This is a genomic window from Flavobacterium geliluteum (assembly GCF_017948595.1).
Lineage (GTDB): Bacteria > Bacteroidota > Bacteroidia > Flavobacteriales > Flavobacteriaceae > Flavobacterium > Flavobacterium flavipigmentatum.
The window spans coordinates 1-57,671 of the sequence record NZ_JAGFBV010000027.1; the positions used below are offsets into that span (position 1 = coordinate 1).

Annotated in this window: 50 protein-coding genes and 2 riboswitches (1 of these 52 running past the window's edge); of the genes, 39 read left to right on the forward strand and 11 right to left on the reverse strand. The window is 35.6% G+C overall.

The annotated features are described in order from the left end of the window. Both J3495_RS15155 and J3495_RS15160 read left to right on the forward strand, forming a co-directional pair. The coding region (locus J3495_RS15155; protein WP_210667439.1) for an IS3 family transposase at positions 1–91 on the forward strand (91 nt) is incomplete at its 5' end. A 176-nt stretch (positions 92–267) separates the two neighbouring features. Next, on the forward strand, positions 268–1,734 hold the full coding sequence (locus tag J3495_RS15160; RefSeq protein ID WP_210667386.1) for a M28 family metallopeptidase: 1,467 nt from the start codon (positions 268–270) through the stop codon (positions 1,732–1,734). Positions 1,735–1,908: 174 nt separating this feature from the next. Here J3495_RS15160 and metK read toward each other — a convergent pair whose 3' ends face one another. Then, positions 1,909–3,159 carry a methionine adenosyltransferase gene (metK, locus tag J3495_RS15165; RefSeq protein ID WP_210667387.1) on the reverse strand — a complete coding sequence of 417 codons (1,251 nt, stop codon included), beginning with the start codon at positions 3,157–3,159 and terminating at the stop codon, positions 1,909–1,911. 738 nt (positions 3,160–3,897) lie between these two features. Here metK and J3495_RS15170 point away from each other — a divergent pair. The 10 genes from J3495_RS15170 to J3495_RS15215 all read left to right on the forward strand — a co-directional run bounded on the left by J3495_RS15170 (position 3,898) and on the right by J3495_RS15215 (position 14,251). Then, on the forward strand, positions 3,898–4,068 hold the full coding sequence (locus J3495_RS15170; RefSeq protein WP_210667388.1) for a hypothetical protein: 171 nt from the start codon (positions 3,898–3,900) through the stop codon (positions 4,066–4,068). Positions 4,069–4,124: 56 nt separating this feature from the next. Beyond that, a complete protein-coding gene (locus tag J3495_RS15175) occupies positions 4,125–5,426 on the forward strand; it encodes an O-acetylhomoserine aminocarboxypropyltransferase/cysteine synthase family protein (protein ID WP_210667389.1) in 1,302 nt (433 codons plus the stop codon). Positions 5,427–5,514: 88 nt separating this feature from the next. Beyond that, entirely contained in the window at positions 5,515–6,603 is a 1,089-nt protein-coding gene (locus J3495_RS15180) for a homoserine dehydrogenase family protein (protein WP_210667390.1), read from the forward strand. A 640-nt stretch (positions 6,604–7,243) separates the two neighbouring features. Next, the gene (locus tag J3495_RS15185) at positions 7,244–7,450 is read left to right on the forward strand and encodes a hypothetical protein (RefSeq protein WP_210667391.1); all 207 of its coding nucleotides are present in this window, start codon (positions 7,244–7,246) and stop codon (positions 7,448–7,450) included. Between the two features lie 188 nt (positions 7,451–7,638). Further along, positions 7,639–7,747, forward strand: a riboswitch (SAM riboswitch). An 80-nt stretch (positions 7,748–7,827) separates the two neighbouring features. Next, entirely contained in the window at positions 7,828–8,811 is a 984-nt protein-coding gene (locus tag J3495_RS15190; protein ID WP_236025480.1) for an alpha/beta fold hydrolase, read from the forward strand. 1 nt (position 8,812) lies between these two features. After that, positions 8,813–11,227 (forward strand): bifunctional aspartate kinase/homoserine dehydrogenase I, encoded by a 2,415-nt coding sequence (gene thrA, locus J3495_RS15195; protein ID WP_210667393.1) that lies wholly within the window; start codon positions 8,813–8,815, stop codon positions 11,225–11,227. Between the two features lie 65 nt (positions 11,228–11,292). Further along, positions 11,293–11,724 (forward strand): OsmC family protein, encoded by a 432-nt coding sequence (locus tag J3495_RS15200; RefSeq protein ID WP_210667394.1) that lies wholly within the window; start codon positions 11,293–11,295, stop codon positions 11,722–11,724. 122 nt (positions 11,725–11,846) lie between these two features. Then, positions 11,847–13,019: a trans-sulfuration enzyme family protein gene (locus J3495_RS15205; protein WP_210667395.1), complete on the forward strand. Its 1,173-nt coding sequence runs from the start codon at positions 11,847–11,849 to the stop codon at positions 13,017–13,019. A gap of 161 nt (positions 13,020–13,180) precedes the next feature. Next, on the forward strand, positions 13,181–13,678 hold the full coding sequence (locus J3495_RS15210) for an RDD family protein (RefSeq protein ID WP_210667396.1): 498 nt from the start codon (positions 13,181–13,183) through the stop codon (positions 13,676–13,678). A 162-nt stretch (positions 13,679–13,840) separates the two neighbouring features. Next, positions 13,841–14,251 (forward strand): RrF2 family transcriptional regulator, encoded by a 411-nt coding sequence (locus J3495_RS15215; protein ID WP_210667397.1) that lies wholly within the window; start codon positions 13,841–13,843, stop codon positions 14,249–14,251. A gap of 60 nt (positions 14,252–14,311) precedes the next feature. Here J3495_RS15215 and J3495_RS15220 read toward each other — a convergent pair whose 3' ends face one another. Further along, a complete protein-coding gene (locus tag J3495_RS15220; protein WP_210667398.1) occupies positions 14,312–15,094 on the reverse strand; it encodes a sulfite exporter TauE/SafE family protein in 783 nt (260 codons plus the stop codon). A gap of 319 nt (positions 15,095–15,413) precedes the next feature. Between J3495_RS15220 and J3495_RS15225 the strand changes: the two genes are divergently transcribed. The 18 genes from J3495_RS15225 (at position 15,414) to J3495_RS15310 (ending at position 35,646) form a co-directional block, all read left to right on the forward strand. Beyond that, on the forward strand, positions 15,414–16,124 hold the full coding sequence (locus J3495_RS15225) for a phosphoadenylyl-sulfate reductase (protein WP_210667399.1): 711 nt from the start codon (positions 15,414–15,416) through the stop codon (positions 16,122–16,124). A gap of 136 nt (positions 16,125–16,260) precedes the next feature. Then, entirely contained in the window at positions 16,261–17,160 is a 900-nt protein-coding gene (gene cysD, locus J3495_RS15230; RefSeq protein ID WP_210667400.1) for a sulfate adenylyltransferase subunit CysD, read from the forward strand. Between the two features lie 124 nt (positions 17,161–17,284). Next, a complete protein-coding gene (locus J3495_RS15235; RefSeq protein WP_210667401.1) occupies positions 17,285–18,529 on the forward strand; it encodes a sulfate adenylyltransferase subunit 1 in 1,245 nt (414 codons plus the stop codon). 91 nt (positions 18,530–18,620) lie between these two features. Further along, positions 18,621–20,711 carry a HEPN domain-containing protein gene (locus tag J3495_RS15240; protein WP_210667402.1) on the forward strand — a complete coding sequence of 697 codons (2,091 nt, stop codon included), beginning with the start codon at positions 18,621–18,623 and terminating at the stop codon, positions 20,709–20,711. Further along, positions 20,704–21,480 (forward strand): uroporphyrinogen-III C-methyltransferase, encoded by a 777-nt coding sequence (gene cobA / locus J3495_RS15245; protein WP_210667403.1) that lies wholly within the window; start codon positions 20,704–20,706, stop codon positions 21,478–21,480. Before J3495_RS15240 ends, cobA begins: the two co-directional genes overlap by 8 nt. A gap of 42 nt (positions 21,481–21,522) precedes the next feature. Next, complete coding sequence (locus J3495_RS15250) at positions 21,523–22,104, forward strand: precorrin-2 dehydrogenase/sirohydrochlorin ferrochelatase family protein (RefSeq protein ID WP_210667404.1); 582 nt, start codon at positions 21,523–21,525, stop codon at positions 22,102–22,104. A gap of 94 nt (positions 22,105–22,198) precedes the next feature. Continuing rightward, positions 22,199–23,251, forward strand: coding sequence for an NAD(P)/FAD-dependent oxidoreductase (locus J3495_RS15255; RefSeq protein ID WP_210667405.1), 1,053 nt, complete (start codon positions 22,199–22,201; stop codon positions 23,249–23,251). A 90-nt stretch (positions 23,252–23,341) separates the two neighbouring features. Then, on the forward strand, positions 23,342–23,563 hold the full coding sequence (locus J3495_RS15260) for a hypothetical protein (RefSeq protein WP_210667406.1): 222 nt from the start codon (positions 23,342–23,344) through the stop codon (positions 23,561–23,563). 12 nt (positions 23,564–23,575) lie between these two features. Further along, complete coding sequence (locus J3495_RS15265; protein ID WP_210667440.1) at positions 23,576–23,854, forward strand: type II toxin-antitoxin system RelE/ParE family toxin; 279 nt, start codon at positions 23,576–23,578, stop codon at positions 23,852–23,854. 107 nt (positions 23,855–23,961) lie between these two features. Beyond that, a riboswitch (SAM riboswitch) is annotated at positions 23,962–24,075 on the forward strand. A gap of 284 nt (positions 24,076–24,359) precedes the next feature. Next, the gene (locus tag J3495_RS15270; RefSeq protein ID WP_210667407.1) at positions 24,360–25,364 is read left to right on the forward strand and encodes a homocysteine S-methyltransferase family protein; all 1,005 of its coding nucleotides are present in this window, start codon (positions 24,360–24,362) and stop codon (positions 25,362–25,364) included. A 44-nt stretch (positions 25,365–25,408) separates the two neighbouring features. Further along, complete coding sequence (locus J3495_RS15275; RefSeq protein WP_210667408.1) at positions 25,409–26,083, forward strand: hypothetical protein; 675 nt, start codon at positions 25,409–25,411, stop codon at positions 26,081–26,083. Positions 26,084–26,303: 220 nt separating this feature from the next. Continuing rightward, positions 26,304–28,979 (forward strand): methionine synthase, encoded by a 2,676-nt coding sequence (gene metH / locus J3495_RS15280; protein ID WP_210667409.1) that lies wholly within the window; start codon positions 26,304–26,306, stop codon positions 28,977–28,979. 81 nt (positions 28,980–29,060) lie between these two features. Next, a complete protein-coding gene (metF, locus tag J3495_RS15285; RefSeq protein WP_210667410.1) occupies positions 29,061–30,017 on the forward strand; it encodes a methylenetetrahydrofolate reductase [NAD(P)H] in 957 nt (318 codons plus the stop codon). A 138-nt stretch (positions 30,018–30,155) separates the two neighbouring features. Beyond that, positions 30,156–30,809, forward strand: coding sequence for a class I SAM-dependent methyltransferase (locus J3495_RS15290; RefSeq protein WP_210667411.1), 654 nt, complete (start codon positions 30,156–30,158; stop codon positions 30,807–30,809). Positions 30,810–30,908: 99 nt separating this feature from the next. Beyond that, on the forward strand, positions 30,909–32,132 hold the full coding sequence (locus J3495_RS15295; protein WP_210667412.1) for a dicarboxylate/amino acid:cation symporter: 1,224 nt from the start codon (positions 30,909–30,911) through the stop codon (positions 32,130–32,132). Positions 32,133–32,214: 82 nt separating this feature from the next. Beyond that, positions 32,215–33,624 carry a pyridoxal phosphate-dependent decarboxylase family protein gene (locus tag J3495_RS15300; RefSeq protein ID WP_210667413.1) on the forward strand — a complete coding sequence of 470 codons (1,410 nt, stop codon included), beginning with the start codon at positions 32,215–32,217 and terminating at the stop codon, positions 33,622–33,624. Between the two features lie 45 nt (positions 33,625–33,669). Continuing rightward, positions 33,670–34,797 carry a helix-turn-helix domain-containing protein gene (locus tag J3495_RS15305; protein ID WP_210667414.1) on the forward strand — a complete coding sequence of 376 codons (1,128 nt, stop codon included), beginning with the start codon at positions 33,670–33,672 and terminating at the stop codon, positions 34,795–34,797. 3 nt (positions 34,798–34,800) lie between these two features. Then, positions 34,801–35,646, forward strand: coding sequence for a hypothetical protein (locus J3495_RS15310; RefSeq protein WP_210667415.1), 846 nt, complete (start codon positions 34,801–34,803; stop codon positions 35,644–35,646). A 65-nt stretch (positions 35,647–35,711) separates the two neighbouring features. Here the strand turns inward: J3495_RS15310 and gldA are convergent, their stop codons facing one another. Next, a complete protein-coding gene (gldA, locus tag J3495_RS15315) occupies positions 35,712–36,608 on the reverse strand; it encodes a gliding motility-associated ABC transporter ATP-binding subunit GldA (protein ID WP_210667416.1) in 897 nt (298 codons plus the stop codon). A 144-nt stretch (positions 36,609–36,752) separates the two neighbouring features. Between gldA and J3495_RS15320 the strand changes: the two genes are divergently transcribed. Beyond that, a complete protein-coding gene (locus J3495_RS15320) occupies positions 36,753–37,331 on the forward strand; it encodes an outer membrane beta-barrel protein (protein ID WP_210667417.1) in 579 nt (192 codons plus the stop codon). 191 nt (positions 37,332–37,522) lie between these two features. On the opposite strand, the gene J3495_RS15325 is transcribed toward J3495_RS15320, so the two are convergent. Beyond that, positions 37,523–38,389, reverse strand: a complete 867-nt coding sequence (locus J3495_RS15325) for a DMT family transporter (RefSeq protein ID WP_210667418.1) — start codon at positions 38,387–38,389, stop codon at positions 37,523–37,525. 103 nt (positions 38,390–38,492) lie between these two features. Between J3495_RS15325 and J3495_RS15330 the strand changes: the two genes are divergently transcribed. Continuing rightward, the gene (locus J3495_RS15330; RefSeq protein ID WP_210667419.1) at positions 38,493–38,870 is read left to right on the forward strand and encodes a heavy-metal-associated domain-containing protein; all 378 of its coding nucleotides are present in this window, start codon (positions 38,493–38,495) and stop codon (positions 38,868–38,870) included. Between the two features lie 57 nt (positions 38,871–38,927). Here J3495_RS15330 and gldD read toward each other — a convergent pair whose 3' ends face one another. The 4 genes from gldD to mutY are packed head-to-tail and all read right to left on the reverse strand — an operon-like array spanning position 38,928 to position 42,334. Further along, complete coding sequence (gldD, locus tag J3495_RS15335) at positions 38,928–39,488, reverse strand: gliding motility lipoprotein GldD (protein ID WP_210667420.1); 561 nt, start codon at positions 39,486–39,488, stop codon at positions 38,928–38,930. A gap of 1 nt (position 39,489) precedes the next feature. Next, positions 39,490–40,785, reverse strand: a complete 1,296-nt coding sequence (locus J3495_RS15340) for a gliding motility-associated protein GldE (RefSeq protein WP_210667421.1) — start codon at positions 40,783–40,785, stop codon at positions 39,490–39,492. A gap of 23 nt (positions 40,786–40,808) precedes the next feature. Then, positions 40,809–41,249 carry a single-stranded DNA-binding protein gene (locus tag J3495_RS15345; protein ID WP_210667422.1) on the reverse strand — a complete coding sequence of 147 codons (441 nt, stop codon included), beginning with the start codon at positions 41,247–41,249 and terminating at the stop codon, positions 40,809–40,811. Between the two features lie 38 nt (positions 41,250–41,287). Beyond that, the gene (gene mutY / locus J3495_RS15350) at positions 41,288–42,334 is read right to left on the reverse strand and encodes an A/G-specific adenine glycosylase (RefSeq protein WP_210667423.1); all 1,047 of its coding nucleotides are present in this window, start codon (positions 42,332–42,334) and stop codon (positions 41,288–41,290) included. Positions 42,335–42,474: 140 nt separating this feature from the next. On the opposite strand from mutY, the gene J3495_RS15355 reads away from it, so the two are divergent. Then, the gene (locus tag J3495_RS15355; RefSeq protein ID WP_007805026.1) at positions 42,475–42,765 is read left to right on the forward strand and encodes an HU family DNA-binding protein; all 291 of its coding nucleotides are present in this window, start codon (positions 42,475–42,477) and stop codon (positions 42,763–42,765) included. Between the two features lie 395 nt (positions 42,766–43,160). After that, complete coding sequence (locus tag J3495_RS15360) at positions 43,161–44,705, forward strand: Rne/Rng family ribonuclease (protein ID WP_210667424.1); 1,545 nt, start codon at positions 43,161–43,163, stop codon at positions 44,703–44,705. 302 nt (positions 44,706–45,007) lie between these two features. Here J3495_RS15360 and pbpC read toward each other — a convergent pair whose 3' ends face one another. From pbpC to J3495_RS15375, 3 genes are all read right to left on the reverse strand, one after another. After that, entirely contained in the window at positions 45,008–47,383 is a 2,376-nt protein-coding gene (gene pbpC / locus J3495_RS15365; RefSeq protein WP_210667425.1) for a penicillin-binding protein 1C, read from the reverse strand. A 142-nt stretch (positions 47,384–47,525) separates the two neighbouring features. Continuing rightward, entirely contained in the window at positions 47,526–53,201 is a 5,676-nt protein-coding gene (locus J3495_RS15370) for an alpha-2-macroglobulin family protein (protein WP_210667426.1), read from the reverse strand. A 450-nt stretch (positions 53,202–53,651) separates the two neighbouring features. Then, positions 53,652–54,095, reverse strand: coding sequence for a nucleoside deaminase (locus tag J3495_RS15375; protein WP_210667427.1), 444 nt, complete (start codon positions 54,093–54,095; stop codon positions 53,652–53,654). 239 nt (positions 54,096–54,334) lie between these two features. Between J3495_RS15375 and J3495_RS15380 the strand changes: the two genes are divergently transcribed. From J3495_RS15380 to J3495_RS15400, 5 genes are all read left to right on the forward strand, one after another. Beyond that, a complete protein-coding gene (locus J3495_RS15380; protein WP_210667428.1) occupies positions 54,335–54,499 on the forward strand; it encodes a hypothetical protein in 165 nt (54 codons plus the stop codon). A 112-nt stretch (positions 54,500–54,611) separates the two neighbouring features. Continuing rightward, complete coding sequence (locus tag J3495_RS15385; RefSeq protein ID WP_210667429.1) at positions 54,612–55,034, forward strand: hypothetical protein; 423 nt, start codon at positions 54,612–54,614, stop codon at positions 55,032–55,034. Positions 55,035–55,088: 54 nt separating this feature from the next. Beyond that, complete coding sequence (locus tag J3495_RS15390; protein WP_210667430.1) at positions 55,089–55,442, forward strand: energy transducer TonB; 354 nt, start codon at positions 55,089–55,091, stop codon at positions 55,440–55,442. After that, positions 55,442–56,359, forward strand: coding sequence for a hypothetical protein (locus tag J3495_RS15395; protein WP_210667431.1), 918 nt, complete (start codon positions 55,442–55,444; stop codon positions 56,357–56,359). The genes J3495_RS15390 and J3495_RS15395 overlap by 1 nt, the downstream gene beginning before the upstream one ends. Positions 56,360–56,441: 82 nt before the next feature. Next, positions 56,442–57,671, forward strand: the 5' portion of a protein-coding gene (locus tag J3495_RS15400) for a 1-deoxy-D-xylulose-5-phosphate synthase (RefSeq protein WP_210667432.1). It continues 552 nt past the right edge of the window; 1,230 of the gene's 1,782 nt are visible here — the first part of the coding sequence; the start codon lies at positions 56,442–56,444; its stop codon lies beyond the right edge, outside the window.

The following is a 57,671-nucleotide window of genomic DNA, read 5'->3' on the forward strand; positions in this document are numbered from 1 at the left end:
ATATATAGACTATTACAATAATGATCGAATAAAACTTAATTTAAAAGGAATGAGCCCGATACAATATCGAGCTCATTATTATCAAATTTAATTATAAATTCGTCTAAACTTTTGGGTGCAGTCCAAATTTTAAAATCTGTCGGGTTTCTTTTTTAATAGTGTTTTTTGTTTTTAATTGAAATTCAATTCTAAATCGGTATAAAAAGGAAGAATTGAAGCAAGTATTTCTGTATTAATTGTTAAGTTTGAAGAACTAAATTTCAAAACATGAAAAATAAAATAATTTTAGGATTACTGCTTAGTGCAGGTATTGTTGCTGCGCAAGGAATCAAAAAGCCTCTAGTTGCTGCCATTACAGAAAAAGATCTTAAAACCGATATGTATCAAATGGCAGGTGATCATTTTAACGGTCGCGAAGCGGGAACATTAGACGAATTAAAGGTTTCGATGTGGTTGGCCAATAAAGCAAAAGAAGCAGGAATGGCTCCGGCAGGTGATGACGGAACTTATTTCCAATTTTTTGATTTGTACAGACATCAGGTTTCGCCTAATACAAAATTTAAAATTGGTAAAAAAGAATATAAATTATGGAGCGAAGTTTTGGTTGCCGAAGCGACCAATACAAAAGTTGAAGCTTCGTTATTGTATTTAGGTGCCGCAACAAAAGAAGAAATCGAAAAGACAGATGTTAGCGGAAAAGCAGTTGTTTTATTAGCATCTAAAGAGGGTATAGCAGATGATATTTCGCTTTTTGACAGACGTTATCCGGGACTTGTAAGAACTAAATATTATGACCTTTTGGTAAAAAAAGGAGCGGCAGCATTAATCTTTATTACCGATGATTTAGCAGAACAAAGCTGGTCTCAGGTAGAGCCTCAAATGACAAGAGGTATTTACGGTATCGAAGGTTTTCGTGATAAAGTGGCTGTTACAATGCCCGTTTTTTGGTTACACAAAGATCAGTTAGAATTTTTAAAAAACACAAAAGAACTTCTTTCAACAGAAGTGTTTACAGAAACCTATAAATATCCATCAGTAAATGTGGTGGGGCGAATTGACGGAACAGATGCCAAATTGAAAAGTGAAAATGTGCTTTTTAGTGGTCATCAGGATCACGATGGTGTGAGGCAAAAATACGGTCAGGATTCTATTTATAACGGAGCCGATGACAATGCCAGTACTTGCGTTGCCATGTTGGCCATTGCAAGGGCTTATAAAATACAACCAGGAAAAAGAAGTGCATTATTTGTTTTTCACGGTTCTGAAGAGCGAGGTTTGTTAGGTTCAAGATGGTATGCAGCCCATCCAACAGTGCCGGAAGCCTCTATTGTAGCAGTTCTAAATGGTGATATGATTGGAAGAAATGATGTAAATCAGGCGGCTTTGTTGGGCTCTAGTTCTCCTCACGAAAACTCCTCTGATTTGGTTGCTATTGCTAAAAGAGCAAATGATGAAGGACCAAAATTTGATCTTGACAAACTTTGGGACAAACCAGAGCATCCGGAGTATTTTTATTTCCGTTCAGACCATTTACCTTATGCGCGAAAAGGAATTCCGTCTGTATTTTTTACCAGTGTTTTGCATAGCCAATACCACACTCCAATGGATGAGTCTGAGAATATTGATTATAAAAAATTACACAAAATGACCGAATGGATGTATCGCACAGGTTGGATTTTATCAAATGATACCAATCGTCCTAAAACTTTACCCAACGTAAAATTGGAGCGATAGAACTTGCAAGATGTTGTAATAAAGTAAGAAAAAATCAGTTTTGTGTGCATTTTTACTTTCGTGAAAACACAAAAAAACAGATTGAAATAATTTTAAATCAGCTGTTTTGATCAAAATATAAAAGGCTTTCTACACGTGTAGAAAGCCTTTTTGTTAGGTATATTGTAGATGAATTTACAATCCAAAAGCAGTTTTTACTTGGTCAACAAAATCAAGTTTTTCCCAAGTAAACAATTCTACAATAACAGTTTTTTCGTTTCCTCCAGGAGCAGAAAAAGTTTTAGTTACGGTTTCTGGTTTGCGTCCCATGTGTCCGTAAGCAGCAGTTTCGCTATATATTGGGTTTCTTAATTTCAAACGTTGTTCGATAAAGTAAGGACGCATATCAAAGATTGCTTCTACTTTTTTAGCGATTTCACCGTTAGTCAAATTTACTTTAGAAGTTCCGTAAGTATCAATAAAAATTCCCATTGGTTCAGCAACTCCAATAGCATAAGAAACCTGCACCAAGATTTCGTCAGCAACACCGGCAGCAACTAAGTTTTTAGCGATATGACGTGTTGCATACGCAGCACTTCTATCTACCTTACTTGGGTCTTTTCCTGAAAAAGCACCACCACCGTGAGCACCTTTTCCTCCATAAGTATCCACAATGATTTTTCTTCCTGTTAAACCAGTATCTCCGTGAGGTCCTCCGATAACGAATTTTCCTGTTGGGTTGATGTGGTAGTTGATTTTATCATTGAATAAATGAGCGTGAGTTGGATTTTTTGCGATGATCCTAGGAATCAAAATTTCGATGATATCCTTTTTAATTTTTGCCAACATGGTCGCTTCTTCATCAAAATCATCATGCTGAGTCGAGATTACAATCGCATCAATACGAGTTGGTTTGTTGTCGTCGCTATATTCTAAAGTTACTTGTGATTTTGCATCAGGACGTAAATAGGTAATCTCTTTGTTTTCACGTCTTAAAATAGCCAGTTCCTGCAATAATTTATGTGATAAATCAAGCGCAAGCGGCATAAAATTTTCGGTTTCATTAGTAGCATAACCAAACATCATTCCTTGATCACCCGCACCTTGCTCTTCTGGCTTAGCTCTGTCAACACCTTGATTAATATCTGCTGATTGTTCATGAATTGCAGATAAGATTCCGCAAGAATTTGCTTCAAACATATATTCGCTTTTGGTGTAACCGATTTTACGAATTACATCACGAGCGATTTGCTGTACATCAAGATACGTATTTGATTTTACTTCTCCTGCCAAAATTACTTGACCAGTGGTAACCAAAGTTTCACAAGCTACTTTTGAGTCAGCATCAAATGCCAAAAAGTTGTCAATTAATGCATCCGAAATTTGATCTGCAACTTTGTCTGGATGCCCTTCACTAACAGATTCTGACGTAAATAAATAAGCCATAATAATTTATTAAATTAAAATTAATTTGAGGGAATACAGGTGGGCAGTAAGGCTAAAGGAGAGTTTCTGCTTTAGCATTTTTTACTACTGAAATCTAAATCTTTCAGCATTCATAACGAAACCTTTCATTATGAAGAGGTTGCAATCAGTTCAAATTTTTCCTCTGTATTCGAGTGCAAAGGTATAAAACCATTTTGATTTGCAAATTAAAGTTCTGCTTTTTTTAATTTTATAAACATAAATTTAACATATTATACTAATTTGATAGGATAATAGAAATTATTTTGCTTTTTGTTTGGTGGTGTGAAAAAAAGTCCTCAAATTTGCCAAACAAAACAAGTAGAAAATGAATTTAATTATTAAAAATATGTGTTGTATGATGCCGGAAATTACCGCAGAGCTCGCTATTGTTTAGTACTTAAATCTAAAAATACCAATAGAACCTCTGCCAATCGCGGAGGTTTTTTTTTGATAAATTGAAAAAGAGTTTAAATCATATAAGTTTTGAGTTAGTAAAATTTTAATGGAAGTCCATTACTTACGATCAAAAATAAAAATTAAGAAAATGAATAACTCAGTAGTAAATAATATGATGATGTGTTGTAAGATGCCGATGTGCATCCCAATCTGCTATTGCCAAAAGTGAAAGAGTAAATCTTTGTTATAGTTCAACTATAAGCCCTTTTGGTAAGCCATCCAAGAGGGCTTTTTTATTTCGATAAATTAAAATTAAAAATCATGAAAACAATATATAGAATCATAAAAATACTGACATCAAAAAAAGTGATCAGTGCCATTAGAAGTCAGACTATAAAACTAAATATACTTAGAGGAGTATTGTATTCGGATGAACTGAATTCATTGCATTTACAAATGTATTCGGCTGATAATGAAATGCTTTTTGTCTAAAAAATAATGTATCAATACGTATCAAATTATTAATCTTATCAAAAAACCAAGAAATCATGAGCACACAAAAATTTGCAACAAACGCATTACATGCCGGACACGATGTTACTAAAAATGGAGGAACACGAGCAGTTCCTATCTATCAAACATCATCGTATGTTTTTAATAATTCAGAGCATACGGCCAATTTATTTGGTCTGGCCGAGGCGGGATTTATTTATACACGATTAAATAATCCTACAAATGATGTCCTCGAACAACGATTGGCAGCCCTAGAAGGCGGAATCGGAGCGGTAGTTACAGCGTCTGGAGCCGCCGCTATTTCGACCACTTTTCTGACTTTGCTAAAAGCGGGCGATCATATCGTAGCATCAAATAGTCTGTATGGCGGAACCTATAATCTATTAAAGGTAACTTTGCCTCGATTAGGAATTACGACAACCTTTGTAGATCCTTCAAAACCAGAAAATTTTACAAAAGCAGCCCAAGAAAATACCCGAGCTTTTTTTATTGAATCGTTGGGGAATCCAAAATTGGATGTTTTAGATGTGAAAGCCATTTCGGCGCAAGCCAAAAACTTCAAGGTTCCTTTGATCGTTGATAATACAGTAGCCACGCCCTATTTATTAAATCCGATTGAGCACGGAGCCAACATCGTGATTCATTCTCTTACCAAATATATTTCAGGAAATGGGACTTCGCTCGGAGGCGTCATTATTGATGCAGGAACTTTTGATTGGTCTAACGGAAAATTCCCGGAATTTACAACACCTTCCGCAGGATATCACGGGTTGGTGTACCATGAAGCTTTAGGAAATGCAGCGTTTATTGCTAAAGCCAGAATCGAAGGATTAAGAGATTTTGGATCAGCTTTGAGTCCGTTTAATGCTTTTCAAATCATTCAGGGATTAGAAACATTGCCCATCCGAATCAAAAAACACAGCGAAAATGCGCTGGCTTTGGCAACCTGGTTAGAAAAACAGGAAGAAGTTGTGTGGGTAAATTATCCAGGTTTAAAATCGAGTAAATATTATGATTTAGCGCAGGAATATTTGCCAAAAGGGCAAAGCGGCATTATAACTTTTGGTTTGAAAGGTGGTTTTGAAGCGGCCAAAAAAGTAGCCGATGAAACCCAATTATTCTCGCTTTTGGCCAATATTGGCGATACCAAATCACTCATTATTCATCCCGCAAGTACCACGCATCAACAATTGTCTGATGATGAGCAATTAGAGACAGGCGTTTCAAAAGATTTGATTCGACTTTCTGTCGGAATCGAAGATATCGAGGATTTAATTGAAGATTTGAAAACCGTTTTCGCAAGTGTTGCTCAATCTCAATACAGTCTTAAAAATTAGTTTTTTGTTTTTTGTTTGAAAAATTGCCTTTAGCGATGTGAGTTTTGCTAAAGGTGATTTTTTTAAGAATTTATTTAATAGATACGGTATGTCAAAGCTTAAAATAAACATTGTTCTGTTTGGAATCGGGAACATCGGAAGCACTCTAATCAACCAGATTGTAGAAAGTCAGGAGTTTTTTCTGGAAAGTAAAAATATCGATTTTCATTTTCCGATTATCACTAATTCTAACGTGGCTTTTTTCGAAAAAGAAGGTGTCGGTTATGCATGGGAAACCAATTTTTTGCAGTTGGCGGTTCCTTTTAGAGTAGAAGATATTATTGAATTTGCCAAAGAAAATGAGTTCGAAAATTTAATTGCCGTAGACGCCACCGCCAGCAATGAATTGATAGATCATTATACTACTTTGATTCAAAACGGATTTAATATTGTGGCGGTAAACAAAAAAGCCAATACATTGTCGATTGATTTGTACAAAGAAATCCGTGAGAATTTAAAAAAGTACGATAAAGAATTTCTCTACGAAACGTCTTTAGATATCGGGTTTCCGGTACTACAAACTCTGAGAGATCTGTATTATTCAGGAGAAAAAATCACTAAAATAAGAGGTGTTTTTTCTGCTAATCTGAGTTATGTTTTTAATCGTTTTTCTGCCGAAGAGACTTCTTTTTCTTCTATTTTAAAAGATGCGAGTTTGCTAGGATTAATGCGTGCGACATTCAGAGAGGATTTATCTGGAAATGACACGGCAAAAAAACTGCTTATTCTGGCAAGAGAAATTGGTAAAGATGTTGAATTATCAGATATAAAAATAAATTCACTTATAAAGGAGGGACATTTAGAAAAAAACGGAATTCTTAATAAAGAGGCTTTAGATAAATCATACAAAATCGCAAAAATAACCCAAGCTGAAAATCATGTTTTACGATATATAGGCGAATATGATGTGGAAAAAAATAAGATGGAGGTAAAATTGGTCTCTGAACCAAGTAGTTCTTCTGTTGCTCAATTAAAGGGTGCCGATACAATTTTTGAAATTTACACCCAATCGTATTCAGAGGCTCCTATCGTAATACAAAGCGGAGCAGCATGTAAACAAGCTATTTCCAGAGGATTAATTGCGGATATTCTTAAAGTGGCTGAAAAAATTAAAAATAAAGAAGCGATTTGGGCATAATTGAGAATAAACCCAAAGTATAAAAAATGTTCTTTGATAAATTGATTTGTGGGGATCGGTTAAAAGTGTATGGTAATTGGTTTTTGTAAGTTTTTGCCTTGTTTTTTTGAAACAATTTTTTTGTAAGATGTTTGATATTGAAAAATTGTAAGTTTTTATCGTTTTTTCTGATTAATTTATTGATTTTCATTTGTGTAAATAAAATAATATTTGCATATTTGTTAAACCCAAAAACTACTAACATGAATTTAATTGTCGATAAGATGTGTTATGCCATTTCGGATAAAACCGTTGGGAAGTTTTGTGGTTAAAATTGTAAAAAACAATATACTATAGCAAAGCCTCTCAAAAAACAAATGGGGGGCTTTTTAAATTTAAAACAATGCAAGAATTTTTTAAAATAAAATATAAATCGCAGATGAATAGTTTCCAGATAGACAAGATGGTCAATGTTGCGCCTATTTGTATAGTTATCTATTGATATTCGAAAGTATATAAGTTGTAACAACTTAAACCCTTTTGGTATCTCAATCCAAAAGGGTTTTTTTATTTTATCAATTTGTCAAAACAAAAAAAATACAGTAATACTGAACTTAATATAAAAATAGCACATTTATAAACATCATAAACTAGCATAATTATGAAAACAATAAACTACTTAACAAGAACATTTTCTGCTCTCAGGAGATTAAGGGCAAAAAGAAATAGTTTAACGCCATTAACAAATGAATTGGTTCATCCAAGATTTGGATTAACCGCTTCTGAGGATACTCAGAACCAAAAGAAAGCACCAAATTCATTACTTTTTTTGATGTATTCGAAAGAAAATGAAACACTTTTTATTTAAATTAAAGAGTATTTTAAAATAGGGTTATACCTACCTGAATTTACTGGACATTTTGTTCGGTAAATTTTTGTATGCCATAATTTTACAGTAAAATAATAAGTAGTAAACAAGAGAATCTCTTGAGATAAATTTGTTTGTTTAAGAAATTAGTAGTTAATTTGTGCCTTTAAGTTCAGAAACGTATTGAAATGTTATAAAGAAAGGACGAGGGATTAGACCCGATGAATCCTTAGCAACCCTTCGTTAAAGCGAAGAAGGTGCTGCATTCTACCACGCCCAAACGTGGAAAGATAACAACAAGAATTTTTCTAGTAATATACTCTAGACTTTCTTTCTAATATTTCCACATACAAATCAATAATACAACAGATTTGAAATTGGAAAATATACAAAACCTTATCAACATACAAAATTTCACTACAGAAAGTGGTGTTTTATATCATTCGTTACCTTTAAGTTATTCACTTTTTGGCTTGACTTTGCATACTGCACCCGTTATTCTGGTCAATCATGCTTTGACCGGAAATGCTCAGGTTACGGGAGAAAATGGCTGGTGGAGTGATTTAATTGGTCTAGGGAAAACAATTGATATTAATAAATACACCATCCTAGCATTTAACGTTCCGGGTAACGGTAATGATTCTTTTATCATCGAAAAGTATCAAGATTTTACCACCAGAGACATTGCTAGAATTTTCTTAGAGGGAATTAAAGCGCTGCATATCCAGAAGACATTTGCCATCATTGGAGGTTCTGTTGGGGGAGGAATTGCATGGGAGATGTTGGCCTTAGCACCCAATTGTACCCAACATTTGATACCTATTGCAACCGATTGGAAATCGACAGATTGGATGATAGCCAACTGTTATTTACAGGAACAAATTCTCAATAATTCATCAAAACCTGTCGAAGATGCGAGGATTCACGCTATGTTGTGTTACCGTTCCCCCGAATCATTCAAAGAAAAATTTAAGAGAACGATAAACGAAAATCTCAAGATATTTAACATAGAAAGCTGGCTGGCACATCATGGCGAAAAATTACAAAAAAGGTACCAATTATCGTCTTATAAATTGATGAACCAATTGCTAAAAACTATTGATATTACTAGAAATGGCGGTGACTTGGAAACTTTAGTCGGCAAAACAGAAGCTTCTATTCATATCATCGCAATCAATTCGGATTTGTTTTTTATACCAAAAGAAAATCTGGAAACTTATAATGAATTAAAGAAGTTTAAAGACAATGTTTTTTACAGCGAAATAGATTCTGTGCACGGACATGACGCTTTTTTAATCGAGTACAAACAATTAGATCATTTACTTGCCACAATTTTTAAGGCAGAAACAATAGAAAAATAAAATGAAAATATTAAAATTTGGAGGCAAATCGTTATCAAACGGAGAAGGATTAAACAAAGTCGTTTCGATTATTTTAGATAAAGTAAACCAAGGCGAACAAATTGCCGTTGTCGTTTCGGCACGTGGAAACGCTACAGATGAGCTGGAATATATTTTAAAGATTGCAGCTAAAAACGGAGATTATAAACCTTTATTAGAAACCTTTAAAGAGTATCAGACCGCAGATTTTCAGCACGTTGATTTGTCTGAGGAGTTTACTATTTTGGATAAACTTTTTGAAGGCGTAAGTTTGATTGGTGATTACAGCAACAAAATTAAAGATCAGATTTTGTCTAAAGGAGAATTACTTTCTGCCAAATTATTGACTGCTATTTTGATCGAAAAGGGAGTTCCGGCCAATTTTGCAGATTCAAGAGAGCTTCTTAAAACAGATTCAAAATTTGGTGATGCGCAACCTTTAGAACAGCTTTCTAAGAAGAATGTTATCAATTATTTTAAAGAACACAACGGTTCAACTGTCAATGTCGTAACCGGTTTTATTGGTTCAAACAATAATAATGATACCACCACTTTGGGTAGAAACGGCAGTAATTATACCGCTTCGCTAATTGCAAATTACTTAGATGCCGAAGAACTTCAGAATTTTACGCACGTTGACGGAATTTATACCGCAAATCCAGATTTAGTAGCCGATGCTAAAAAAATTGAATTTTTATCATTTAATGAAGCCAATGAGCTGGCCAATTTTGGAGCGACGATTTTGCATGCCAAAACGATCATTCCTTTATTAGAAAAAAACATTCCGCTTCGTATTTTAAATACGTTTAATCATGAAAACCGAGGTACTTTAATCACTTCAGATTCTTCAAAAGAAGGAATTAAAACACTTTCAGTTCTAGAGAATGTTTCTTTGGTAAACCTAGAAGGACGAGGATTATTAGGAAAAGCGGGAGTTGATGCCCGAATTTTTAAGGTAATGGGCGATCATAATATTAGTGTGAGTATCATTTCTCAGGGTTCTTCAGAAAGAGGAATTGGCTTGGTGGTTGCCACAGACCAGGCAACAACGGCTATGGTTGAACTAGAAAAAGAGTTCGAAAATGATTTTTATTCAAAAGATGTCAATCAAATTACGGTAACCGATAATGTTTCGGTAATTTCGATTATCGGTCAGGATTTAAGCACTTTTCACAAGCCTTACACGGCTTTAATCAAAAATAAAATCATTCCGATATTGTTTAACAACACCGTTACGGGTAAAAACGTGAGTTTGGTGGTTAAAAAATCAGAACTTAACAAAGCTTTAAACGTCATTCACGGGGAGATTTTTGGAGTTTCTAAAAAAATTAACATAGCCATTTTTGGTCACGGATTAGTGGGTGGAACTTTAATAAATCAAATACTTGAATCGGCTTCGGCGATTGAAAAACGAAAAGATATTAAGCTGAATGTTTTTGCTATTGCCAATTCTAAAAAATTGCTTTTAAATAAAAACGGCGTAACTTCAAACTGGAAAAATGACATTCAGAAAGAAGGCGCTGCTTACACCATAAACGATATTATTGAATATGCCAATTTGCATCATTTAGAAAATCTAATTGCGATAGACAACACTGCGAGCGCGCCGTTTGTAGAGAATTATATTCCGCTTATCGAGAGCAGTTTTGATTTGATTTCTTCTAATAAAGTAGCCAATACATTAAGTTATGGCTTTTATAAGCAGATAAGAAAATCATTGGCAGAAAATCAAAAGAATTATTTGTACGAGACTAATGTTGGTGCAGGTTTACCACTGATTGATACGATAAAATTGTTGCATCTTTCGGGCGAAAATATCACTAAAATAAAAGGTGTTTTCTCGGGGACATTGAGTTATTTATTTAATAATTTCTCTGCAAAAGAAGTGCCGTTTAGCGAAATTTTGCAGGAAGCAATTGACAATGGTTACACCGAGCCAGACCCGCGCGAGGATTTATGCGGAAATGATGTTGGAAGAAAATTATTGATATTAGCAAGAGAATTAGACCTTCAAAATGAGTTTGAAGAAATTGATATTCAAAATCTTATTCCGGAACATTTACGTGAAGGAAATGTGACTGATTTTTTAACTAAATTGAAAGAATTTGATCCAATTTATGAAAAAATAAAGCAAGAGCAAAAACCAAATCATGTGTTGCGATATATTGGTGAATTGTCGGGAGATTTGCAGAATGATAAAGGAAATCTCGAAGTAAAATTGGTTTCGGTGCCATCAGATACAGCTTTAGGAGGTTTGAAAGGTTCTGATTCTTTCTTCGAAATTTATACCGAATCATACGGAGATCGACCAATCGTAATTCAGGGAGCCGGTGCAGGATCTGCCGTAACGGCCAGAGGTGTTTTTGGAGATATTTTGAGATTATCGGATAAAGAATAAAAATTTAGATTGCAGATTTTGAAGTTTATATTTTCAAATCAAACAAAAAACAAAAAAGAAAAAACATGAAAGTAACCTTAAACAGAGTGAATGACGCTTTTCATTTTAAATTAAAAAATGAGCGTGGTCATATTGTAGATGTTGATAGCAGAGCCGAATTTGGCGGAAGCGATTTGGGTGCGAGTCCGATGGAGTTGGTTTTGATGGGAGTTGCAGGTTGTAGCGCGATTGATATGATTTCGATATTGAAAAAACAACGTCAGGAAATCACCTCTTTTAGTGCTGAGGTAGAAGGCGAACGTGTACAAGTAGGCGAGGCAAAACCTTTTAAAGAAATCTTTGTGGTTTTTTATTTAGAAGGCGATATCAATCCCGAAAAAGCGCAACGTGCAGCAGAACTTTCTTTTGAGAAATACTGCTCTGTTGCTAAAACGGTTGAACCGACAGCTACTATAAAATATAAAGTTGTCTTGAATAAGACAGAATTGGGAAATTAGTCTATTAGATAATTCTTTAGACTAATTAGTAAATAATGACTCATTTAAATTTAAAATTCAAGTCCAGTTTTGCCTATCACACAAGTTTGGAACTTGAAACTTGAAACAAGAAAAATAAAAAAATGAACGAACAAGAATTTGGTTTCGAAACGCAAGCCATCAGAACACAATTAGAAAGATCTCAGTATTTAGAGCATTCAGTGCCATTATACTTATCGTCAAGCTTTGTATTTGAAGATGCCGAAGACATGCGAGCTTCTTTTACAGAAGAAAAAGAACGCAATATTTACAGTCGTTTTAGTAACCCAAATACGACCGAATTTGTTGATAAAATTTGCAAGATGGAAGGTGCTGAAGCGGGTTATGCTTTTGCAACCGGAATGGCGGCGGTTTATTCTACATTTGCAGCTTTGTTAAATGCGGGAGATCACATTGTGTCTGCAAGCAGTGTTTTTGGTTCGACTCACGCATTGTTTAAAACCTATTTTCCAAAGTGGAATATTGAAACCTCTTACTTTGATATTAATAAGCCAGAAACAATTGAGAGTTTCATTCAACCGAACACAAAAATACTTTACGCTGAATCGCCTACAAACCCAGGTGTAGATGTAATCGATTTGGAATTGTTAGGTGACATTGCCAAAAAGCACAACTTGATCTTAATTATCGACAATTGTTTTGCAACGCCATACCTACAACAGCCGCTAAAATTTGGAGCGCATTTGGTTGTTCACTCAGCAACGAAACTAATTGATGGTCAAGGTCGCGTTCTAGGAGGAGTTACGGTTGGTAGTGAAGAATTGATTAGACAAATTTATTTGTTTTCAAGAAATACGGGTCCAGCGTTATCACCTTTTAATGCGTGGATTTTATCAAAAAGTTTAGAAACTTTAGCGATTCGTGTCGAGAAACACTGTGAAAATGCGTTGAAAGTAGCTGAGTTTTTAGAAGCGCATCCAAATGTAAATAGTGTGAAATATCCTTTTTTAAAATCGCATCCGCAATATGAAATTGCCAAAAAACAGATGAAGTTAGGCGGTAATATTATTGCGTTTGAAATCAAAGGAGGAATAGAGGCTGGAAGGAAATTTTTAGATAAAATAAAACTTTGCTCCCTATCGGCCAATATTGGCGATACGAGGTCTATTGTTACGCATCCTGCTTCAACGACACACAGTAAATTGTCAGAAGAAGATCAGTTAGCGGTTGGTATCACGCAAGGTTTGGTGCGCGTTTCAGTAGGTTTAGAAACCGTACAAGATGTAATAGCCGATTTAGCGCAGGCGCTTTCTTAGGAGATTTTAGATTGAAGATTATAATTTAATGACGTTTTTTAACTGTAACTTTTGTACCGTTAAAAAGCGTTATTTTTTTAGCGGTTGTTAAAGTAAAAAGTATATTTTTGTTTGAAAACTAATGCAAAAAATATTAATCTTAAACTTAAATCTGTTGTAAAATGAATGATTCTGTTTATATTCTCGATGATGCATTAGTAGCTTCTACCGGAAAAAGATTTCTAAACTACATTATTGATATGATTTTTTTTGTAATCGTAATGTACTTGTTTGGCTTGTTTTTAGGCATTTTAATTGCATTAGGGTTTGAAGGTATATCGTTTTGGATGCAAGGTTTAGGAGATCTTGGTTGGAATTTGATTGGTGTAACAATTTTATTAGTGTACTATACTCTTATAGAAGGTTTTTTTGGCAGATCAGTAGGAAAATTCATTACAGGTACTGTTGTGGTGGATGAAAATGGAGAAAAAATAAATTTTGTTTCTGCCCTTAAAAGAAGCCTTTGTCGCTTGATTCCGTTTGATGGGTTGTCTTTTTTTGGCAGTAGAGGCTGGCATGATTCGATTACAGATACTTATGTGGTAGAGAAAAAAGCATTAGAGGAAAGTATAAAAATGTTTCATGATTTTAAATTAATTGGTGTTGAGGAAGCAAGTTAAATAAACTAGACTAATTTGGTAGAATTTAGTAATTCGGGATATTATTTTTCTCGTTCAAAAAGCGTATTTTTGTTGCAGAAAAATATTCAGCTGTTATTTTAGTCAGTAATCTAAAATTAGCAATCTAAAATCAGCAATCTAAAATCTAAAATATTTATATAAGTGCTTTCAAAGAAAACAAAATACGGAATCAAAGCTTTAACTTATTTGGCCAGGCGTGAGAATAACGAGCCTGTGCAAATTGCCGAAATCGCAAGAAGTGAGCATATTTCGATTAAATTTTTAGAAAGTATTTTGTTGTTACTTAGAAATTCAGGATTTCTGGGAGCAAAAAAAGGAAAAGGTGGTGGTTATTATCTGATAAAAGACCCTAAAGATATCAGTATGGCCAAAGTATACCGCATTCTTGAGGGGCCGATTGCGCTTCTTCCGTGCGCAAGTCACAATTTTTATGAAAAATGTGATGATTGTGATGACGAATCTAACTGTGCTGCACGTCGCTTAATGACTGAGGTTAGGGACAATACACTCAAAATATTAGAAAGTAACTCTCTGGCAGATATTGCGTTTTAAGTAATATTGCAATTTTACATTTTTTCTGACTTCCAAAAGAAATCTCTTTTAGGAAGAGCTTTAAAAAATTAATTTATATCCTACGAAAAAAAGCATTATTGCAATGGCATTTCTAAGGAGTAAGTCAGGAACTTTTCCGCTTAACATACTTCCTATAAAAATTCCCGGAAGAGACCCCATTAATAATTGAGCTAACAAAAACAAATCCAAATTTCCCATAGAAGCATGTCCTATTCCAGCAACCAAGGTTAAAGGCACAGCATGTGCAATTTCTGTTCCTACTAAACGTGGCGTTGGCAATAACGGGTAGAGGAAAAATAAAGTTACTGTACCTAAAGCACCAGCGCCAATTGAAGTTAGCGTAACAGTTGCTCCTAACAATATACCAATTGCAATGGTCAACATATTTTGAGTATGACTTTCGCTATGAAATTTATCGCCGGCATGTCTTTGAGAAAGTACCAACAGTTTCTTTTTGAATAGAATTGCAACAGATGTTAAAAGCAATGCCCATCCCAAACTGTATTTTATGACTGCATTTATAGTGCTAATATCGGTCTTTATGCTGTTTAAGATCCATAAAGTTATTAGAGCAGCAGGAACACTTCCTAAGGTGAGCCAGCCAGTGATTGTCCAGTTTATATTGCCTTTTTTATGATGCACAAATACACCTCCCATTTTGGTAAAAGCGGCATATAGTAAGTCGGTACCCACTGCTGTTGTTGGAGGAATCCCGAACCATAATAAAATAGGAGTCATCAAAGAACCACCGCCAACACCTGTTAATCCTACCACAAATCCTACCACTAACCCTGCAACTACAAGACCTATCTGAAAATCCATAAAGACTTTTTTTTACAAAAGTAATAAGTATTTTATAATAATCCTATAGGTTTGGTAGACTATTAAAAATATATTTCAAAATCTTTAAAAAGTACCCTATTTAGTTACGTACTAAAAAAAGACATCAAATTATTTGTTTCTTAATATTGTAAAGCATCCATATTAATTGCTTTAAAAGTATTTAAGTTTCGAAATATAATCTCCTGTTTAATAGTGTAAAAAATAATAATATTGTTTTGTTATTTAGAAATAAGTACTATTTTTGCAAAGTAATCTATTAAGCCGATAGGGTAATAGATTTCAGATAAATAAAAATAAAATGGATACAACAGTTGCAACTTCCTTAATAGATAAAACAAAAGATTTTTCGTTAGAAGAGACTTTGTTTTTTTTGTCTAATGAATATAAGGGAAAAGTCGTTTTCTCGACTTCTTTTGGGCAAGAAGATCAGGTAATTACAGATTTTATTGCGAAAAGTAATTCGGATATTACCATTTTTACTTTGGACACGGGAAGATTATTTCAGGAAACTTATGATGTTTTTCACAAAACATTAAAAAAATACAAAAAGCAAATCGAGGTTTATTTTCCGGAAGCAGCGGTGGTTGAAAATTTACTGAAACAAAAAGGACCTAATAGTTTTTATGAATCGGTAGAGAATAGAAAAGAGTGCTGTTTTATTCGAAAAGTAGTGCCGCTACGAAAAGCTTTAGCTGGAAATTCGGTGTGGATTACAGGTTTAAGAGCCGAACAATCAGAAAACAGAAACGATTTACAGTTATTTGAATACGATGGAAATTTCGAAATAATAAAATTTAATCCTTTGCTTAAATGGTCGTTGGCGGAGGTCGAAACATATTTGCAAGAAAATAATGTTCCTCAAAATGCCTTGCACAAACAAGGATTTGTAAGCATTGGTTGCGCACCTTGTACAAGAGCGATTCTCCCAGGTGAGGATATTAGAGCGGGAAGATGGTGGTGGGAGTCAAGCCATAAAGAATGTGGTTTGCATGGAGCCAAGAAAGAGTAAAAAGAGAATAGAATAAAGAATCAAGATAATAAAATAGTAGCGGAGAGATTTAGATCAGCAGAAAAAACCTTACTCGAGAGCTTTGCTCGAATAGGCGAAGCAAACCTGAAACTTGAAACTTTTTAAACAAATAAAAATGAGTTCAGTATTAAAAACAAATGCTTTAGAGAGTGAAGCCATATACATTTTCAGAGAAGTAATTTCACAGTTTGACAAACCTGTTTTGCTTTTTTCTGGAGGAAAAGATTCTATAACATTGGTGCGTTTGGCACAAAAGGCATTTTTTCCGGCAAAAATTCCGTTTCCTCTTTTGCATGTTGATACAGGGCATAATTTTCCTGAAACGATTGCTTTTAGAGATAAATTAGTAGAAGAATTAGGATTAGAATTGATTGTTCGAAATGTTCAGGATGCCATTGACGAAGGAAAAGTGGTTGAGGAAACTGGTAAATATTCCAGCAGAAACAGCTTACAGACCATAACACTTTTAGATGCTATTGAAGAATTTAAGTTTGATGCTTGTATTGGTGGTGCGCGACGTGATGAGGAAAAAGCAAGAGCTAAAGAACGTATTTTTTCAGTTCGTGATGATTTTGGTCAGTGGGATGAAAAAAACCAACGCCCTGAATTATTTGATATTTTGAATGGAAAAATAGAAAATGGTCAAAACGTTCGCGTTTTCCCGATTTCAAACTGGACAGAATTAGATGTTTGGAGTTATATCGAAAAAGAACATATCGAGATTCCATCGATTTATTTTTCACATAAAAGAAAAGTTTTTTTGAGAGACGGTTTAATTTGGTCGCATTCTCCTTTTGTGTACCAAGAAGAAGACGAACAAATCGAAGAACGAATTGTTCGTTTTAGAACCGTCGGAGATATGACTTGTACGGCCGCGGTTGATTCTTATGCAGCAACTATTGAGGAAGTAGTGGGAGAAATAAGAGAATCTACTATTTCTGAAAGAGGTGCCAGAATTGATGACAAACGTTCTGAAGCCGCGATGGAAAAGAGAAAACAACAAGGATACTTTTAATATTTGTAAAAAGTAAATTGTAAAAAGTAAGAATCACAAAAAACAAACAGATTTAAATTTTAGTTCAAAGGCAAGCAACTTGAAACCTGAAACAAAAAAAATTAAACCTGAAACAAATATTAAGATGGAAGTTTTAAAAATAGCAACAGCAGGAAGTGTAGATGACGGGAAAAGCACTTTGATCGGAAGATTATTGTACGATACAAAATCATTGACTACAGATAAAATCGAAGCAATCGAAAAAAGCAGCAAAAAAAAAGGATACGATTATCTTGATTTTTCTTTGGCTACTGATGGTTTGGTTGCCGAGAGAGAGCAGGGAATTACGATAGATGTAGCGCACATTTATTTTTCGACTGCAAAGAAAAGTTATATTATTGCCGATACTCCGGGACACGTAGAATATACCAGAAATATGGTGACAGGAGCCTCTACTTCCCAGGTTTCTATTATTTTAATTGATGCCAGAAAAGGAGTTATTGAGCAAACGTACCGTCACTTTTTTATCAATAATTTATTAAGAGTAAAAGAGGTAATTGTTGCCATCAACAAAATGGATTTGGTAGATTATTCGGAAGAAGTTTTCAATAAAATCAAAGCCGATTTTCAGGCTTTAAATGCTAAAAGTACTTTTAAAGAACAAAACGTAAGTTACATTCCGTTAAGCGCCATCAATGGTGGAAACGTAGTAGATAAATCTGAAAACATGAAATGGTACGACGGTCAAACCGTTTTAGAACATCTGGAAGGATTGCATTCTTCAGATGTTTTTGAAACAGGTAAGGCACGTTTCCCGGTTCAAACAGTTATTCGTCCCAAAACAGAAGAATATCATGATTTTAGAGGTTACGCAGGGAAATTATACGGAAATTCAATAAAAGTAGGCGATGCTGTAACCGTTTTGCCTTCTTTAACCGAATCAAAAGTAGCTAAAATTCATTTCTTCGATAAAACATTTGACGAAGCCGTTGCAGGTTCTTCGATCACAATCGAATTAGAAAACGATATCAATGTAACAAGAGGCGACATGATCGTAAAATCATCAGAATTGCCAAAAATTGAAAAAGAAATTAGTACAACGATTTGTTGGATGGACAGTAAAAAGTTGGTTGCAGGTACAAAATACATTGTACAGCACAATACCAACAGCGTTTTAGCAAAAATTGAAGCCATTAAAAATACAATTGCCACAGATTATTCGGGAACTACAGAAGCTTCGCAATTAGCGATCAACGAAATAGGGGAAGTGAGTATCAAACTCAGTAAACCTTTATATTTTGACGCTTACAACGACAACAAATCAAATGGTGCTTTTATATTAATCGATACAGCAACCAACACAACAGCAGGAGTGGGATTCATTCGATAAATGCATTAGGCTTTAAGCAATAAGCCTTAAGCAAAAAACACAAAGTTAAAAAAGCCTAGAGCGTAAAGCTTAAAGCCTAAAGCGTAAAAATATGGAAAGTTTTAGAACAGAAATAGAAAATCCGATTGTACAAAAGGAAATCATCGATTTAGAAAGAAAAATTGCGTTGTTTCGAGACGGAAAAATCGATGATGAGCGTTTTCGTAGTCTTCGTTTGGCACGTGGTGTTTACGGCCAGCGTCAGGAAGGCGTTCAGATGATTCGTATCAAGATTCCGTTTGGAAGAGTTACAAGCGAGCAATTGGTTCGTATTACAAAAGTTTCAGATGAATATTCTACAGGACGTTTGCATATTACAACGCGTCAGGATATCCAGATTCACTATGTAAGTTTGGATAGAACTCCTGAACTTTGGGCAGAATTGGCCAAAGACGATGTAACGCTTAGAGAAGCGTGCGGAAACACTGTTCGTAACATTACAGCAAGCGAATTGGCTGGTGTAGACGTTAACGAGCCCTTCGATGTTTCGCCTTACGCACATGCTTTGTTTCAATATTTGTTAAGGAATCCAATTTGTCAGGAAATGGGGCGTAAAGTCAAAATTTCGTTCTCATCCTCAGACGAAGATACCGCTTTGAGCTACTTGCACGATTTAGGATTTATTCCAAAAATTATAGACGGCAAAAGAGGTTTTAAAGTAATGTTGGGCGGAGGTTTAGGTTCGCAACCGAGCCATGCCGAATTGCTTTCAGATTTTATTCCGGTAAATCAGATTATCCCAACGGCAGAAGGCGTTCTAAGAATTTTTGACCGTTATGGAGAAAGAGCCAAAAGATTAAAAGCGCGAATGAAGTTTTTGATAAAAGATATTGGGCGCGATGCCTTTTTGCAATTGGTTGAAGACGAGAAAAAAGCCTTGGCAGTGCAATCTTACGAGATTGATACTACTGATTTTGATGGGCCTATAGCATCTCCATTATTAGAAGCTCCTCAAGTTATCATTGAAGATACAGCAGCATTTGAAGCATGGAAACGATCAAATGTTATTCAACAAAAGCAAGAAGGATATGTAGCGATCGGCATCAAAGTGGCTTTGGGTGATTTTTACACCGATAAAGCAAGAGCTTTGGCAGCATTAATTAAGAATTATGGTGCAAATGAATTGCGTTTTTCATTACGCCAAAATATTGTGCTTCGTCATATCAAAGAAGAAAATTTACCTTTCTTTTACCAAGAACTCGCCAAGTTAGATTTTGTAACTTTAGGATACAACTCAACTTCAGATATTACAGCATGTCCGGGTACTGATACTTGCAATTTGGGGATTGCAAGCAGTACTGGAATTGCTGTAGAACTAGAAAGGGTTTTGGCAACAGAATATCCAAAATATAATAACAATCGTGAAATCGAAATTAAAATTAGCGGTTGTATGAATGCTTGTGGGCAGCACAATATGTCTGCTATTGGTTTTCAGGGAATGTCTATCAATTCAGGAAAATTGGTGGCTCCCGCACTTCAGGTATTGTTAGGAGGAGGTGCTCTAGGAAACGGAAACGGAAGATTTTCTGATAAAGTAATAAAAATTCCGAGTCGTAGAGGTCCCGATGCATTGCGTTTTATTTTAAATGATTTTGAGTCAAACGCAAACGGAGCTTCATTTCTGGATTATTATGATACAAAAGGAGAGAAATATTTTTATGAAATTTTGAAACCTCTTGCAGATGTGACCAACCTTACAGAAGATGATTTTGTAGACTGGGGCAATGCAGACAATTATGTAAAAGCAGTAGGAATAGGAGAATGTGCTGGTGTTGTAATCGATTTGGTAGCTACATTATTATTAGAAGCCAAAGAAAAAATCACCCTTGCTCAGGAATCTTTTGAAGATAAAAAATGGGCAGATGCGATTTATCAGGCGTATGCAGGATTTGTAAACGGAGCAAAAGCTATTTTATTAGCAGAAAACCAAAAAACAAATCACCATGCGGGAATCGTAGATTTGTTTGATACTGTTTTTATCGAAAGTGGTAAAATTCAATTAAATTCTAGTTTTAAAGAGTTGGTGTATCAAATCAATAAAAATGAACCATCAGAAGAATTTGCTAAACAATATATCGCAGCAGCAGTTGTTTTCTTTGATAAAATTGAAACCTTTAGAGCCAAAGATTTAGCAGATGCTTAAGACAGTAAAACCCAAAGTAACTTTAGTGGGAGCAGGTCCCGGTGATCCAGATTTGCTGACATTAAAAGCGGTAAAAGCACTTGCTTTGGCCAATGTGGTTTTGTATGATGCTTTGGCAAACGAACAAATATTGGCATACGCTCCCAAAAAAGCGATCAAAATTTTTGTTGGAAAAAAAATAGGGAATCACGCTTACTCGCAAGACCAAATCAATCAGTTGATTGTTGATAATGCGTTAACGTACGGAAATGTAGTGCGTTTAAAAGGAGGTGACCCTTTTATTTTTGGGCGTGGAAGTGAAGAGATAGAATATGTAGAAAGTTTCGGAATTGAAACGGTTGTTATACCCGGAATTTCATCAGTAGTGGCGGTACCAGCGAGTCAGGGAATTTCGATTACAAAAAGAGGTGTTTCAGAAAGTTTTTGGGCCATTACAGGCACAACTTCTGATAGAAAATTATCTTCAGATGTTGCTTTGGCGGCACAATCATCTGCGACTGTTGTAATTTTGATGGGAATGCATAAATTACCTCAAATTATCGAATTATTTCAAAAAGAAAATAAAGGAAAATTACCTGTTGCGATCATTCAAAACGGAACGACCTCTGAAGAAAAAGTAGGCGTTGGAACAGTCAATTCGATTCTGGATATTGTAAAAGAGCAAAAACTGAGTTCACCTGCGATTATCGTTTTGGGAGAAGTAGTTCGCAAAAGCAATAAATTAAAAGGATTTTACGAAGAATTTCTATCAAAGGAAATTATTCGATAAAATAAAAATCATCTATTTTTGGTGAGATGAAAATAAATTAAAATGGAACAAAACGAATTATATCCTGTGTTTTTAAAACTGCACAATCTAAAGGTATTGATTGTCGGCGGTGGAAATGTAGGATTAGAAAAGCTTTCTTTTTTATTAAAGTCGAGTCCAAATGCCAATGTTGAGGTTGTGGCACCGCATTTTCATCTCGAAATTAAGGTTCTGGCAGAAAACCATCCGTCAGTTACCTTAACCGAAGCAAAATTCAAGAAAAAGATGCTCAAAAAGCGCCACATGGTTATCGCTTGTACGGATGATTTAAAAGTGAATAAAAGAGTATTCGATCTATGCCGAAAGCGCTATTTGATTTGTAATATTGCCGATACGCCAGATTTGTGTGATTATTACTTGGGCGGAATCGTAACCAAGGGAAATGTAAAAATCGCCATTTCGACCAACGGAAAATCACCAACAACCGCCAAAAGATTGCGAGAGTTTTTTGAAGAAGTGATTCCCGAAGATATTAATCAAATGGTAGGAAACCTTAATGAATACAGAAAAACATTAAAAGGTGACTTTGAGGATAAGGTAAAAAAGATGAATGAAATTACCGCTTCGCTTAAAAATAAAGAGTAAAAAACGAAAAGAAAAGGAATGATAAAAATCATAGAAATTAGAATAAATTATTCGTTTCTTTGTATTATTAAGAATGATTATAAACAACAACATAATGATTAAAACAGATATACTTATAATTGGAGCAGGACCAACTGGTTTATTTGCTGTATTCGAGGCAGGATTATTAAAATTAAAATGCCATATTTTAGATGCGTTGCCACAAGCAGGCGGGCAACTATCAGAATTATATCCTAAAAAACCTATTTATGATATTCCTGGATTTCCAGAAGTATTAGCAGGAGATTTAATAGACAATTTACAAGAGCAAATTAAACAGTTTGAGCCTGGTTATACTTTAGGAGAACGTGCTGAAACTATCGAAAAACAAGAAGACGGAAGTTTTATTGTTACGTCAAACAAAGGTACCAAATTTCATGCGCCAGTGATTGCTATTGCGGGAGGTTTAGGAAGTTTTGAACCACGTAAACCACTGATTGAAGATATTGAGTTTTATGAAAATAAAGGAGTAAAATATTTTATCAAAAATCCGGAGAAATTTAGAGACAAAAGAGTCGTGATTGCTGGTGGTGGAGATTCTGCATTAGACTGGAGTATTTTCCTGGCAAATGTAGCTTCAGAAGTAACTTTAATTCATCGTAGAAACGAATTTAGAGGTGCTTTAGACTCTGTAGAAAAAGTACAGGAATTAAAAACAGCGGGAAAAATCAAGCTCATTACTCCAGCAGAAGTAATCGGAATTGATGGTGCTGAACACGTTGAATCTTTAATAATTGAAGAAAACGGAGCTCAACGCAAGATCGAAACAGATTTCTTTATTCCGCTTTTCGGACTAACACCAAAATTAGGTCCAATTGGTGACTGGGGATTAGAGATTGAGAAAAATGCTATTAAGGTAAATAATGCCTTAGACTACCAAACCAATATTCCAGGAATCTTTGCTATTGGTGATGTTAATACGTATCCTGGAAAATTAAAATTAATTCTTTGCGGATTCCACGAAGCAACCTTAATGTGTCAGGCGGCTTATCAAATCATCAATCCGGGCAAAAAATATGTATTGAAATATACAACAGTTTCGGGTGTAGACGGTTTCGACGGAACTAGAAAAGAAGCACCAAAAGCGGTTGTGAAAGCGATTGTCTAAGTTGCTGAGATTTTTATATAAGGCTCAAACTTGTAATATAGTTTGGGCTTTTTTTATTCGTATCTTTGTAATATATAAATTTTAATTATCATGGATTTAGAAGCTAGAAAGTATCAGTTTATTCAACAATTGGTTAAGGTCGATGACGAGAGTGTTTTAGAAAAATTGGAACTGGTTTTGAAAGCTAATCAAGGAGATTGGTTTGATGAATTATCGGAATCGGAACAAATTGAAATTCAAATTGGATTAGATCAGGCTGAAAAAGGCGAATTTACAAGTAATGAAGATGTTATGAAAAGATTTTCAAAATGACATTAAAAATTCATTTGGACTTCACAAGCTGTAAAAGGTTTTAATAAGGTCATTGATTATTTAGAAGCGAAATGGACGACAAAAGAAATTTTAAACTTAGAAAATAAAATCCAACAGGTTATCAATCAAATTAATTTTAATCCGGAACAATTTCCAAAATCTAAAAAAAGCGAATCCTTATACAAAGCCATTGTAGATAAAAATAATTATCTAGTTTACAAGTTAAATAAAGAGTCTAAAATTGTTGAAATCATCAACTTTAGAGGAACAAAGCAAAGAACTAAACATTAGCTTTATTTAAACTCAGAATCTTAGCAGCTAATCCTCTTAGAACCTTAAAAAAAACTTGCAATTGTAAACGCTATGTCTTTACTTTGCACTGTTCTTAAAATTATTGAAAGTTATCACGAAAGGCGGAGGGAAAGACCCAATGAAACCTTAGCAACCCTTTATCATAAAGAAGGTGCTACATTCTACTTTATACTATTCTTAGTATCAAAGATAGATAACACAAATACATCAAGTATTTCTCAAAACTCTTCCTGACAACGTATACTATTTTTTACTGAATAAACTTCAGTATCAAGAGCGAATCATTGGCGCATTTTTGCTGTCATCGTTCCCGCTTTCGCCTATATCTCTCCATTTTATTGCGAGGATACCGGCTCAATCGGGGCTAATTAGCTTTCAATAGTGAATTTTTGGAATTAAAGTAAATCAAAAATCGGAAAATATAATTAAATAAAAACTTAGCATCTCAGAATCTCAGTGCCTTAGCAGCTAAAAGAAAAAAAATATGTCAATAACAATTCAGGAAGCAATAAAAAAAAACATCCTAATCCTAGATGGAGCAATGGGAACCATGTTGCAGCGCTATAATTTCTCAGAAGAAGACTTTAGAGGAGAGCGTTTCAAGGATTTCCCGCATCCGCTAAAAGGCAACAACGATTTATTGTCACTAACACAGCCAAAAGCCATTCGGGATGTTCACGCTGCTTATTACGAAGCAGGCGCAGACATCGTAGAAACAAACACTTTCTCAGGAACGACAATCGGTATGGCCGATTATTTTCTGGAAGATCTAGTTTACGAATTAAACTACGAATCGGCAAAAATTGCCCGGGAAGTAGCCGATGAATTTACAGCCAAAAACCCTGAAAAACCGCGTTTTGTAGCGGGATCCATCGGGCCAACCAACAGAACCGCAAGCATGTCGCCAGACGTAAACGATCCGGGTTACAGAGCCGTAACGTTTGATGATTTGCGCATTGCGTATAAACAACAAGTTGAGGCCTTAATGGATGGCGGTTGTGATTTGCTTTTGGTAGAAACTATTTTTGATACTTTAAATGCCAAAGCAGCACTTTTTGCGATCGAAGAAGTAAAAGACGACCGAAATATCGATATTCCGATCATGGTTTCAGGAACGATTACCGATGCATCGGGAAGAACACTTTCGGGTCAGACTGTAGAAGCCTTTTTGATTTCGGTATCACATATTCCGCTGTTGAGTGTAGGTTTCAATTGTGCTCTTGGAGCCGATTTGTTAAAGCCGTACCTAAAAACATTATCGCAACATACACAATTTAATGTTTCGGCACATCCAAATGCTGGTTTACCCAACGCATTTGGTCAATATGACGAAACACCTGAGCAAATGCAGGCATTTATCAAAGAATATTTAGACGATAATTTAATCAATATCATTGGAGGCTGTTGTGGTACAACTCCGGATCATATCAGGTTAATTGCTGAGGTTGCTAAGGATTATAAGCCTAGAGTAGCGCCGGTTTTTGTGTAATGACATTGATGTATTTTCATATTTCTAATTGTAAAAAATAAATTATGGATAATTTACCGGTTAATTCAAACAATAGCATGAGTGAGCAATTCACAAAAGAGTTATTGAATCCAAGTATTGATCTAGTAATTGATTATTCAGAAATTTATATTGATGATTTAATTCAGAACGAAGCAATAAATGAAGTTCCAATTATTAAAACTGTTGTTGGTGTTATTAAAACAGGCATTTCAATAAATAAATTTTTCTTTGCCAAGAAATTACTTTCTTTTATTAGAGAATTTAATACTGGACAAATTGACGAAGAGAAAAAAGTGAAATTTCAACAAAAGATATATGATGATCCGAAGTTCAGGAAGAAAGCAACGGAGCAGATTATGATTTGTCTTGATAGATTTAATGATATAAAAAAATCTTTGATTTTAGCGAATTTGTTAAAAGCTTATGTAGAGGAAAAGATTTCATTTGAGAAATTTGTATCTATTTCAATTTCAATGGAAAGATTACATCCATCTTCATACAGCTTTTTCATCTCTTTAGAAGAAGTAAATTACATAATAGGCCATGAATTTGAAGGGAATAGAGATTATGATTCCGAATCATTATTATTATCTAGTGGATTAGCTAAAGAAGGCCCTTCTGATTGGTGGAATGGTTTTACTCTAAAAGAAGAAGGTATTTTATTATATGAATTTGGGATAAAACCTTTAAGAGAATAAATTTGCGTGAGGGATAGAAGTGGTTAGCCCACAGCCTGACGAAGGAAGAGCGAGGACTAAGAACGAATAGCCCGGCCCTTGGGACACGCCCAAAATAAGATATTGAAAAGTAGGATGAGATTGCTTCGTTCCTCGCAAAGACAAGCAAGACGTTGAATAAAGATAAAGAATAAAAAAACTCAGAACCTAAGCAACTTAGGACCTTAGTAACGTAAAGAAAATGGCTGAAAAAAGAAGAGACCTTGTATTAGCAGGATTAGAACCGTTGATTATTACGCCCGAAAGTGTTTTTGTAAACATTGGGGAGCGCACGAATGTAACGGGTTCGAGAAAATTCCTGCGCTTAATCAAGGAAGAAAAATATGACGAGGCACTTGATATTGCAAGACAGCAGGTAGAAGGAGGAGCACAGATCATCGATATTAATATGGATGAAGGAATGCTGGATGGCGTTCAGGCGATGACAAAATTTTTGAATTTAATTGCATCAGAACCGGACATTTCGAGAGTGCCGATTATGATTGACAGTTCGAAGTGGGAAATCATCGAAGCGGGTCTGAAAGTAGTACAGGGAAAAAGCGTTGTTAACTCGATTTCGTTGAAAGAAGGCGAAGAAGCGTTTATTCACCACGCCAAATTAATCAAACGTTACGGAGCAGCGGCGATTATCATGGCTTTTGACGAAGTGGGTCAGGCTGATAATTTTGAGCGTAGAGTGGAGATTTGTCAGCGTTCGTATGATATTTTAGTTGATAAAGTTGGTTTTCCGCCGCAGGATATTATTTTCGATTTGAATATTTTTCCCGTCGCAACCGGAATGGAAGAACATCGTTTGAATGCTTTGGATTTTTTTAGAGGTACAAAATGGGTTCGTGAAAACCTGCCACATGCCCATATTAGTGGTGGTGTGAGTAATGTTTCGTTTTCTTTTAGAGGAAATGATACGGTTCGTGAAGCGATGCACTCGGTGTTTTTGTATCACGCAATTCAGAACGGAATGACGATGGGAATCGTAAATCCGGAAATGCTTTCTATTTATGATGATATTCCGAAAGATTTATTAGAGCACGTTGAAGATGTAATTCTAAACAGACGTGACGATGCAACAGAAAGACTTCTGGATTTTGCAGAAAACGTAAAAGGCGAAGTAAAGAGCGATGAAAAAGCGGTTCAGGAATGGCGTCTAGGAACGGTTCAGGAACGTATTACGCATTCGTTGGTAAAAGGAGTTGATGCTTTTATCGAAATTGATGTAGAAGAAGCACGCCTTGCGGCAACAAAACCCATTGAAGTGATCGAAATCAATTTGATGACGGGAATGAATGTCGTTGGAGATTTATTTGGAAGCGGAAAAATGTTTCTGCCTCAGGTAGTAAAATCGGCACGTGTGATGAAAAAAGCGGTGGCGTATTTGTTGCCATTTATTGAAGCTAGTAAACAGGCCGGTGATAAACAAGGGAATGGAAAAATATTGATGGCGACTGTAAAAGGCGACGTTCATGATATTGGTAAAAACATCGTTTCGGTAGTTTTGGCTTGTAACAATTATGAGATTGTAGATCTTGGCGTTATGGTGCCTCCCGAAAAAATTATTGCGGCAGCGATCGAGCACAATGTCGATATTATTGGTTTAAGCGGGCTAATTACGCCTTCGCTTGACGAAATGGTGTATCTGGCCAAAGAATTAGACAAACAAAATATTAAGATTCCGATTATGATTGGTGGAGCAACGACTTCGCGTGCACATACAGCCGTGAAAATCGCTCCGCAATACAGAGAAACTGTCATTCACGTAAATGATGCGTCGAGAGCTGTGACGGTTGCAGGAAATCTATTAGATCATAACCGAAAAATATATGCAAACGATATTCGTGCAGAATATGATGCATTTAGAGAGACGTTTTTAAACCGTTCTAGAGATAAAAACTTCCTCACGATTGAACAGGCTCGTAAAAACAAATTACAATTGGATTGGGATAATTTCACTCCAGTGAAACCAAACATAATTGGAGAACAGATAGTCGAAGTAGAATTGGACGATTTGGTTCCTTATATCGATTGGACACCGTTTTTTAGAACATGGGAATTGTTCGGGAAATATCCCGCAATTTTAACCGATGAGGTGGTGGGCGAACAGGCAACTGCTGTTTTTGCTGATGCGCAAGCGATGTTAAAAGTGATTTTGGAAGAGAAAAAATTATCTGCAAAAGGAATTTACGGCATTTTTCCAGCGAATCAAGTTGATGATGACGATATCGAATTGCGTGATGAAAACGGAAAAGTTTTGGAGAAATTCTTAACACTTCGTCAGCAATCACAAAAAACAAAAGGAGCACCTAATATTGCATTGGCCGATTTTATTGCTCCAAAAGACAGCGGAAAAACAGATTATATGGGCGCATTTTGCGTCACCACAGGTTTTGGTGTAGACGAATGGGCTGCCGAGTTTGAGGCCGCTCTAGATGATTATAATTCGATTATGGTAAAGGCATTAGCAGATCGTTTTGCTGAGGCTTTTGCCGAATATTTACACGAGAAAATCCGTAAAGAAATTTGGGGTTATGCTTCTGATGAAAATCTGAATGCAGAAGAAATGATTGCAGAAGAGTACAAAGGAATCCGCCCCGCACCTGGATATCCGGCTTGTCCCGATCATTTAGAAAAACCAACAATCTGGAAACTCTTAAATGTAGAAAAAGAAATAGGAGTAACACTAACAGAAAGTATGGCCATGTGGCCTGCTTCCTCTGTGTCAGGATATTATTTTGGAAATCCGGAAAGTAAATATTTCGGACTCGGAAAAATAAAAGAAGATCAGGTAATAGACTACGCCAAACGTCGTAATGTTTCAACTGAATATGCAAGCAAATGGTTAAATCCTAATATAGCAGACTAAAACATAGTCATAAAGTCAAAAGTCATAAAGTCTCAAAGGACATGACTTTTGACTTTCGACATTCAAACTTTAAGACTTACAATGAAAGTAACAGACCATATAGAAAACGCAAAAGGAAATACATTATTCTCATTTGAAATTATTCCGCCTCAAAAGGGGAAAAGTATTCAGGAATTGTATGATAATATCGATCCGTTGATGGAGTTTCAACCCCCGTTTATTGATGTAACCACTTCTCGTGAAGAGTATATTTATATTGATAAAGGCAACGGACTTTTAGACAAAAAACTCACTCGAATGCGTCCGGGAACACTCGGAATTTGTGCTTCTATAAAACACAAATACAATGTAGATACCGTACCGCACGTACTTTGCGGAGGTTTTACCAAAGAAGAAACCGAATATCTTTTGGTAGATTGTAATTACCTAGGAATTGATAATATCATGGCTTTGCGTGGCGATGCTATGAAAGACGAACAATATTTTATTCCGAAAGCAGGAGGAAACAATTATGCGATTGATCTCGTAAAACAAATCAGTTTGCTGAATCAAGGAAAGTACCTTCATGAAGTGATGGATATTGATAACAAGGCCGATTTTTGTATCGGAGTTGCAGGTTACCCAGAGAAACATTTAGAGTCACCTTCGTTGCAGTCAGACTTAAAAAGACTAAAAGAAAAAGTAGATGCCGGAGCTGATTATGTCGTAACACAAATGTTTTTCGACAACTCAAAATATTTCAAATTTGTAGAAAAAGCAAGAGAAATGGGTATTACAATTCCGATTATTCCGGGGATAAAACCAATTGCAGTACAGAGGCATTTACAGGTTTTGCCACAAATTTTCCGTATCGATTTGCCAGAAGATTTGATCCAGGCTGTCGATAAATGCAAGGACAACGCTCAAATAAAACAAGTCGGAATCGAATGGGCGATTCAACAATCATTAGAATTAAAAGCCGCCGGAGTTCCTGTTTTACATTATTATTCTATGGGGAAGTCTGAAAATATCCGACAAATTGCAAGTCAGGTTTTTTAAGCCCACTGGGTCTTTGCGAGGAACGAACCAATCTCATACAGCATGTCTTTAACGGTTATGCTAGTGTGGTTGCTTCGTTCCTCGCAATGACCAAAACAGCTTGGAATTTGGATTTTTTTAACTGGAATTAAAAATTTTATGAAAAACGAAGAATTACAAGCCATAGCATCTCAATTAAAACATCCGACAGGGGAAAAAGGAATAGAAATGGCCAATATGATGCATGAGACTAACATCAATATGACCCTTCATTCGATTCAAAACCTGAATTTGGCAAAGGGAAATAAAGTCCTGGAATTAGGGCACGGAAATGCACTACATGTATCACATTTATTCCAACAAACAGATGATCTCACCTATTACGGACTCGAAATCTCTGATCTGATGTTTTATGAAGCTCAGCAAATCAACAACCATTTTGTAACCAATAAAAAAGCTTCATTTTTTCTTTATGACGGAAATCACATTCCGTTTCAGGATGCTTTTTTCGATAAAATATTTACGGTAAATACGCTTTACTTTTGGAAAGAACCTGAAAAATTCTTATTCGAAATTTACAAGGTTCTGAAAGAAAAAGGAGTCTTCTGCTTAACATTTGCAGAAGAAAGTTTTATGAAACAACTTCCTTTTACAAGATATGAGTTTGAGCTCTACAGTACTGAAAAAGCTCAGGAATTAATTCAAAAAACTCCTTTCAAAGTAATAAAAAAAGAGATTTCGACAGAAAAAATAAAAAATAAAACAGGCGAGTTAGTCGAAAGGGCTTTTACTACTTTGGTTTTAGAAAAGTAGCAAAATTCCAACGATACAGTTTTTAATACTGTTTTTTTGAGTAATTTAATTGATTTTTATTTCGTGTGTATCATTCTAAACGCTAAATACTTTTAAACTATGGAAGTCAAAAAAATCAATTTTCTACAAAATTACAGTAGTATTCTCTTGCTTCTGGGAGGTATCATTCTGGGTAGTATCCTCGGTTTAGTTTTCGGAGAAAAAGTAGGCGTCATAAAACCGTTAGGGGACATATTTCTAAATTTGCTTTTTACGGCTATTATTCCCCTTATTTTCTTTACGATTGCGTCTTCGATTGCCAATTTAGAGAAAACAGAAAAATTAGGGAAGCTTTTTTTGATTATGATCGCTGTCTTTTTAGGAACGCTTCTAATTTCGGCCATTGTAATGATTTTGGCAGTATATATTTTTCCCATTCATCAAAGTATAATTATTTCTAAAGTTCCTCTCGAAAATATTGCCTCAGGAAGCATAGGAGACCAAATAGCGCAGTTGGTTACAGTAAACGATTTTTTCGAATTATTGTCTCGAAAAAGCATGTTGGCACTTATTATCTTTTCGTTTTTAATTGGTTTTGCAAGTCTGCAATCTGGAGAAAAAGGAAGTTCTTTTAGAAGCTTCCTGGATTCTGGAAACGAAGTCATGAAACAATTATTAACCATGATTATGAAATTGGCTCCAATAGGTTTGGGCGCTTATTTTGCTTATCAGGTCGGGGTTTTTGGACCACAATTATTTGGTGCTTATGCTAAACCATTGGGCGTTTATTATGGAGCTTGTATTTTTTATTTCTTTGTGTTTTTTAGCCTCTACGCTTTTCTTGCAGGAGGAAAGAAAGCTTTTATAGTGTTTTGGAGCAATAATATTACACCTTCGCTAACGGCAGTTGGTACTTGCAGTAGCATTGCCACTATTCCGGCCAATCTTGAAGCGGCAGAAAAAATGAAGATACCCAATCATGTCAGAAATTTGGTCATTCCGCTGGGAGGCCCTTTGCACAAAGATGGTTCAAGTATGTCTTCAATCTTAAAAATCACCGTTCTTTTTGCCATGTTTGGAAAAGATTTTACGGAGCCAAGTACGATTCTTTTGGCGTTGGGCATTACGGTAATTGTTTCTATTGTAGAAGGCGGAATTCCGAATGGGGGATACATCGGAGAAATTTTGGCCATTACGGTATACGGTTTGCCTATGGAGCAGGCTTTGCCGGTAGCCATGATTCTGGGTACTCTTGTAGACCCTGTTGCAACGTTATTAAACGCAAATGGAGACCTAATTTGTTCGATGATGGTGGCAAGATTTTCCGAAAAAACCAAATGGTAGCTTTGGTATTTTTCTATTCTAAAAAAGATCAAATCGGTACAAAATCTAAATCAATAGCAAGAATCCAATTAACAAAAGTAAAATGAATGCAATAGTACAGCAAGACCTAAATACGTTCGAAAATATTTTAGAAAAAACAAAACAACAAGGAATTGATTTTTTAAATAATATCGAAAATATTCCCACCTCCAACACAGTATCAATTGATCCTAATCGTGCGTTAAACGAGCTGGGTTTGGGATCCTTGGAGGCTTTAAAGGAATTTAATGAAAGATTGGCGCCTTTAATAGTCTCCTCATCTGGGCCACGATATTGGGGGTTTGTAACTGGCGGATCAACTCCGGCCTCGATAGTGGGAGATTGGCTTGCAGCTGTTTACGACCAAAATACGCAATCGATAAAAGCACAAGGTGGCGCTTCGGCTTTAATAGAATTTGAAACCATCAATTTATTATTGCAATTATTAGATTTGCCAAATTCGTTTTTAGGCGGATTTGTAACTGGTGCAACCATGTCTAATTTTACTTGTTTGGGCGTGGCAAGACAATGGTTTGGAAAGCAACTTGGGAAAGATTTTGCTAAAAACGGAATATCTGAAACAATAAATATACTAACGGCAACACCACATTCCTCTTCTGTAAAAACATTATCCATGTTAGGAATTGGAAGTCAAAATTATACCACAGTCAAAACAATTAAAGGAAATCGTGAAGCTATTGATATCGCCGATTTAGAAAAAACTATTGCTGCTTTAAACGGACAACCTTTCTTGTTGATTTCAAGTGCAGGGACTGTAAACACTGCAGATTTTGATGATTTTGAAGCCATTGCAAATCTAAGACAAAAACATACTTTCTGGTGGCATATTGATGCTGCTTTTGGAGGTTTTGCAGCAGTTTCGGATAAATTTAAGCATCTTGTAAAAGGATGGGAAGAAGCAGATAGTATTACAGTAGATTGCCATAAATGGCTGAATGTGCCGTATGATAGCGCTTTCTATTTGATTAAAAAAGAGCATGCAGATCTGCAGATAGAGACGTTTCAGAATTCGAATGCGCCTTATTTAGGGAATCCGTTAGAAAATTTCAATTATTTAAATGTATTGCCAGAAAACTCGAGACGTCTGAGAGCTTTGCCTGTCTGGTTTTCTTTATTAGCTTATGGAAAAGAGGGTTTTAAAGATGTTGTAGAAAACAGTGTTGCATTGGCTTTGCATTTTGGGAATGCATTAATTGAAGAAGATGTTTTTGAGCTTTTGGCACCCATTCGCCTCAATAATGTCTGTTTTACATTGAAAGGAGATCATAATGAGGAAAAAGTTACGGAGTTTTTAAGCCGTTTAAATGATAGAGGAAAAGTTTTTATGACTCCGACTTTCTATAATGGACGAAAAGGAATTAGAGCCTCTTTTGTAAATTGGCGAACAAAAGAGAATGATATTGCAATTGCGATCGAAGAAATGAAAGCAGTACTTGTTGATCTGAAAATGTAATTCGGCTGTAGATAGTTTCTTAAAAAATAAAAAATATCTTTTTATATGATGAATTTTCCAATCATAATGGGTATTACTTCGGGAGCTTCATTTTTACTAGGCTTTTTGCTTCTTTCCAATTCGAGAAAAGTTAACCTGATTGCAAATCGATATTTAGGCTTATTTGCCCTTGTACTCGGGTTTGCTATGATCGAAATCCCTTTGTTTTATCAAAAAATATACTTAGAATATCCTAATCTTTTCGAGATGATCGGCCTTGTCAGATTTTTGACGGCTCCATTTTTATACATTAGTATTTTGTATTTTACATCATTTAATAAAAAATTCGAAAAGAAAAATTTATGGCATTTTTTACCTTTTCTGCTTTTCTTGATTTTTAGATTTCCTTTTTTTATTACAGGAAAAAACTTTGAGTTTAGTTACGAAACGGGTAGGGTCGTATTTTTTATTCTAAAAGTATCATTGCCGCTTCAGACTATAGTTTATTGGTGTTTGTCGTTTAGAAGATTACAAAAACACCTGACAAACGTGCGTGAAATTTCATCATCTGCCCAAGAAATCGATCTCTCTTGGTTGAAATACTTTTTATTGGTTTTGTTATTTATTTTATTGGGATGGCTAAATCTTTTGTTTTTTAATTTGAACGGTTTAATAAAATTTACGCCATTGGTGTATTTAGTTAGCGTGTTTTTTCTAGCGTATTTTTCTTTGCAGCAAAAAGAAATTTTTGACTTTAGTAAAAGCGAATTAAATGACTTGTCAGCAATCAAAGAGAATAAAAAAGAAGCTCCGAAAAGAGTTTCTGAAATCAGGTTGAATGAGCTGGATCAAAAGTTGTATTTTAGTATCAATTCTGAAAAAGTATATTTGAATAACGATTTGAGCCTGCCAATATTAGCAGCCAAAATTGGCGCAAGTTGCAATGAAACTTCTTTTGTTATCAACGAATTATATCATGATAATTTTTATAATTTTATAAATAGATATCGAATTGAAGAAGCCAAAAAGCTCTTGTTATCAGAAGCATACAGTCAGTTAAATATTTTAGGAATTGCTTACGAAGCGGGATTTAATTCTAAAACTACTTTTAATACGACTTTCAAAAAACATACAGGTCTTTCTCCGACAGAATTTGTGAAACTAAATAAAATTAAAACCGAAAAAGAGCCTTAAAATATGTTCGAATGCATACATCAGAACGATCCTTATTTAATTAATATTCAATTTTGTTCGACTATTAATTTAAATAAAAACACGATGTTAGAACAATCCGTTTTACAAGTTCCAAATTCAATTGGAAAAAAAATTAGCGTATCATTAATTTTTTGCTTAGAAGTTTCGGCCTTATTATTACTACTGGGCAACGGCGGAAATATCAAATGGATGCCGCCTATATTGGTTTTTTCCTTAATTGGTGTTTCGCTAGTAAGTGCACTATTTTTTCCGTTTGTGTGGCATTATTTAGATCGAAAACAAAAAATTGATTCTGCAAAAGTTTATGGATTTCTTTATAGCGCAATTCGCTATTGTATTGCATTCAACATGGCTGCTTTTGGGTGGAAAAAATTTTATGGACTTCAATTTATTGTGCCTACAGGAATCTCCAATATGCCAATGAATCAGCAGTCGGGCGAATGGCTAACTTGGTTTTATTTTGGATATTCGCATGGTTTTGGAATCATAATCGCAGTAATGCAAATTGTTGGAGGATATTTGTTATTGTCCAGAAAAACATTAATTATCGGCGCATTAATACTGTTTTCTTTACTTCTGAATTTAACTTTGATTAATATTTTTTATCAAATGAACGCTGGAGCTCTGATGCAGTCGATACTTTTATTAATTGGAGTTACATTTTTAATAATTCTGGAGCATAAAAAATGGATCGAATTTTTTCTAAAAACCAAAAGCAGTTTACCAACGCTCAGTAGTAAAAGCCCTATTGTAAAAAATGTGTTGAGGTCTTCTGCGGTAATCCTGTCATTATTATTTACAATGTACTTGAAGTCATTGATGAAATAAAAAAAGGAGCTCGTTTAACAATTATAAACGAGCTCTTTTTTGATCTAAAAAATCAGGGCGAAAAATTATTTTGTAATTTCTCTAAATACAGCTTCGAGATTTTTGTTCTTCTGATTCAGCTGAAGCGTTTTTAAGCCATTTTCGTTGGCAAAATCAAAGATGGCCGGACGCATATCTTTGTCAGCTATAAAAGTCAGCTCCCAAGTCATATCATGGGTGTTTTTGTATGAAGTTAAGTTTTCGAGTTTAGCGATTACCTGTTCTTCTATTTTATAGTCAAATTCTACTTCGATTACTTGCTCAGCATCAGCAGAAATTAATTTATCGAGTTTTTTATCGGCTACAATTTGTCCTTTGTCAATAATAATGACACGGTCGCAAATAGCTTCTACTTCTTGCATAATGTGCGTAGAAAGAAAAACGGTTTTGTCTTTCCCTACATTCTTGATCACATTTCGAATTTCCATCAATTGATTGGGATCCAGACCTGTAGTGGGCTCATCCAAAATCAAAACATCTGGATTGTGCAGTAATGCGTTGGCAAGTCCCACGCGCTGACGATATCCTTTTGATAACTGACTTATTTTTTTATGACTTTCAGGTGACAGGCCTGTCAGTTGTATGACTTCTTCAATTCGTGATGTGGCAACTTTATAAAAATCGGCATTAAAAGCCAAATACTCACGAACATACAGATCCAAATACAACGGATTATGCTCTGGCAAATACCCTATAGAAAGCTGAACCGCTTTTGCATTTGTCATGACATCGTGACCATTTACAAGCGCTGAGCCTCCATCTGCAAGTAAATAAGTAGTCAAAATTTTCATCAATGTCGATTTTCCTGCACCATTTGGACCAAGAAATCCGACGATTTCTCCTTTCTGAATAGAAAACGAAATTTCATTTAAGGCTTTTTGAGTTCCGTAACTTTTTGATATGTTGTTTACTTCTATCGACATGACTTTTTATTTGCTACAAAAGTAAACAGAAATACGCTGGATTGCTAAAATTTGTTTTTTAAAGAATTTATAAAAATTTAAATTTTAACATTAGTCACGGCATTGTTGTTGCTAAGAGAATATAAAATTTAAAAAATAATACAAATGAAAAAAATGTTAGTTGTTCTTGCATTGGCTATGTTCAGCTTTGCAAATGCTCAAAAAGGGTCAGTTTTAGTAATGGGTAGTATTGGTTATACTTCAGACACTAGAACGCTTGGTAACAATGAAGTTAAAAACAATGAATTTGAGTTTTCTCCTAAAGTGGGTTACCAATTTCATCAAAACTGGACTGTAGGAGGTGAAGCTTCTTTTGGTTCTTCAAAAACAAAACAAGGAACAAACGAGGAAAGATTCAATACTACTAAACTGGGTGCTTTCTTACGTTACACCATGCCTTTGAACCAAACTTTTGCTTTCTATGCTGAATTAGGAGCTGGTTTCCAGAGCGAAAAGGATAAAACCTATACAGGTCCAATTACTACTACTGCCAAAGGTGATGGTTTATATGTTGGAATAACACCGGCTCTTTTTATCGATATGAAAAAAGGTTTTGGTCTAAACTTCAACATTGGTGGTCTAGGTTACAATACTATTAACTATGATAACAATGGTCCAGAATTTAAAAGTTTTGATTTTAATTTTGGAAAAGCATTTAACATTGGAGTTTCTAAAAATTTCTAATCTAGAATATAGTTCAATTTCAAAAAGCACTCCAATTGGGGTGCTTTTTTTGTTTATGAAATATTTATTTTTATCCAAACACAATTTGATGATGGACGAAATTTAAATATTTATTGTTTGCAGCATGCTTTCATAGAATTCTTTGGCTTTGTCAAAAACTGATTCTTATATACATTATACAAAAATAGTAACTATTTTTTAGCCGATAGATAGACACCAACAAGGACAATTAAAGCCCCTAAAAACTGTATTTGCGTTAGCATTTCGTTATCTAATAATCCCCAAAAAAAGGCAACGATAGGAATTAAATAAGTTACGGAGGTCGCAAAAACAGGAGAGGACATTTGTATTAGTTTAAAGAATAAAATATTTGCAATTCCGGTTCCGATTACACCCAAAATCAATACAAATAAAATAGAAGTTTGAGTCGCTTCCAGATGCATTCTTTGTGTAATATCGGTAGTGGACAAAATAATTAAAGAAGGCAAAAGTAAAACGGCAAAATTTCCAGTGGTAATACTTAGCGAACTTAAATCGGATAGATGTTTTTTGATTAAATTGACATTTATGGCATAACAGATAGTAGCAATTACGACTAATATGGTGTAATAATAATTTTGATTAGGATGATTTTCGGCACCGTTAAAAACGAGTATAAGACAGCCGATCAATCCAACAAAAACGCCCAAAAACTGTCTCTTTTGAAATTGAATTCCAAAAAGAATAGCACCTAAAACTAATGTATTTAAAGGTGTGAGTGCATTAAGAATCGCAACTATAGAACTGTCAACTTGTGTTTCGGCGATAGCAAAAAAATAAGCAGGGACAAATGTGCCGAAAAGAGAGGTTAACGCAATGAATTTCCATTTATGAGCTGGGATTTTTTTTAAACTTTTAAATCCAATAATTAAAAGGAACAAAGCAGCAAAAATAATTCTAAACGAACCCACTTGGATGGCAGTCAAGCCTACTAAACCTCTTTTGATTAATATAAAAGAACTCCCCCAGATTAGAGAAAGAATCAGTAAATAAACCCATTTAAGTTGTTTTGCTTCCATCACTATTATTTTGATGCAAATTTGTAATAATTTTATGAATTGACCTCTAGTTTTTTATTAATTTTGTAAAAATCATTTGTCAATAACTCTTAATAAAAATATAATGAAATTTACAAAAATTATAGCGTCTATTGCTATTGCTACTTTGGTCTTGGTGAGCTGTAAAAAAAACACTACTGAAAGCTTAACAGAAGCAAACGCAGAAACAAATGCGCCAAAAGTAAAACAGCCTATTGCTGCTGAAAATGTACAAACGGCAAGCTTTACAGTGGATGGTATGACATGTCCAGAAGGCTGTGCAAAAACGATCGAGCAAAAATTATCTGACTTGAATGGCGTTGAAAAAGCAGCTGTTGATTTTGAGAAAAAAACAGCAACCGTTACTTTTGATAAAACAGTTCAAAATCCAGAAAGTCTGACCAAAGTAGTCCAGGAAACCGGAGACGGAAAGACATACAAAGTGTCAAATATGAAATCATAATTCGAAAGAATAATAGTAAAAAAGGCGTCTAGATTTAATTTAGACGCCTTTTTTATTCTATTTCCATTTCAGGGTTTCCATCAGTCGCTGCATGTCGTTTTTTACATAACTGGCTGCCGGCATAATAGAGTCGAAGTTGGGTTTTGCATAAAAATAAACAGAACCCGTGATAAAATGTTTGGTACTATCTGTGACATAAAATTGTGAGTTGGTAGCCGCATTTCCATCTACCTGATAAAACATTCCGTAAACTTTTTTCTTAGGATTCAAATAGGGCTGTTCTAAGATGTCGTCTGCTTTAATAACATGTTCATAGGTCAGTTTTTGTGCATCTTTTAGTAATTTTTCAATATCGTTATTTACCGGTTTGTAAGTCAGATAAATGGTCGCTTTCATTTTCGGATACGTAATTGCAAAACCGCAATTTTGCTCTCCTTTTATGATAGCGTTTTCATTCATTTCGAAAGAAAAAGGACAAGTATTCTCAAAATTGACATATTTTGCTTCTGGGTAATCTAGTCGTAAAAAGCTTGCCGGTTTTGGCAGCACATCATCTTTGCAACTCAAAAAAGTTAAGGCAAGTAAGAGGACTGCTATCGAAAGTATTCTTTTAAACATTTTATTCTATTGTTACTTTTATTTGTTTTATGCGCTTGTTGTCAACCGTTTCGATGGTGAAAACACAGTTTTCAAAAGCGATTTTTTGTCCTTTTTTAGGGAAATTGCCAAGAATTTCTAAAATAAAACCCGCCAATGTTTCCGCTTCGCCTTTGCTGGATTCAAAAAGATCTTCCTTTACATCAATAATTCTGTAAAAATCTTTTAGGTTTATTTTTCCTTCAAAGAGAAAATTTTTATCATCGATTTGAGAGAAATTTAAATTTTCATCATCAAATTCGTCGCTGATATCGCCTACTATTTCTTCGATCACATCTTCAAGAGATACTAATCCGGAAGTCCCTCCGTATTCATCAACAACTATCGCCAAATGGCTTTTAAGGCCTTGAAAATCTTTTAAGAGATTGTCTAATTTTTTATTCTCCGGAACAAAAAAGGCTTCTCTCATCAAAGAAGTCCAATCGAATTCTTCTTTTTCAATATGAGGCAATAAATCTTTTACAAATAAAACGCCTTCTATTTGGTCAATATTGTCGCGATAAACCGGAATTCTCGAAAAACCTTTCTCAATAATTTTTGGATAAATTGCAGCAAAGGATTCGGTTATTTCTAGAGCAAAAATATCAATCCTCGGACTCATAACTTGCTTGGTATCGGTATTTCCAAAAGAAACAATTCCTTCCAGAATCTTTTGTTCTTCGCTAGATGTTCCTTCAGAATCAGTTAATTCTAAGGCTTGCGAAAGTTGATCTACCGAAAAATTATTTTTTTGTTTCCCTAATTTATTGTGCAAATATAAGGTAACCGATCGCATGGGCAAACTTACTGGCGAAAGCAATTTGTCTAAAAATGCGAGAGGATACGCGATTTGTTTGGCAAATTTTATGTTGTTTCTGCTGGCGTACACTTTTGGTAAAACTTCTCCAAACAATAAAATTAGAAAAGTAATGACAATGACTTCCAGAATAAACTTTAAGATGGGAGAATCAATATTTGCAAAAAAATTGTCTCCAACAAATGAAAATAGAATTACCACTCCGATGTTAAAAAAATTATTGGCGACGAGCAGTGTTGCAAGGAGTTTTTTGGGTTTGTCTAATAGGTTAGAGATAATCTTTCCTTTAGATTGGTTTTCTTGCAAAGTCTCGTTAATATCTTTTTGTGATAAAGAAAAAAGCGCAACTTCTGCACCTGAGACAATGGCCGACAAAAAGAGCAAAATAAAGATGGCGACACAACCAATAATCAAATTGGTGTCTATAGTTGTAGTAAAAAATAAACTGGGCTCTGAGTCCAAATTATATAATATTAGTTAAACAATCAAAAAGGTAAATCGTTTATAGGTAAACCTTCGTTGGGAGCTTCAAAGTTAGTGTTTTTTGTCGATTCGGCTGCCTGATTTTGTTTGTGTTGTTCGGTTTCTTTTTTGGTAGTCAAAAAAGTAAATTCGGTTACCTGAATTTCGGTGGTATGTTTTGTAGTTCCATCTTCGGCTTGCCACTGACGTGATTTTATGCGGCCTTCAACATATATTTTATCTCCTTTAGAAAGGTATTTTTCACAAATTTCGGCAGCTTTGTTGCGTACTACCAGATTATGCCATTCTGTTGAGGCTATTTTTTCATTTGTGGTTTTGTTGATGTAAATTTCATTCGTAGCCAATTGGAAGCGACCTATACAATTGCCTCCATCAAAATAATGCATTTTTACATCATCGCCTAAATGGCCAATTAGCATCACTTTATTTAATGTTCCGTTCATGGTTTGATAGTGGTATTTATATCAAAGATAAGTTTTTTTTAATAATTTAATTCTTTCTTATCGATAAAATTATAAATCACAATCGGAAACGGAAATGTTTTTAAATTGGTTTGATTGATACCGTTTTCAATTTGTTCCTTAATTTTTATTTTCCAGAACTGAATGTGCAAATGTTGGTGCGATAACTTGTGAAGAACCGTTGCATCACTGCATTCTTCGATACTTATAATGGTGTACTGCTCAAAAAAATCATTTTGTACTGCATTAGAAACAAATTCAAAATCTGCAATCGTAGAAGTTTCCAAAAGCGGAAATTCATATAAATTATGCCAGATGCCTTTTGCCGTTCGTTTTTGAATTAGAGTATTTCCTAAAATATCTTCCAAAATCAGATAATTAAAAAATCGATTGGTGACTTTTAGTTTTTTTGATTTAAAAGGTAAAACGTTTACTTTTTTCTTTTGAAGTGCGGCACAGCTATCATTAAAGATACAGTTATCGCAATCTGGATTTTTCGGAACACATTGCAGAGCGCCAAACTCCATAATGGCCTGATTGAAGGTTGCGGGGTTGTCTTTAGGCATTAATTCATGGGCCAAAGACGTAAATTCTTTTTTTGTCGCTGGCAACGAAATATCTGATTCGATATCAAAATAACGCGATAATACCCGAAAAACATTTCCGTCAACAACAGGAACAGCTTCGTTATAAGCAAAAGAGGCAATTGCGGCGGCGGTATATTCGCCCACACCTTTTAATTTTAATAACTCATTATAAGTAGGAGGAAAAACACCTTTTAGGTCATGAGCAATGTGTTGGGCGGTTTTGTGTAGATTTCGTGCACGAGAATAATATCCTAATCCTTGCCAAAGTTTTAAAACTTTTTCTTCATCGGCATTTGCCAAATCAAAGACAGTAGGAAATTCCTTTGTAAAAGTTAAAAAATAGGGCGTTCCCTGAGCAACTCGTGTCTGTTGCAGCATTATTTCTGAGAGCCAAATAGCGTATGGATTGGTTGTATTTCGCCAAGGCAAATCTCTTTTTGTTTTTAAATACCAATCTGTCAGTAGGTTATGAAATTTCATTGCAAAAAACTTAGAAAACAAAAGTAATTCTTTATGTAATTAAAATTTAACGAATTAGCTTGATTAATTATTTTTTTAATTCCTATATTTGCAAACTCAAAAAAACAGTACATCATTTATAAAATAAAATAGGTAAGAAAATGACGAAAGCAGATATCGTAGCGAAAATTTCAGAGAAACTAGGTCTTGAAAAAGGAGATGTTCAAGCAACAGTAGAAACTTTTATGGAAGAAGTTAAAACTTCATTAGAAACTGGAGACAACGTTTACTTAAGAGGTTTTGGCAGTTTTATCGTAAAAACTAGAGCTGAAAAAACAGGTAGAAACATTTCTAAAAACACCACTATCAAAATTCCAGCACACAACATTCCTGCTTTTAAACCTGCAAAAGTATTTGTAGAAGGAGTAAAAACAAACAACGAAGCAAAATAATACTATTAATTAATCATAAAATCGACACGATATGCCAAGTGGTAAAAAAAGAAAGAGACATAAGGTAGCTACTCACAAAAGAAAGAAAAGAGCGAGAGCTAACCGTCACAAAAAGAAAAAGTAGTTTTAAACTACTTTTTTCTTTTTAAAAGTTCATTGAAATTGAAAAAAGATGAAAGAGTAAAGAAAATAGAAAATAGACGTAAAATCTATTCTCTTTGTTCTTTTCTCTGTTAATCTTCTTTTCACCGGGTTCAATACCTGTTAAAAATATTGTTTAATCCATCCTTACAATTAGGCCTTAAGCTTTAAGCCATAAGCTTTACGCAATTTATTTTGCCTATTGCCTATTGCCTACTGCCTACTGCTAGAAAGTTCGGATAAAAATTTACAGTGTGAATAAAGAATTAATCATTAGATCTAGTTCTGAAGCCGTAGATTTTGCCTTATTAAAAGATGGAAAACTAATTGAATTGCACAAAGAAGAGGAGAAAAGCAACTTTCAGGTTGGTGATATTTTTATTGCCAAAATTAGAAAACCTGTTGCTGGACTTAACGCTGCTTTTGTAAATGTAGGCTTCGAAAAAGATGCTTTTTTACATTATCACGATTTAGGGCCTAACTTATCTTCCCAACTGAAATTCATAAAACTTGTAAGCGCAGGTAAAATAAAAGATTTCTCCCTAAAAACCTTTCAGTTTGAAAAAGAGATTGACAAAGATGGCATCATTACTGATATTTTAAGTGCCAATCAATCTGTTTTAGTACAAGTTGTAAAAGAACCTATATCTACCAAAGGTCCAAGGATAAGCGCTGAGCTTTCATTGGCAGGAAGATTTATTGTTCTCGTTCCGTTTTCTGACCGTGTTTCTATTTCTCAAAAGATAGAAGACAAAAAGGAAAAGGATCGTCTAAAAAAACTTGTATTATCTATCAAACCAAAAGGATTTGGTGTTATTGTTCGTACAGTAGCCGAAGGCAAAAATACAGCCGAATTAGAAAAAGATTTGCAGAACCTGCTTGGCAGATGGACTGCAATGTGTAAAAAATTACCAACTGCTCATCATCCATCAAAAGTATTAGGAGAGCTTAATAGAGCTTCTTCGATATTAAGAGATGTGTTTAATGATACCTTTAGTGGTATCCAAATAGATGATGAAGAGTTGTACCATCAAACGAAGGAATATCTGCAAGAAATTGCACCTTCAAAACAATCAATTGTGAAGTTTTATCAATCAAACGATACTCCAATTTTTGAGAAATACAATATAGAGAGACAAATCAAGACTTCCTTCGGGAGAACGGTTTCTATGAGCAAAGGCGCTTATCTTATTATCGAACATACTGAAGCTTTGCACGTTATAGACGTGAACAGCGGAAATCGTTCTAATAAAGCGACCAATCAAGAAGATACCGCCATGGAAGTAAATATGATTGCCGCAGCCGAAATTGCCAGACAATTGCGTTTGCGTGATATGGGCGGAATAATCGTAGTAGATTTTATCGATATGTCGAATCCTGAAAACAGGAAGGTTTTGTTCGAGTTCTTACGAGAAGAAATGAGCGATGATAAAGCCAAACACAAAATCTTACCGCCTAGTAAATTTGGCTTGGTTCAAATTACAAGACAGCGTGTAAGGCCAGAAGTAAATATTAAAACCAGAGAAGAAGATCCAAACAATGAACATGGCGAAATTGAAGCGCCAATTCAGATCATTGACAAAATTGCGCTGGATTTAGAAAGAATTTTAAAAATCCACAAAAAAGTTGTGCTTAACACACATCCGTTTGTGGCTGCATACCTCAGTAAAGGTTTTCCATCATTACGTTCAAAATGGTTTTTTGAGCATAAAAAATGGGTGAAAATCATACCTCGTGACGCTTACACGTACTTAGAATACCATTTCTACGATACAAAAGGAAATGCTATTTCAGAATAAAAAGAAACCGCCTCTCGAAAGATTGGCGGTTTTTTTATGCGTCATTGCGAGGAACGAAGTAATCTCACTATCAAATTTTAGATTTTAGATTTTAGAATAATTGAAATTTAATTTTCTTCAGGAGCTATTTCCAGCTATTCGTTTCAATCTTTTATTTTTTTAAAGAAAAAAACAAAAGGATTTCCACTTCTATCTGGGCTAGGGCACTCATTTTCATAAGAATATTTTCTTCAAAATTAGAATTTATAATTTCAGAAATTTGGTATTTGGAATTTCAAAACTTTCGAATTTATTTTAACTCCCTATTCCCTAATAATTTCAATTTTCCTCCTAATTTCATTTCCATAAGCATCTACTACCGTTATATAATGTACTCCCGAAGTTGGTGTAATAGGCAATTCGTGAAAAGTTTTTGTCTTCGCTTTAAAAACATGATCAACATACCAGAACAATTCCTTATCTCTTTCAGAATAAGCCACTTTTAGAATCACAGGTTGCACCTCACTATTAAAATTCTTTGTCAAATAAATTTTGCTGTTGCTCTTTGGGTAAATAAAATCCATCGTTTTAGATTGAATTCCTTCGCAGCCTTCTTTAAAAGGAGGTAGAGGCAAGTACTCAATATGCTGACTTTTGTAATACCAAGCCATAACAGGCGGGAGTACAAACCAGTTTTTGGTCACAATATTGTCAATGCTTTCGCAACTGCTATTGACCTGAAACCGTTCTGTTTTGTCCAGATGTACCATTTTATGATACGGACAAACTTTGGTAGATTTGCCCTTTTTCGGAACCCATTCCATGCTTTTAGGACAATCTTCTTTGGCCAAATAACCACTTAATTTGCAAACTTCTACTGCTTCCAGATCTTTATAAGGTGTTGCAAACCATCTTTGTCGGGGCAATACATTAAAAATATCAAACAAAATAGGCGCAGCACTTGTTACTCCAGTCAAAGTCGGACGGCCTTCGCCAGTGGCATTTCCAACCCAAACACCTACCACATATCGGGAATTTGTGCCAATAGCCCAAGCATCACGATTCCCAAAACTGGTTCCGGTTTTCCAGGCAATTTTTAGCGAACTGTCATAAAATTTCCAGGCTTCGTCTCCTTCGGGCCTGTTGACCTGTTCCATGGCATTATACGTCAACCAGATCGAACCGGCACCCAGAATGTTTTTCTGATCACTTTCTGATCCAAAATCAGGTTCAAAATCATTTTTATAATTCAGTTCTGTAAATTCTTTGGTACGGTATTTTCCTTGATTTCGATTAAAATAATTTACAGTTGAGGACATGCTGGCGTATGTTCGACATAAATCCCACAAATTACTTTCGGCTCCTCCCAAAATAAGAGATAATCCGTAGTGATCTGGAGTTTTATTAATGTCTCTCAGTTTAAACTTTTGCAATTCTTCATAAAATTTATGTACTCCAAAATCCTGTAGCATCAACACAGCCGGAATATTTAGCGAACGTGACAACGCACGATGTGCAGGGACAGCACCATCAAAAGTCAAGTTGAAATTCTGTGGTGTATAACCCGCAATTTGTGTGGGAATATCAGCGACCAAAGTATTAGGCAATAATTCACCATCATCCAGCATTGCGCCATACAACAAAGGTTTTAGAATACTTCCAGTACTTCTGGGAGCATCAATAATATCAACATCTTTTTGATGGTTGGCGTCTGTTGATGAATTCCCAACATAACTCATCACGTTCCGATTGGAAACGTCGATGACCAAAATAGCCAAATTGTGCACTTCGTTTTGTTTGTACTGGTTGTAATAATATTTTGCAATTTGGTTGACCCTATTTTGCAAGGCATATTCTACAGTGGTTTTTATGCGGGTTCCTTCTTCATTTTTGGCAACTCGTTGTAATAAATGAGGCGCAATTTGTGGCAAATCATAGGGTTTTTGCGGCAAAGGTTCGTCAATAGAAAGCTTGTAAGTTTGTTCGTCTATAACACCTTCCTGATGTAATTTTAATAAAAGTCGGTTACGTTTCTTCAATAATTTAATCTGGTTTTTACCGGGATAAATTAAACTTGGCGCATTTGGTAAAACTGCCAAAGTAGCATTTTCGGCCCACGACAACTGATTCGATTGTACGCCAAAATAACGCCATGAAGCCATTTCTAGTCCCACCACATTGCCGCCAAAAGGCGCATGGGCAGCATATAATTCCAAAATTTTATTTTTTGAATAACCTAATTCTAAGCGTGTTGCAAGTGTAATTTCGATTAATTTTTCAAAATAAGTTCTTCCTTTTCCCTTTCGAGACAATCGAATCACTTGTTGGGTGATGGTACTTCCTCCTCGAACCACTTTTCCTGCTTTTCGGTTTTGCTTGATGGCGTTGACCATAGCCACCGGATTAAAACCAGGATGTTTGTAGAAATATTCGTCTTCAAAATAGACAATACATTTTTTGAATTTGTCTGGGACACTATCCTGAGCCGGAAATCTCCATTGACCGTCACGAGCAATTTTTGCGCCTAATAATTCGCCCTCTTTGCTTTCAATAACGGTAGAATATGGCTCTTGAAATATGGTTCGAGGTAGCGAAAAATAATAAACCAGTAACAGCACAGCTGCAATTGCTGATTTTATTTTGTTCTTTTTTATCCAGTTAAAAATACGTTTTAAAACGGCTTGTAATTTGTTTTTCAAAGTAATTCGAAGGTTTTTTAGCATCCTAACAGGTTTCCAAAACCTGTTAGGGATTACTATTTTAGGGATAATTAATAAAAACTACTAACAGGTTTTTAAAACCTGTTAGTATAGACAAATAACCAGTAGTTTTTTTTAAATTTTACTTCACAACTTCGACCCAAAAACCTTTTGTTCGGGCTAAGAAAGTATTGTCATACATCGCTTCGCATTGCAATCCAGGCAAATAATATTTTCCTAAATAGGAGGCGTTGAGTAAAATTTTGAAGGTTTTGGTTTCACCTGCTTTCATTCTAAAATAAAAATTAGTCCTGTCATCTCGAATGTCGATATAATCGGCAATATTGTTGGTGGCATCGCCATAATCTGTAAAACGAGTATTAACAATTTCAAAGCCAGAAGGCAAAATTTGCGACAAGGCTACATTTTCTACATTTTCATTTCTTTGATTTCTAATCGTCACTTCGGCAATAAACTCAGTTCCCTGGCTAATTTTTGAAACATTGAGCGTAGCCCCTTTTCTGTTTTTGAATACTATGGCCGCCGAAACATCACTTTGTATTGCTTTTTCCTGACCAATTGGCAATATACCAGTGTTGAGTATGCGAACATACAGTGTATTCTTTTTATTGTTTTTTATCGTAAGGCTATTCGAACCTGTTGTAACGCTAAGATTACGGTCTGCAATTGTTTTTGCCGAAGAAATTGTTTCTCCTTTCCCATCTTTATTAAACTGAACTTCGATTCCTTTTGGGCCATTATTCAAAGCAAATTTAGACATGGCATACAAGCAATAAGCGGTAGTCTGAGTACTCATCCACTGATTGCTCGCCATTTCTTTGGCTAATTTTGTTGCCATAACAAACGCTTTTTGTTTTTGCCCGAGCAACAACATGGTTTCGAGTGCCATGGCTCTGTTTCTTTCGCTTGAGCCATAATAGTAATAATTGTAATTGCTCGATTCGTTATCAATTTTAGTGTGTAGCAGTAGATTTTGTCCTGCCGATTTTTGTCCTGCCAAAACATAAGCAGCAGCTAAACGCAGCATACTTTCGTTCGAAATGCCCTTTGTCTCGCGCAATCTGTTCATAGAAGATAAGTCGGCGTTGCCTGATAACGCCAAAGTATATAATCGGTACGATTGTGCCAGATCATTACCATATTTAGGTTCAAAGCGCCATTGTTTGGCTTCTCTTTTTTGATAAGAAACCCATTTCGATTTAAAGTTAATAGGCAAAACGTACCCTTTTTTCTCTGCTTCGATCAAAAAGTGTCCCGCATACGAACTACCCCAATCATCGGCTGTGGTGTTGCCCTGCCAATAGGATAATCCTCCATTTGCTAATTGAAAACTTCCCAATCTTGCAATGCCTGCAGTAATATTTTTTTGAATTAATTCTTTACGGTTCTGATTCAGATCGGCCACATCATTTAAGTACAATTGCGGAAAAACAGAAGAAGTGGTTTGCTCTACACAACCGTGCGGGTATTGAATAAGATATTGCAATCTTCCGTTTAAATTGATCATCGGCATAGAAGAAACCTCTATTCTTGCTTTGTTGCTTCCTGAAATTCCAAACGTTTTCCACGAAATGGTCTTGGTGCCGTTAGGTCCCAAAATCACATCGGTAAAGGTATTCGTTACCGGATTTGGGTTCGTCATATCAATTTCAACATCATAAACCGACTTTTGACTTCCTGAGGTTGCAATAATTTGTACTTTCCCTATTCCCGTTGCAGAACCAACCACTAAATTAAAGTACGCCATTTTTTCATCAGGTTCTGTAAAGGTTAGTTTTTGAGTGGCGCTTCCTACTACTTTTAATCCGTTATTGGTTTTGATTTGAATACTAACATTTTTGATGTTTTTTTCTGTCGCAAAAACCGTCACAGGAATGGTCACTTTCTCTGATGGCGAAATTTTTCTCGGCAATGAAGCCAAGACCATCAAAGGACTGCGAACAGGAGTTGCTTTTTCTACACTTCCGTAGGCGCTGGTTGCAGCATCACCAGCCACGATCATAGTGCGAACAGAACCGATGTATTTTGGTAATTTTAATTGGTGTGTTTTAGTTGCCCCTTTTTCAAGTTTAAATGGCCCGTAATAAAGCACAACGGGTTTAAATCGATTGGCTTTTTTGGCTTTTCCGCCACCTAAATCCTGGTCACCACCAATACTGAAAATTTGATTTATTTTTCCGCCATAAGCACCAATAACATCATCATAAATGTCCCAGGTTTTTACGCCCAAGGCTTCACGTACATAAAAACTATCCCAGGCATTGGGTGTTTTAAATCGTGTTAAGTCTAATAAACCTTCGTCTACTACGGCAATAGTATACGTCATTTCTTTGCCTGTTTTTTCGCCTACCTTAACGCTAAAGGTTTGTTCGGGTTTTAAGACATCAGGCATTGAGAGGGTAGGGGCCAAAATGGTATTTTTATCGATAACTTCAATCGGAACAATACCGTACATTCTTATAGGTGAGTCGTTTTTAGTGGAGGCATGTGGCTGTAAAAGTGTAATATTAAAGTACACATTTGGCGCCATTGCCGCCGTGATCGGAATCTCGATTTTAGTCTCTCCTTGAGTGGTTTTTGCCCAAAGTGTTTGCACTACTTTAGAACCATTTTCTATCGAGATTAAAGCGCGTCCACCTTCGCTTGACGGGAAAGAGATCTGCGCTTTTTCGCCCACAGCATAATTTTTCTTATCTGTCGAAAAGATTAACATATTTGCCGTAGAAGCATCTCTGTTTCGTGTTTTTCCTGACCATATAGGCCAGTCGATGTTTACTGTCAAAGCAGTTGCATGACCGCCTGTGTTATCAGAGGCTCTTATCAAATAGCGTCCCCATTCTTCATCGGTTAGAGAAAATGCAATGCTTCCTTTTCCGCTGGCATTGGTGTTTATGCGGTAGGTTTTGTACGATGTGGTAGCGTCAGACGAATTATAATTGGATAAATTATCGCTTGAAGCATCCCACCACCAGCGCCATTCGATTTTATAGACTTTTACCTCTAGATTTTTGACAGCTTTTGGGTTTCCATTTTCATCCACCGTAACAATATCAAATCGGTTCATGGTTCTGGTTTCCAGCATTCCGTATTTATTAGGTTCAGGCGATTTGATCCCTACATACGTGTCGTAAGGCGAGTAAGTCGTCGAGATCACATCGGCACTAAAATCACCGCCTTCTTCATATACTTTTGTTATAAAAGCAGCGCGCAACATTCCCGGAGCCTGTCCTTGTAATTCGGGGTTAATGGGTACAGCAGCCTTTCCATTTTCGTTTAATTTTCCAGAGAAGATATTAATTTCTTCAGTACTAAATTGACGTACTTCATCATCAAAAGTATATTTCTCAAAGCCTTTAAAAGTAGTAGTTTGTTGCGAAAATTTCGCTTGCATTTCTACATTCAAATTCTTAGCAATTGCTCCGTGAAGCCAAGTTACTTCAAGGTTGCTTGTGTTAGAATAGGAAGACGAAAGTGTTTTTCTTGAAAAGTTATTTTTTATTTTCAAACGATTCGGTTTGATCGTTTCAATTTTAATGCTTTTATAAAATTTGGCACCGCCCACGCTCACCATCGCCTCCCAGTTTCCGGTAGGCGCATCAGCACTTGTTGGAACCGTAAAAGCATAATGATTTAAAGAGTTTATCTTTTGTACCGTTTGATACGTTATTTTTCCGTTCGGGTCTGTCAATCTAAATTTTATCGGATGCGCTTCGGGTAATTTATTCGAAGCATCATTCAAAATAAAAGACAAATACAAATTGTCTCCCGGGCGCCAAACGCCGCGTTCTCCGTACAAAAAGCCTTTTAATCCCTTTTGAAGCGTCTCACCGGCAACATCAAAATTACTGACTGACAAAGAAGTTCCGTCCTCTAGTTTTACATAAGTAGACTGATCGCCCAAAGTAACAATTGCAAAATAGGCAAATTTATCCAGCTGAAAAGAAGCAATTCCTTCGCTACTGGTCGTTCCGGTGGTTATTTTTTGTTGTTGAAACGTGTACAAATCTACTCTCGCGTTAGACACAGGTTCGGTTGTAACGATATTATTTACGGCAAACAAATACGATTTGTTTTCGCCTCTTTTGGCAATCACACCCAAATCGGTCGCCAGAATATTAGTGGCTATTTTTGCATTGTAAAAATAAGAACCCGAGCAAGGATCTTGACTTTCTCGCCATTCGTAATCATCATAATAGTAGTCGTCATAGGCGTTTCCGCTGTAATTCACATCATTTTCATCAACATCTTCTTCTTCCTCTTCTGATGATTCTTCTTCGGTTGTTTCGCATTTGTACAAAGAATATTTCTTCTTATAAACAAATTCTACTCTATAAATTGCGCCCGGTTCTGGCGTAATAATTTTGGATAAATCTAAAGCAAAAGTATTCCATTTGCCTAGATTGAGTAAGGTGTTTTCTTTTAAGTTGAGGGTTGTTTTGGCAATTGGCTGCGCGACCCTTTTAAGGTTTTGATTGCCATTCAATTCATTGTACTGAAGAAATTGTAGGATGTTATTTTTGTAAATTTTATACACTTTTACATCGACAGCACTCAAATTTACGGCTTCAAAATTTAGTTTTAAATTGTTAGAACTTGGTAAAATAGTACCGTTTTTTACAAATTTAATGTTAGGTTTTATTTGGTCAAACGAAATTTTCTGAGCAAAATTATTCTTTAGTTTTTGACCATCTTGACTTTCAATTCCCTGAAAAACTTCCAGCAATAATTCGCCCGATAAAATCTGGTCGGCAACGGTTGGTACTTCCTCGGCAGGAGGCGGCGGGGCAGTAACTTCAGCTTCTACTTCTACTGTTGCAGCACTATCAACTATGGCAGATGCAGAATCTACCACCGTAACAGCACTTTCTACTACTGTAACTGGAGCTTGGCGCACAGGAGTTTCGTTGCTAAAATAAACCTTCAAAACATTGCCTTGAGTCGAAAATTTTAAGTTATTGGCGTTTTCAAGCGAAACCAAACCTTTAAAATCTTGTCCTTTTTCCAAGGGCTCCGAAAAATTAATCAAAATAGATTGGTTGCTGTCTTCGGGCGTTTCAACAGTAATAATTTTAAATTCGTTTAAAGCCGAAACCGGATAAATCGTTGTGCCTTTTCTATCAATATCAACATCATTGCCGTCATAGGCGATTTCTACTTCAGAAGGTGCAGAAAATCGTTGAATACTATCAATAATAAAATTAAATTCTTTGCCAGAACCAGCTGTTTTTTCAAACTTAATTTTCAGGTTATTTCCTTTCTGTTGCGCCGAAACCAATTGCTTAGCAGTTTCAATATCAATATTATCGGCTGTTTTAAGCACGCAATTCAGATATTGAAATTCCTTGCTGTACGATTGCACATCGGCAGTATTGATCACAAAATCCTGCTTGATCGTTTTAATGGTAAAATTAAATTTAGAAAGCGTTTCTTCTTTCTCTTTCGGTAGACTAATAAGTTTATCCAGGTTTAAAGTAACCTGATATTCTGTGCCAGGATCCAGCTTTTTTTCGGGAATAAAAGCAATGGTATTACTCGAAAGCGCCACGACTTTTCCGTCTACACTTGGAGAAATATCAAACAAATCACTGTCTAAAACCTGATTGGCCTTCCATTCTTTTTTATCAAAAGCCAAAACTACCCTAATATCGGATTCCGAGGAGACGATTCCCCCCGTAAAACTGACTATATACTCTTTAAATAATGAAAAATCGGAATTGAAATCTGCGGCTGACTTCTTATTACACGCTTGAAAAATAAAAAACATACAAAAAACGAGAAACAATCCTTTTGCTTTCACTTTTATTTAGAGTTAATGGGTTACGAACTTAAAAAAATATCAGAACATTTGGCCTTTACAGTTAAGACGATAACTAGCGAAGGGCACATTATATTGTAGTAAATGTAGAATATTTTATTGATTTTTTTAAGAGGAAAATTCGGTAGGCTAAAATATTTTTATTTTCGCAATCCGAACCCAGTAAAACAGGCAATTTCGAGAATAATTACTCTTCAAAATAAAAAGAATCGGGAGCTATTTCCTGCTGTCCGCTTGTATCTTTTTATTTTTAAAGAAAAAATAAAAAGGATACCGCTTCCATCAGGGCTAGGGCACTGGTTTTCAGTAGAAAATCTGTTTTTAACGAGTACTTCAGTACTGTACAGGCAAAGTTGAAGCCATGCGGTAGAAGAACTTTTAAGGGGGTAAATTTATAAAGAAGTGTACAGAGTAAATTTTGCTTTAATACCTTTATTTACGCCTTTCGGCAAAAAAGCGAGTCATGAGTTCGGCGGCTTCGTTGGCCATAATTCCGCTTACTACAGTAGTTTTTGGGTGCAATTTTGTACCCATAGTTATAAAACCGCGTTGCTGATCGCGGGCACCAAAAACAATTTTCGAAATCTGACTCCAATACAAAGCTCCCGCACACATTTGGCAAGGCTCTAGGGTAACATATAGGGTGCAATCTTTCAGGTATTTTCCGCCTAGAAAATTGGCAGCGGCAGTTATGGCCTGCATTTCGGCATGAGCCGTAACATCATGCAGCAATTCGGTCAAGTTATGGCTTCTGGCAATGATTTTGTCGGCTACAACAATCACGGCTCCCACTGGAATCTCGCCTTTTTCAAAAGCCATTTCGGCTTCCTGCAAGGCCTTTTTCATAAAATAATCGTCGGTGAAAGGATTTATCATAACCGCAAAAATAATATTTTACAGCGTATAACAAACCTCTTCTTCCAAATTAATAAAGTGCTTTCGCCACCAGCATCCGTCCTAAACAGAGGATCTCTTTAGGATAGTAATGATCTGTACTTTTATAAAGAGACGTCAAATTTCACATCAAGGACGCCAAATTTCACGTCAAGCACGCCAACTTTCACGTAAGTGACGCCAACTTTTACATAAAAGACGTCAAATTTCACGTAAGTGACGTGAAAGTTTACATCGAAGACGCCAAATTTTACATCAAGTACGTCAACTTTCACGTAAGTGATGTGAACTTTCACACCGAAGACGCCAAATTTCACATCCAGCATGTCAACTTTCACGTAAGTGACGTGAAATTTTACATCGAAGACGCCAATATTGGGGTTTAAATTTATTATTACCCTTAATTAGGCAGGATTTAAGTAGAGAAAGGACAAAAAAAGTGTTTTGCGTTAGGGAAGTAATTATTTTTATTACATTTAAATATTGCTATTCAGAACCATGGAAAGAAAATTTAAACTCGCGATTCCTGAGCCTTGCAGCGAAGACTGGAACCAGATGGCGCCCGCTGAAAATGGTCGTTTTTGTGCCAGCTGTGTCAAGACAGTTGTCGATTTTAGTGCGATGTTGCCTGCTGAAGTGCAGCAATTTTTTATTCAAAATCAAAACCAAACTATTTGTGGTAGGTTTAAAACATCACAATTAGATACGATATCGATCCAGATTCCGATACGTGTTTTGCATACGCAAACACAATATCATAAAATGTTTTTGCTTGCGCTGTTTATTGCTATGGGTACCACTTTATTTAGTTGCGCAGATAAAGACGGCAACAAAAATAGCATTGATAAAATTGAGATTGTTGGCAATACAGCGCAAAGTGAAGATGAAAGCGAGGCTGTTTCGTCATGTTATGGTCATTAAGTTGAATCTAAAATAGAAAAGAAGCAACCCAGTCATGGGTTTACTGTAGGAGCGTTGGTTGCACCTAATACTATTGAAACAGGGAGTTTTAAGTATCACGTTGTATATCATTCAACCGATTTGGATGTTTTGCCTGTTCCAGAAAGTGGGATGAAAAAATTCTACGATTTTTTCTCCAAAAATTATGTAGCCCCAAACAAGACAGAAAAGTTTAAAGGAAAAATATTCATTTTATTTGTTATCGAAGAAGATGGCAGTTTGAGTAATTTTAACATCGTTAAGAATACCCCCAAAGCAATAGGAGAAGAGGTCATTAGAGTTTTGAAGACGTCTCCAAATTGGATACCTGGAAAACGGAATAATGCTATCGTTCGTTCCTCTTATACTTTACCAATTACAATCATTTAATGGAAAGAAAATTTAAACTCGCGATTCCTGAGCCTTGCAGCCAAGACTGGAACCAGATGACGCCCACTGAAAACGGTCGTTTTTGTGCCAGCTGTGTCAAGACAGTTGTAGATTTTAGTACGATGTTACCAGCTGAAGTGCAGCAATTTTTTATTCAAAATCAAAACCAAAATATTTGCGGCAGGTTTAAAGCATCACAATTAGATACAATATCGATCCAGATTCCGATACGTGTTTTGCATACGCAAACACAATATCATAAAATGTTTTTGCTGGCGCTGTTTATTGCTATGAGTACCACTTTGTTTAGTTGCGCAGATAAAGATGGGAAGAAGCAAAAAATTGATAACGTAGAGGTGGTTGCTGATAGCACAAAGAAAGAGCCTATAACGGTGGGACTGACTTTGCCTGCAAAAAATGTTTCGAAAGACAGTGTGCTGCCACCTCCACCACCTCCAAAAGTGGATCAGGTGAAATTTGTGAAAGGGAAGGCTAAAATAAATAATGAGAAACATTTTAAACCTACTAAAATTAGTTGTGGAGAAACGGTAGTTCATAAAAAAAATAAAGAAGAAGAACCAATATATAACGGAGGTATATCCTTCGAAATACAACCTGAATTTGATGGTGGCATAGAAAAATTTTACGATTTTTTTATAAATGAATTCCATATTCCTGGAGATGCAGCGCAATTAACAACTAAGATGCGTATTACTTTTATAGTCGAAAGAGACGGCTCTTTAATTTATAGGAGACCTTCGGAGGAGATTGGGTATAAAGTAGACGAAGAGATTGCAAGAGTTTTAAAATTATCTCCTAAATGGCATCCTGGAGAATCTAACGGAAGAAAAATACGAATACAATATGTTTTGCCAATAAGTTTGCAAGGGGGAGTTCTCAAAATATCAAATCAATAATCAATAGCATTCTCTTATATCGAGGCTGTAATCTAGAATAGAAAATTAAATTTAAAACCGTAAATTTGCTTTTTATCTTATAATGAAAAGCAACTTACTTTCAAACATATTCAATCCGGCACATTTACGTTTACTAGAAGAAGAACAACTTCCTCAGGTTGCTCAGGAACTGCGCCAATTTATTATAGATGTGGTGTCTGTAAAAGAAGGGCATTTGGGCGCTAGTCTGGGTGTGATTGAGTTGACGATTGCGTTGCATTATGTTTTTAATACACCCGAAGATTTACTCGTTTGGGATGTAGGACATCAAGCCTATGGTCATAAAATACTAACCGAACGAAGAGAAAATTTTCATACCAACAGACAAATCGGAGGAATTTCTGGTTTTCCTAAAAGAAGCGAAAGTAGTTACGATGCCTTTGGTGTCGGGCATTCTTCTACCTCAATTTCTGCCGCTCTCGGGATGGCGATTGCTTCTCAACTCAAGGGAGAAACAGATAAACAGCATATTGCGGTTATTGGCGATGCCTCTATAGCGTCGGGTATGGCGTTTGAAGGTTTGAACCACGCAGGGGTAACCGATGCGAATATTTTGGTCATCTTAAACGACAACGCCATCGGGATTGACCCTAGTGTGGGCGCTTTGAAAAAATATTTAACGGCAGTTAAAAACGGAAAGAACCCGAAGCAGAATAACATGATCAAATCATTAAATTTTGATTATTCGGGCCCTATTGACGGGCACGATCTTCCTGCTTTGGTCAAAGAATTAAATCGATTAAAAAAGATAAAAGGGCCAAAGTTTCTTCATATTGTTACGACCAAAGGCAAGGGGTTGCAACAAGCCGAAGAAAATCAGGTGGTGTATCATGCGCCCGGAAAGTTTGACGCTGCTACGGGTGAAATTCACTTAAAATCGGAAGAAAATTTACCGCCCAAATATCAGGATGTTTTTGGCTTGACGGTATTAGATTTGGCCAAAAAGAACAACAAGATTATCGGGATCACGCCCGCCATGCCTTCCGGAAGCTCCTTAAAATTTATGATGGAGGAAATCCCAGAACGTGCTTTTGATGTAGGTATCGCCGAGCAACACGCTGTAACTTTGGCGGCAGGAATGGCGACGCAGGGTATGGTTGTTTTTTGCAATATCTATTCGACTTTTCTGCAGCGCGCTTATGATCAGGTGATTCATGACGTGGCGTTGCAGAATCTACCTGTCATTTTTTGTCTCGATCGTGCGGGTCTGGTAGGTGAGGACGGTGCGACACATCATGGGGTTTTTGATATTGCGTATTTAAGGCTGATCCCC

Bases quoted from the DNA above. Each gene is read 5' to 3' on its own strand.
- J3495_RS15220 (WP_210667398.1), bottom strand. From the start codon at position 15,094: ATGGATTTTCAGATAGGTCTTGTAGTTGCAGGGTTAGTGGTAGGATTT.
- metK (WP_210667387.1), bottom strand. From the start codon at position 3,159: ATGGCTTATTTATTTACGTCAGAATCTGTTAGTGAAGGGCATCCAGAC.
- J3495_RS15320 (WP_210667417.1), top strand. From the start codon at position 36,753: ATGAAAAAAATGTTAGTTGTTCTTGCATTGGCTATGTTCAGCTTTGCA.
- cysD (WP_210667400.1), top strand. From the start codon at position 16,261: ATGAGTTCAGTATTAAAAACAAATGCTTTAGAGAGTGAAGCCATATAC.
- mutY (WP_210667423.1), bottom strand. From the start codon at position 42,334: ATGAAATTTCATAACCTACTGACAGATTGGTATTTAAAAACAAAAAGA.
- J3495_RS15255 (WP_210667405.1), top strand. From the start codon at position 22,199: ATGATTAAAACAGATATACTTATAATTGGAGCAGGACCAACTGGTTTA.
- J3495_RS15295 (WP_210667412.1), top strand. From the start codon at position 30,909: ATGGAAGTCAAAAAAATCAATTTTCTACAAAATTACAGTAGTATTCTC.
- J3495_RS15160 (WP_210667386.1), top strand. From the start codon at position 268: ATGAAAAATAAAATAATTTTAGGATTACTGCTTAGTGCAGGTATTGTT.
- J3495_RS15355 (WP_007805026.1), top strand. From the start codon at position 42,475: ATGACGAAAGCAGATATCGTAGCGAAAATTTCAGAGAAACTAGGTCTT.
- J3495_RS15300 (WP_210667413.1), top strand. From the start codon at position 32,215: ATGAATGCAATAGTACAGCAAGACCTAAATACGTTCGAAAATATTTTA.
- J3495_RS15225 (WP_210667399.1), top strand. From the start codon at position 15,414: ATGGATACAACAGTTGCAACTTCCTTAATAGATAAAACAAAAGATTTT.
- cobA (WP_210667403.1), top strand. From the start codon at position 20,704: ATGCTTAAGACAGTAAAACCCAAAGTAACTTTAGTGGGAGCAGGTCCC.
- thrA (WP_210667393.1), top strand. From the start codon at position 8,813: ATGAAAATATTAAAATTTGGAGGCAAATCGTTATCAAACGGAGAAGGA.
- J3495_RS15250 (WP_210667404.1), top strand. From the start codon at position 21,523: ATGGAACAAAACGAATTATATCCTGTGTTTTTAAAACTGCACAATCTA.
- J3495_RS15260 (WP_210667406.1), top strand. From the start codon at position 23,342: ATGGATTTAGAAGCTAGAAAGTATCAGTTTATTCAACAATTGGTTAAG.
- J3495_RS15325 (WP_210667418.1), bottom strand. From the start codon at position 38,389: ATGGAAGCAAAACAACTTAAATGGGTTTATTTACTGATTCTTTCTCTA.
- J3495_RS15345 (WP_210667422.1), bottom strand. From the start codon at position 41,249: ATGAACGGAACATTAAATAAAGTGATGCTAATTGGCCATTTAGGCGAT.
- J3495_RS15235 (WP_210667401.1), top strand. From the start codon at position 17,285: ATGGAAGTTTTAAAAATAGCAACAGCAGGAAGTGTAGATGACGGGAAA.
- J3495_RS15330 (WP_210667419.1), top strand. From the start codon at position 38,493: ATGAAATTTACAAAAATTATAGCGTCTATTGCTATTGCTACTTTGGTC.
- gldA (WP_210667416.1), bottom strand. From the start codon at position 36,608: ATGTCGATAGAAGTAAACAACATATCAAAAAGTTACGGAACTCAAAAA.
- J3495_RS15210 (WP_210667396.1), top strand. From the start codon at position 13,181: ATGAATGATTCTGTTTATATTCTCGATGATGCATTAGTAGCTTCTACC.
- J3495_RS15395 (WP_210667431.1), top strand. From the start codon at position 55,442: ATGGAAAGAAAATTTAAACTCGCGATTCCTGAGCCTTGCAGCCAAGAC.
- J3495_RS15305 (WP_210667414.1), top strand. From the start codon at position 33,670: ATGATGAATTTTCCAATCATAATGGGTATTACTTCGGGAGCTTCATTT.
- J3495_RS15240 (WP_210667402.1), top strand. From the start codon at position 18,621: ATGGAAAGTTTTAGAACAGAAATAGAAAATCCGATTGTACAAAAGGAA.
- metF (WP_210667410.1), top strand. From the start codon at position 29,061: ATGAAAGTAACAGACCATATAGAAAACGCAAAAGGAAATACATTATTC.
- J3495_RS15375 (WP_210667427.1), bottom strand. From the start codon at position 54,095: ATGATAAATCCTTTCACCGACGATTATTTTATGAAAAAGGCCTTGCAG.
- metH (WP_210667409.1), top strand. From the start codon at position 26,304: ATGGCTGAAAAAAGAAGAGACCTTGTATTAGCAGGATTAGAACCGTTG.
- J3495_RS15175 (WP_210667389.1), top strand. From the start codon at position 4,125: ATGAGCACACAAAAATTTGCAACAAACGCATTACATGCCGGACACGAT.
- J3495_RS15385 (WP_210667429.1), top strand. From the start codon at position 54,612: ATGGAAAGAAAATTTAAACTCGCGATTCCTGAGCCTTGCAGCGAAGAC.
- J3495_RS15200 (WP_210667394.1), top strand. From the start codon at position 11,293: ATGAAAGTAACCTTAAACAGAGTGAATGACGCTTTTCATTTTAAATTA.
- J3495_RS15170 (WP_210667388.1), top strand. From the start codon at position 3,898: ATGAAAACAATATATAGAATCATAAAAATACTGACATCAAAAAAAGTG.
- J3495_RS15310 (WP_210667415.1), top strand. From the start codon at position 34,801: ATGTTCGAATGCATACATCAGAACGATCCTTATTTAATTAATATTCAA.
- J3495_RS15180 (WP_210667390.1), top strand. From the start codon at position 5,515: ATGTCAAAGCTTAAAATAAACATTGTTCTGTTTGGAATCGGGAACATC.
- J3495_RS15270 (WP_210667407.1), top strand. From the start codon at position 24,360: ATGTCAATAACAATTCAGGAAGCAATAAAAAAAAACATCCTAATCCTA.
- J3495_RS15205 (WP_210667395.1), top strand. From the start codon at position 11,847: ATGAACGAACAAGAATTTGGTTTCGAAACGCAAGCCATCAGAACACAA.
- J3495_RS15185 (WP_210667391.1), top strand. From the start codon at position 7,244: ATGAAAACAATAAACTACTTAACAAGAACATTTTCTGCTCTCAGGAGA.
- gldD (WP_210667420.1), bottom strand. From the start codon at position 39,488: ATGTTTAAAAGAATACTTTCGATAGCAGTCCTCTTACTTGCCTTAACT.
- J3495_RS15290 (WP_210667411.1), top strand. From the start codon at position 30,156: ATGAAAAACGAAGAATTACAAGCCATAGCATCTCAATTAAAACATCCG.
- J3495_RS15275 (WP_210667408.1), top strand. From the start codon at position 25,409: ATGGATAATTTACCGGTTAATTCAAACAATAGCATGAGTGAGCAATTC.